This is a genomic window from Undibacterium sp. JH2W (genome assembly GCF_049340425.1).
Classification (GTDB): Bacteria; Pseudomonadota; Gammaproteobacteria; order Burkholderiales; family Burkholderiaceae_D; genus Undibacterium.
The window spans coordinates 1-56,871 of sequence record NZ_JBMPOT010000017.1 but is presented as its reverse complement, the minus strand read 5'-3'; the positions used below and the strand labels follow the sequence as shown (position 1 = coordinate 56,871).

Genomic DNA, 56,871 nt, shown 5'->3' with positions numbered 1-56,871 from the left:
TGGTGACATCAATGGTGTCACCCGTAGTCATGCCAGTACCAGTGACGGTCAATATGCCAGTGCTGGCGTCATAGGTGGCTGAGGTGACAGTAGGAACCGCGTGTATATTGGATAAAGAAAAATCATCAATGGCCAAATAGTGAATTTGGTTGCTATTTGTAGTTGCTGTTACTTTTATATATGCGATATTGACGAAACCGGAAGTGCTGAAATCGACGGTTTGTGGCGATCCGTTAGTGCCAGCATTCGTCGTAAAATTTTTGGTGGTACCAACCTGGCTATTGCTTGCGTCATAGGCTTTGAACACTAAATTTTGAGCGGCATAATTAAGTACATAGTTCTCAACCTTGATGGAGTTCGCGGTAAACAAATTTCCACCAACAAATGAGAAGACGACCGAAGTTTCATTATTTCCTGCAGTACCAGGGTTGGCATCCAACAGTGCATATGTGCCTGGGTTTGAATATGTGTAAACACCTTTGGCTGCGCCATCAATTTTTAACTGGTAATTTGAATTACCATTGACTTTGTAGATGATATCGCCGGATGCATTGGTTCTATTACCAGGAGAAACGAAGTTTGCGCCAGCAGTGAATGTAACCGTTGCACTGGCAATGTCCAGTACATTGCTATAGAGTGCCGCCAACTTCTGATCAACGACAACGGCTGTTTCGATATTGCCGTGTTTGACTTCAAGATTCCAGTTTGCATTGAAGATTTTGCTGCCAGTTAAGTCGTTTGATGAAGCAACATCGGCAGAAGTTAGCGCTGCTATCTGGTCAGTAAAATTTTTGCCTGTGTTGGCACCGATGTTGCAGCCATACAGCAAAATATCTGCGCCTTCATTCAGGCTTTTTCCAATGGCATTTAACTCTGTTGCATGCGACCGCAGATTGGACTCATCCAGAATGAGGGAACCAAGATTAATTGAAGCTTCTTTGCCATATGAAAGCAAATGTAGTGCATCAATACCTGTGCGGCCCGTCAATACGTCCGTAATTTGTTTCAGCCCGTCCTTTGTGGAATCAAGAATATGAATTTCTTTATCATGACTGATTCCTTGCAGTAATGTGTTGAGGTCTTTGACATTATCTTCAATGAAAATAACTTCAGTACGCATTTTCGCGCCAGATGCAGGCGGACTTTGTATTGTCTGACCCAACAGTGGATCACTCTTGATAACTAGTTCAGGATTAAATGAGTTGAAAGAAGTAGCCAATTGGCTATCATCAAGGCGCTCTTGTTGAATGCTCAGATCGGATTTGCCGTTGAGGTCGAAGTGTCTCATGCTTCATTTCCTTTGCTATTTATTTTAGGCGCAATGACATTTGCTGCACTACCGCTAGGATCGGTCCAGAAGCTCATTTTTGAGTATTTGTCGAAAAGGTCTGGTGGCAGGATTGTCCGTCTTTCGGTGAATTCGACTTTGGGTTTGACTCTGTGCATGCCTGGTATACCTAGTTGCAAATCAAAGTCGGGAGCATCGTATTCAACATGATTAAAATCATGCTGAAAATGGGGTTCGCCTATGAAGTCATACACCAGAGGCATGACTTTTTCTGGAACTTGGCTCAGCAATTCATAGTCAATGACGAGTATGGACTTTGCGTTTTCACCATAAAAAGCCTCCCTTAGTGCTGCCCAGGCAAATCCAACCAGTTGTTCGTGTTGCGCCAAACCTTCACAGCGTTGGTACACCGTGCTACGCCCCATATTGTTACCAAACAACTTGGTATTTTCATAGGGATTACTGCGAAATTGACGTTCGATACTATCCATTATCCATGCGACATTGCGTGCACATGCAATGATCTTTGCGCCTGGAAACATATCCAGTATGGTTGACAGTTTTGCGCACCACATGCGGTTAGTGTCGAAAATCACTTCTTTGTCTGTTTCATTTTTATAGTAAGAATCAAACAAGCCACACAGCAGATTTTTTCTTTGAGCATTATCGACTTGTGAAGCAAACTCGCTCCCTGCACTCACGAGCGACAGCAGGGAATTAACAAACGAGCCGACTGGGCTGCTCATACCTGCCTGAAATCTGGGATTTTGGCGCAAAATCGCGGCGAGTAAGGTTGACCCTGATCTGGGAAGTCCTGAAATGAAATGATATTTAGCTTGCGCCATCTGTTGTTTACGCTTTCAGGAAGGAAGAGAGTTGTTGAATTGCGATTGGTAATGCAGTCTGGCTGGTATCAATAACACATTCAGCTGCCGCGGGTGCTTCGTAGGGTGAGGAGACGCCTGTCAACTGCAATGCAGGATTTAATTTTGCCCTGGCATACCAACCCTTGGGGTCACGCTGCTGGCAAACATGCAAAGGAGTTGATACATAGGTCTCGACAAATTTGTCATTGCCGATGATTTCTCGCGCCAGAGCGCGTCCACGCAAGCTTGGAGCAACTAGGGCAACAATGGCAGAGATGCCATTCAAATTCAACAGGCGGGCAACTTCTGCCGTCCTGCGACTTTGTTCTTCGCGGTCAGCCTGGCTAAAACCCAGGTCTTTTGACAAACCTTGCCTGATTTCATCGCCGTCGAGTACGCAGACTGCAATGTATTGCTCACGCAAATGGTTTGCCAGGCTTTGCGCCAGTGTCGTTTTACCAGCGCCAGGCAAGCCACTGAGCCACCAAGTCTTGACGACATTGGTAGCAGGTTCTGAATAACTTTCTGTTTGATCACTTCCAGGCATACAGGCACCACCGATGAGCTAAAAAAAATCGGGAGCTAGCAGTTACCCGATACGAAACAGAGCAGACGACATGTTGTGTACAGCGTGCCAAAAAAGAGCATGCTAAATAATGTTTCTTATTTGAAGAGTAATTTCAATTGTCAAAAGAAGTTAAATTGTCAAGTGTTAAAAAATTAACTGTAATACTAGCATTGAAAAATCTGATTGCGATCAAATGTAACAAAAAAGCTGCTAATTTATTGATCAATTCAGATGAAAAATTTAGATGCGGCAATAGAGGAAAGAAATTTATTTTCTTGAGGAAACTAAATCAGTTAAACAACACTTGATAGTAGAGGCAAGCTCCACCATCCTCGTGGAGGCGCTGATGTTGTCCTTTTGCATGATCGGGCAAAGCCGGGGCGATGGTCCAGATGTTTTTTCCCAGTGCAGGGTGCTCGACGATATAGTTGTCCTGGGCCAGAGCCAGTTTGCTGGAGCTGGCAAAAATCAATAACAGCGGAGTGCGAAAGCTTTCGGGCAAGCCCCGGCGAGGACGTTCTTCTGCTTCCAGCAATTCAAGTTCGATCTCGCCTATCGTGGTTTGAACCTGGAACTTGTTACCAATAAGGGGGTGTACTTGTGTAAATGTAATAGACATAGGAGACGATGATAAAAGTTTCACTTGCAAGAAAACGCAAGCATAGGCAGGATGACAAGCATGTTATTTTAACCAGCTTGGGAGTGCTTGTGTACAAATTACCGGGTACGCTTAAATTGCGCGAAGTCAGTGGTGATGACCAGTCTTTCCTGGATGTGTTGTACGCCAGTCGCCGCGAAGATCTGCGGCAAATGCCTATGGACGCGGCCTTCATTTCCAAAATGATCAAAATGCAACAGCATGTGCAAATGGAAGGCATCAGGATGAATTTTCCTGAGGCAGTGCATTTCATCATCGAGGATGCTGGTCAGCGTGCCGGGCGTATCATTATTGATACAGGTGAGACAGATTTGCGGCTGATTGATATTGCAATCGCCCCTCATGCCCAAAGGCAAGGAATAGCAAGGATAATCCTGAATGCGATGCAACTAGAGGCGCAGGGCAAGGACATAGGCATCAGTCTGGCAGTGGAGCAAACCAATTTTGTCGCACGGGGTTTGTATTTGCAGATGGGATTCGTAGTGCACAGTGCCGATCACTTGTTCGAACAAATGCATTGGCGTGGTAAGGCACGGGCCGCTCAAGACGATTTACATGATGCATTGCCTGCGAGCCACCTTGACAGCATAAACTTTTCATTGGCAGGTCAGTGCAATGGCTGAATTTGGTCGCTCCCCCAGTTCTTATCTGAAGCTGCCATATTCATTTGACTTGCCGCGCTTACGTGCTGAGCTGGTGCAACTTGAAGCCTCTGAATGGATACGCCATTTCAACACTAATGCCTATGTCAAGGACTGGTTATGCCTGCCCTTGCGTGCAGTCGATGGGCGTATTGATCACATCATGCCGGTCAATGAAGGTAATTTCCAGGACACGGTCTTGATGCAAGGCTGTCCATATATGCGCGAAGTCATCGATTTTTTCCAATGTGAAAAAACGTCGGTGCGTCTGATGGCCTTGCAGGCTGGCGGCATGATCAAGGAGCACCGGGACGATGGCACCTCGTTGGAAGATGGTATTACGCGCCTCCACATACCAATTACTACGACACCTGATGTCCTGTTTAAAATTGACGGCGAAGAGGTGCATTTTTCCGCAGGTGATACTTGGTACCTGAATGCAGCCTGTTTGCATGGTGTTGTTAATCCTGGCCCATTTGCCAGGGTACATCTGATGCTTGATTGCGTCAGCAATGCCTGGCTGGAGCAAGTATTTCTTGCAGCAGGGTGGATCGCAAGACCTCAACCTAAATATGATGATCCTGCCATCCATGATGGCAATGTGCATGAGGTGATCGCCATGCTGCGCGCCAGTGGTCAGGCTGCTGGCTTGCAAATCGCCCATCGCCTTGAGTCCATCAGGCTCGGACATCAAGTCACAGATTAACAAGATGGGAATACCATGGCAAGCAAACCCGGCTTTGAAGCTGAAGAGAGAGCATTGTTGCGCGGCCAGCAGATTGACTATCAACAACTGGCTTCCATGCAAGGGTGGTTCCCCGTAGCGATCGATACGTCAACAGGCGATTTGTGCTGGCGTCATGTGGGATTGCACAGGTTTCTCGAATCATTTTTTCTCGACACACTGAACCAGCAAAACCGTGAACAAAGGCAGTTATGCCAGACGCCACTATCGCTGTTGTCTGAGCAAGTCCAGGACTTGACGCAGGTTGGGCCAACGGCGTTTATATTTCATGTGTCACGCTGCGGTTCGACCTTGCTGACACAAATGCTGGCCTCGCTGCCACAGTGCATAGTCATGTCTGAACCGCCAGTGATAGATGCTTTTTTTCGCTACCATCATGCACACCATGACTTGCCAGGTGCGGTCTCTATATTCCGGCATCTGATTGCAGCGTTAGGGCAAAAACGTCATATGGAAGAGAGGCATTTCTTTATCAAATTTGATAGCTGGCATTTGCCCTGGGTCGATTTTGTACGGTCGGCCTATCCAGATATCCCCATCGTATTCTTGTACAGGGAGCCCGCCGCTGTCCTGGCTTCGCATCGACGCCAGCGTGGCCCACAGATGATACCGGGTTTGTTGAACACGTCACGGCTCAAGCCTGACGCGCAACACATGCTTCCTGGCGATTTCGATTTATATGCAGCCAGCGTATTAAGCAGTATGTTTCGTTCTGCTGATGAGCATGCTTTGACTGCAAACCTGATCTTGTTGAACTATCCGCAATTGCCTGGGATTTTGTGGGAAGAATTACTGGCTCTATTTCAAATTGAATGCGAAGACCGTGAAATGCAGAAGCTAAAAGCAAGATCGGGCTTGCATTCAAAAAACAGGCATATCAGTTTTACCGGTGACCCGCAATCGGCACGACTTCAGACCCATGGGATGGAACTTCAGTACATGCAACACTGCACAGAAATTTATTCGAAATTAGAGAGCTTACGTCAGAAAGTTAAAATATGTTAAGTAGTGTTGCGTGAAAACAATTGCAGTGTTATTTGCATATAAGAGTTGTAGAATTGGTTTGCTTTTTTTGAAATTATTTGTTGTTTGGATATGAAAAGGCAAAAGAATAAAGGTCGACATAAAAGCCCTGCTCATTGTGGCTGGATACAGAATAGTTGGCACCGTCCTCGTTTAAACATTAACTTAATTGGAGTATGCAATGGATGCATTTATGGGAACCATATTGGCCGTAGGTTTTAATTATCCTCCACGTGGCTGGCTGTTCTGCAATGGGCAAACAGTACCTATCCAACAAAATTCTGCCATGTTTGCTTTGCTGGGCACCATGTATGGCGGCGATGGGCAAAACACGTTTGGGATACCTGATTTGCGTGGTCGTGTAGTTGTTGGTTCGCAAGCACAAGGTCCGGGCTTGGCCAATGTGGCACAAGGCGAGAAGGCAGGTTCAAATAACGCAACTGTTATTTCTAACGGTACTGCTACGATTACGTTGAACACGTCAAACATGCCTTCACATACCCACACGGCTAGTTTGAGTCTGAGCGGTTTGACGGCGAGTACAACGATCAATGTTGGTACCGGGACGAATGGGGGCCTAGCAGCAGTGGCAAATAATGGTGGTTTGACCAGCACTGCGGGTGGTCAGTCTGGAGCGGCTATTTATTTGCCAGCAAGTACTCCACCTACAACTCCTGTAGCTTTAGGAGGTGTAACAACCACGGTAACGGGCACGGGAACTGTGACTAACTCAAATACCGGTAGCGGCACACCATTGACAGTACCTGTTGTATCGAGTGCAACAATTTCTAATATGCAACCTTACCTGGGTTTGAACTATATTATTGCGATGGAAGGTATTTTCCCCTCAAGGAACTAAACCACGTTTCATTTAGGAAAAATGGTGCAATCTTTTGCACCATTTTTTATCAATAATACAGTGGCAGTTGACTGTAGGACTGTGTCATTCAATCGCAAGCTAACCTGGAGTAAGAAATGAATGTATTTGTTGGTACGATCATGCCTGTTGCATTTAATTTTGCGCCAGTTGGCTGGGCATTTTGTAGTGGGCAATTGTTATCTATTGCTCAGAATCAGGCCTTGTTTTCTTTGCTTGGAACCAACTATGGTGGGGATGGTGTAAACACTTTTGGCTTGCCAGACTTGCGTGGTCGTGTGGCCGTCGGTTCCCAAGGATTTGGGCCTGGACTGGACCCGGTGATACAAGGTCAGTTTTCTGGCAGCAACAATGCAACGGTGAATTCTAGTGGTACGGCAACTGTCGCACTGACAACAGCGAATTTGCCTTCACATACGCATGCAGCAAGTGTAGATATGGCTGGCATGTCAGCTTTGACGACGATAAACGTTGGTACAGGTGTAAATGGTGGTTTGGCAGCAGTGGCAAATAATGGTGGACTGACGAGCACTTCGGGTGGCCAATCTGGTGCTGCTATTTACTTGCCTGCCAGCACTCAGCCTACAACGCCTGTAACTTTGGGTGGAGTAACAACCACAGTAACGGGCACTGGTAGTGTCACTAACTCAAATACTGGTAGCGACACACCTTTGACTGTGCCTGTCGAATCAAGTGCTACAATTTCCAATATGCAACCTTATCTGGGGTTGAACTACATCATCGCGACGCAAGGACTTTTCCCATCTAGGAACTAGATTCGGTTTCATCCAAATGAAAATTGGCGCAGTTCGCGCCAATTTTATTTCTGCAATTGCGCGCCAGAGACCCGCTCTATTCCCGCCAGGTCTCTCCAGCTTTGCGCTTTTACAAGTCCAGCCCTTGTCAGTAAATCACGCACAGCTTCTGCCTGGTCATAGCCATGCTCCATCAAGATCCAGCCCCTGCTTTGCAAATGTAAATGCGCCTGATTGATCAGGCTACGATAAGCACTCAAGCCATCGCCATGATCAGTCAAGGCGCTCAGGGGTTCAAAACGCAGGTCGCCTTCACTGAGGTGATGATCGCCCTTGACGATGTAGGGCGGGTTACTGACGATGGTATTAAATTTTCTTCCTGCAACCGCCTGATACCAGTCGCTTTGTAACAACTCCAGTTGGCCTGGCCGTAAATGCTGCCTGGCATTTTCTTGCGCGACAGCCAATGCTGCCGGACTGATATCCAGGGCGCAGACGGTGAGGTCCGGCCTTTGATGTGCTACTGAGATGGCGATGGCACCTGAGCCTGTGCCGAGATCAAGCAAGCTGGAATCGGGTGGGGCATATTTGAGCGCCAATTCCACCAGTAGTTCAGTATCCGGCCGGGGAATCAAGACATCGGGTGTGACATGGAAATTCAAGCCAAAAAACTCACGTTCTTGGACAATGTAGGCGATTGGTTCGCCATGCAGGCGGCGTTGGAATAGTTCGCGTAGCACTTGGGCCTGACTGGCATCCAGCGCCTGTTCTGAGCAGGTAATCAGTTGTATGCGTGTCAATCCCAGGCCATGCATGAGCAGCAGGCGGGTATCTATGCGTTCCAGCGGGCTGGCGTTTTCACAGCCAGCCAGGGTGATGCCAGGCTGTAGCCAGTCCAGCATTAGCGTGAGGGGCCAAACATGCCGCGCTGGGTTTTTTGATTGCGTATCAAGACAATCAACAGGGTCAGGCTAAATAATATAAAGAATATGCCTGCCCAGGCTGGCAAGGACAAACCCAGGGTAGGTGGGTAAGGGGTTTCACATAGGCCATCTGCCTTGAACATGGCTGGCCACCATTGCGCCAGGAAAATGCTGTTCAAGCCGGTTTCCAGTGGATCTATGCCACAAGACAGGGCAGGGTGTTCGAGTATCCAGACATGTTTGCCAGCGACGCCTGCACCGATCAGGCCAGATAATAAAGCCATGCCGGTAGTGAGACGGTGCAGGATGCCATCCGTTGCTACCGCAATCAGGCAGAAAATCGCGATCAGGGCAAAGGCGTAGCGCTGGAATACACACAAGGGGCAAGGCAGCATTCTTTCGACGATTTGCAAATACATGGCAGCCGCCAGCAAACCTACACAAGTAATAGCAACCGACAGCAGAATTTTTTTCGACAGATTCATGGTGAACGCGATGAAAGTATAGGTATTGGATGCAGGCCCGATGTTTTAGTTCTGCATCACATGATAGTGGCAGCGAGTATCCGACAGTTTACTGCCATTGCGCAATCAAAAAATCATGATATTACGCGAAAGCATGTTTTACCTGATGGATAGGCTGCAACAGTTGTGTCAATCATCACCCAGCTCAGCCAGCAATTCTGCCTGGTGTTCTGCTACCAGTGCGGTCGTCAGCTCATTGAGTTCACCGTCCATGATGAAGTCCAGCTTGTACAGGGTCAGGTTGATACGGTGATCGGTCATGCGGCCTTGCGGGTAATTGTAGGTACGTATGCGCTCACTACGGTCGCCTGAGCCTATCAGGCTTTTACGAGTCGCTGCTTCCTTGGCCTGCTTCTCGCGCAATTGGCCATCCATGATGCGGGTCGCCAGCACGCGCATGGCTTGAGCCTTATTTTGATGCTGGCTGCGGCCATCCTGGCATTCCACCACAATGCCGGTAGGGATATGCGTCAGGCGCACGGCGGAGTCAGTCTTGTTGATATGCTGACCACCGGCACCACTGGCGCGGAAGGTGTCTATGCGCAGGTCAGCATTGTTGATGACCACGTCCGCCAGCTCATCCGCCTCGGGCATGACGGCAACAGTACAGGCCGAGGTGTGGATGCGGCCCTGGGTTTCTGTTGCGGGTACGCGCTGCACGCGGTGGCCGCCGGATTCAAATTTGAGTTTGGAATAGACACCCTGGCCAGCCAGGCGCACGATGACCTCCTTGTAGCCACCCAGTTCCGATGGCGATTCGGACACGATCTCAGTCTGCCAGCGGTTGCGCTCGGCAAAGCGCATATACATGCGCAGCAAGTCACCGGCAAACAGGGCGGCTTCATCACCACCCGTGCCAGCGCGGATTTCCATGAGGATATTGCGCTCGTCATTCGGGTCCTTGGGTAACAACATTTTTTGCAAATCACTTTCCAGTGTTTGCATGGTGTTCTTGGCGGCTTCGATTTCTTCCTGCGCAAAGGCCTTCATGTCCGGGTCGCTGAGCATGAGCTCGGCTTCGGCGATATCGGCCTGGGACTGTTTGTAGTTGTTGTACAGGGCGACCAGCGGATCGAGTTCGGCATGCTCACGATTGAGTTTGCGGTAGGTGTCCATGTCGTTGGTAGCACCTTCCTGCATGAGCAGGTGGCCGACTTCGTCCAGGCGTTCGGCAAGCTGGTCCAGCTTGTGTAGCATTGATGGTTTCATGATGTACTCTTTTGCTGTATAGCGAATAAGGCTAATGATAAGGCGGGTCAGTTTGACCCAGATGAGATGTGCCTATAACCCGCGCTTACGCGGACAGGCCAGCAGCGTAGCGGTCGCTAACGCTTGGTGCGGAATAATTGAGGTAACAAGGTTGCCAGGCGGGCGCGTTCATCGCCGCTGGCCTGGTGCAAAGCCTGTTGTGGGCCATGCAGAAATTTGGCAGTGATGCCCTTGGACAGTGCTTCGAGTACGGCGTCTATATCATCACCGCGTGCCAGCATCTTGCGTGCTCGTTCGAGTTCTGTCAGGCGCAGTTGCTCGCTGCTTTCATGCAAATCCTGTATGACTGGCACGACAGCACGGCCATCGACCCAGTGCATGAAGGATTGCACGCGGGTTTCTATGATGGCTTCTGCCTGGGCAACGGCAGCCTGACGGCTTTCCAGGCCAGTTTGCACAACCGTACCCAGATCATCAACAGTATATAAAAATACGTCATCAAGCTTGGCGACTTCTGGTTCTATATCGCGTGGCACTGCCAGGTCGACCATGAAAATGGGGCGGTGCTTGCGCGCCTTGACCACACGTTCCACCAGACCCAGCCCTATGATGGGCAAGGACGAGGCCGTACAGGAGACGATAATATCGAATTGCGCCAGTTGCTGTGGCAAGTCTGCCAGGCGTATGGCCTTGCCGCTGAAACGATGGGCCAGGGCTTCGCCACGTTCCAGCGTACGGTTGGCGATCGTCAGCGACTTGGGGTTTTGCGCTGCAAAATGGGTGGCGCACAACTCTATCATCTCGCCCGCACCGATAAACAAGACATGCTGGTCAGCAATCTTGTCAAAAATACGTTGTGATAATCTGACCGCAGCGGCAGCCATGGAGACACTGTGCGCGCCTATTTCTGTGGTAGTGCGTACTTCCTTCGCGACAGCAAAGCTGCGCTGGAACATCTGGTGCAAATAAGTACCCAGGCCACCAGCGGCTTCTGCCTGGCGCACCGCATCTTTCATTTGCCCCAGGATTTGCGGCTCGCCTATGACCATGGAATCCAGGCCAGAGGCAACGCGAAAAGCATGTCTGACCGCATTGTCTTGCGGCAGGGTGTATAAATGCGGACGCAAATCTGCGTAGGGCAGCTTGTGGAAATCTGCCAAAAAGTGGGCAGCGGTATCGACAGCATTGTCGCCTTTACAGGCGGCATACAGTTCAGTGCGGTTGCAAGTTGACAGGATCGCTGCTTCATTGGCATGTCTTGCCATATCACCATCACGGCCAAACCAGGCACGCGCAGCCACCACGGCCTGAGCTATTTGCTCAGGCGAGAAGGCGACCTTTTCGCGCAAGGACAGCGGCGCGGTCGTGTGGTTGAGGCCTACGGCAGACAGTTGCATTGAAATACGCTGAAAGTAAGCTTTTGGGGAGGATATAAGCCTCCATTATAGCGCGTTGCATGAGCATTTTCTCGAGCCGCGCTGTTTGATGCATATCAAGAGACTCTACTACTGCTGAATTATGTTATTTTTGCAACATGCAAATGAGTAAGAATGCATTGCTGCAATAATGTTGGCAAGCATGCCTGCTTCTTAATCCAGATCGGCAGGGATGCGCACATTAAAGGTCGTACCCTCGTTAGGCACGCTAGTAAAATCTATGCTGGCCTGATGCCTGTCCAGAACCGCCTTGACGAAGACCATGCCCAGGCCTATGCCATCATTCCTGGGTTGTTCATTGGTCTTGAAGCGCTGGAAGCGCTGGAACAGCTTGGTCTGGTCTGCCCTGGTAATACCGTAACCCTGGTCTGCTATGGAGCAGACGATGACGGAATCGGCCAGGTGTTGCTCACGTATCAGTGAGCAGGTAATCGTGGTATCTCTAGGGCTGTATTTGATGGCATTTGATAGCAGATTGGTCAACACCCTGGTCATCAGGGAGTGATCTACCAGGACCGGGAATTCTTCATCCTGGATTTTTGTTTGTATGCGGATATTCTTGCTGCGCGCCAGCGACCACATTTCTTCTGTCGCTACCAGCAGGATGTCCTGGAAGTCGGCTTCTTCATAGCGATAATTCTGCGACTCTGCCTGCGCCAGTTGCACGAAATTATCTGCCAGGCCCAGGGTGGAGCGTGAAGCTTTTTCTATGCGAGACATGAATTCTTCTGTAGACAAAGCGGTTGCCGCATCTTTTTGTAATTCCAGCAAAGCCAGTATAGAGGCCTGCGGCGCACGCATGTCATGGGAGATAAAATGCAGGGTTTCATCCCGGCTGCGCTCTGCTGCGCGCACGCTGGTGATATCGATGAGGCTGACTATCCAGCCTACCAGTTGCTTTTCACCGTTGTAACTCGGTGCGCTCTTGATCAGCAAATCCTTGCCCTGCGGGTCGCGCACTTCTATCCCTTGTGACATGGCCTTGCTATGTTTGATATCAAGCAAATCCCACCAGCTAAAGCTGGTATCCAGACCGGATTCACCGCTTTGTGGTGGTGACATCTTGGCAAACAGATAGGGGACCAGGGCATCATGCACCTTGGGCATGCCTATACTGGCGAAATAAGCCAGGGCGGGCTGGTTGGCCAGCAAGACATTGCCATCGGTGGTAGTGACCATGGTGGCATCGGGCAGACTGGCCAGACTGTCACTGACAAACTGGCGCAAGTCACGCACCCTGTCGACAGCTTCGCGCATGGCATTGATGCTTTGCTCCAGGGTATCGGTCAGGGCGCGACCGGGTTGTTCTTCATCATCATCGATAAACTCGGGCAAGAGATGCGGCTCCTGGTCAAGTATCCTGAACTCTTCTGCCAGGAAGCGGATTGCCGCTTCCAGCCTGCGCCAGCTCCACAAAGGATAAGCCAGTGCCAGTGCCAGCAAGGCAGTGGTTGGCGCTGCCCAATAGCCGCTATAGCGCAGGCTGGCCCAACTGCCCAGGATGCCTATGACTGCCACCACGGCAGTGGCCAGCAGGGCCTTGCGCGGCGATAACATTTGGTAAGCCATCAAGGCCAGTGCGACTGCCAGCAAATTGAACAGGTAGAGATAGGCAGGTGGCGCTGTCCGTATGCTGTGCTGGTCCAGCAGGGCAGCGAGGATATTGGCATTGATCTCGACACCGGAAATCATGCCTTCATTCCCTGACACTGGGGTGGGAAAGGAGTCGGCCATGGCGCTTGCCGTCGGCCCGACCAGGACATACTTATTCTTGAAAAAGTCGGCTGGCACCTCACCCCGCAAGACGCTGACATAGGGCACGGTACGGAAGTGCCCGCTGCTGCCAGCAAAGGGGATATGCATCAAATAATCGCGCTGCCAGGTGCCAGGCTCGGTCGGTGCATTGCGCACAGCTGCTGTCAGACGCTCACCGGGTAAATCAGTCTCGGTCCCTGGCGTGGTCTTGCTGCCTATGTCAGCCAGGGCCAGGGCAAAATGTGGCCACCACTCGCCATTCATGCCTTCGCGCAAAAACACGCTGCGGGCCACTCCATCCTTGTCCAGCTCCAGATTGATATGGGCCAGCTGGCGTGCCGCACTAGCCAGCAAGGGGGTGGGGCGCACGGTCATCAAGCCCCTGCCAGCATTTTCTGAAATCAGGGGTAAAACCACGTTATTGCTGCGGACGATGGCTTCTGCCAGTTGCTGGTCACCATTTTTGGCTTGTTCATCGCGCTCTTCGGCTTCGGTAAATACAAAGTCCATGCCTATGGCAATCGGCTGGGCGGCGCTGATTTGCTTGATGAGTTCTGCATGACGCAGGCGCGGCCAGGGCCACTTGCCCAGCTCAGAAAGGCTATGGCTATCTATGCCAACGATGATGATGTCATCCCGCGCCGGGCGGGAATTGACTTGCATGAGTCTGTCATACAAGACCAGGTCAGCCCGCTCCAGCGCCTTGTAATACAAAAGGCCGGTGGTGAAGAGGAGGATTATGGTACTGAGAACCAGCCACTCCCGTAGTGCAATTCGTTCTACTTGTAAGTGGCTGTTTTTCATGTAGTGATGCTATTGATCTGACCTTATGTGATTGTATCTCAATAATATCTCAATAATTGGTACCTACCGGCCCGCCACCGCTTTGTATCGCCGTGCCATCACCACTGGTCCAGCGTGGCAGCAGGGTGATTTTTTGGGTGGCGGTGAAAGCACTGACATAGCCATCCGGGTCGGTTGAGCGTACCCGGATGAAATAAGTCCCTGCTTCAGGACGATTGATCTTCAGCTCGGCCTTGTCGAGTTCCTTGTCCAGATACAGCTTCTTGAATCCGGCATCCATGCTGATCTGTATCAGGAATTTTTGACCCGGCTCGGATGCCCAACTGAAGGACAGCTGATTGCCATTGCCCTCGTCTGGTGGTGCCAGGCTGGTGACCGGCAAGACGCTGAATTTCTGTACGTCACTATAGGGGCCATGATCCGCTTTACCATTGTTGCTCGCCACGGTTGCTACGCGCCAGTAATATTCACCATCCTTGGGGCGATCGGCGCTGAACTGCACTTGCTTGAGATCAGCTTTATCGATCAGCAAGTCTTTGAATCCTGCATCCCTGGCCAATTGCAAATGGTAGCTGACGGCATTGCTGGCTTCGGTCCAAGCAAAATCCAGACGCTCAGCCCTGACCTTGTTTTTAGGCTGCACAGTGAAAGGTGGTTCGGGGCGCGCTTTTAAAGTCACAGCTTTGACCAAAGGCAGACCTTCCAGGCCCAGCTTGTCGATGGCAGTGATGCGTACAAAATAATTGCCATCGGCAAAGCCATCAAACTTGAAGCGGTTTTCCTTGTAGCGATTCTCTGCCAGAACATCGATGATGTCCTTGTCTTTGGCAATTTGCACGCGATAGCCCGCCGCTTCTGGCGTGGTTTCCACCTGGAATTGCAGGGTAGGACGTTCTTGCTGCAAATAACTGTCATTCATCTGTGGTGGTGGCAGCAAGTCGACAGCCTTGCCTATGCCTGTCGCAGAAATGATATTCCCCTTGCCTGCGGTCAACACCAGTTCATCCTTCTTCTTGGCGAGTGCGTTATTCACTGCAACGCCGCCCTCCAGCACTTCATTGGCGATCCCGTCATCATTCACGCCTACACGGAAATTGGTGCCTCGTACGCCGGCCACGGCCAGATTGGTGCGTACTTCAAAGCGGCCCTTGTTACTGACCAGCGAAGAGACGCGTGACTCTACCTTGCCCTGCAAGAGCGTGACTTCAGTGCGCGGGCTGGCTGTGTATTTGGTTTTGCGCAGCCTGGAGAGGCTGACATTGCTATTCGATGGGATGGATATACGAGAGTCATCCGGCAAGGACAGGGTCAGGAAACCGTTCTTATCGGTGCTGATTTGCGCACCTTCCTTCAAAACGCTACCCAATGCCAGGTTGCCTGTCGTGCCATCGGCGGCTTTATAGGCAGGGTTGCCAGTCATGGCGATGACCTTGGCTTCACTGGCTTCTTCCGGCAATAACTCCAAAGGTATCAGGATGGCTGTACCTATGGGTATGGTCCTGTCATTGCCTATATTGTTACGTTTGCCCAGGATTTGCCAGTTGCTGGTTTTTTCTGTGTAGCGCTTGGCGATGGCGGACAGGGTATCGCCTTGCAGGGCGAAATAAGTCATGTCTGGCGGGGTATTGATGAAACTGCCCGGGGTAGCCGCAGGCTGGTTGGCAAAGACATAGGCAGGGGTTGCCAGGGCCAGGCTTAATATCAGGCAGTTAGGTATTTGTCGCAAGAGTAGGGGGGGGCTTAGTCTCATGCGGGACTCCTTGTTGGGAAAAGCTTTCCGGGGCAGCCTTGGCTGCCCCGGAGGTGTTTATTCTGGTGTCATTTGTTCCAGGCGGTAACCGTAACTATAGACGGGCGCCAGGCGGTAGCCGTTTTCCGGTCGCAATTCCAGCTTGCTGCGTACTCGGGAGATGTGCGTGTCCATGGTGCGGGAAGGGATATCCACATCACGTGACCATACTGCTTCCAGTATATAGGCGCGGGACAGCGGGCGACCAAGGTTGCGGAACAGCAGCAGGGCCAGGTCGAATTCTTTCTGTGTCATCTCTACCGGTACTTCATTGACACTGACGCGGCCAGCGCGGGTTTCAAATTTGTAGATGCCAAATTGCAGATGCTCGGACGCTGCCTGGGTAGGGTAGGCACGACGTAATAAAGCCTGTACCCGCGCCACCATTTCACTGCGGCGTATGGGCTTGATCATGTAATCATCAGCACCGGCAGCCAGGCCAGCCACGATATCGTCTTCACCAGAACGACTGGTCATGAACAGCACCGGCAGGGTAGGCGAGAGTTTTTCGCGCACCCAGTGCAAGATCTCAGTGCCACTCAGGTCAGGCACTTGCCAGTCGAGTATCAGCATGTCGTAACTCTCCCTGCGCAATTGATGCAGCATCTCTTTCCCGCTCAGGAAAGGGTGAGTCGTATGACCGGCTGCATTCAATATGGTGCAGACCAATTCGAGCAAATTATTGTCGTCGTCAAGTACAGCGATTCTCATGGGATGTTACCGTTGATGTCCGGCAAATAAAGTGGAATAACTTCCATTATATCGAAAGCAAGTGAAAAAATAAGTAAATGTGAAAAAATGTGAAAAAAACACATCTTACTTGTTGTTACAAATTTTCGACAAAGGAATCCGGTAATTACAAATTTTATTGCTTATTTATTACTTTTCTTTGTTTTTGCATTGCTCGTCTCAGCAATGCAATACAATTTGGATCTCAACTACGTAATTCTAGTTCCGGCAGAACCACGTTTACATCCAATACTTCCAGGTTACCTTGTTTATCCAGGGAGACCTTGATGTCTTCCGGATTGACCTTGGTGTATTTGGAAATCACGGCGATCAGTTCTTCGCGCAATGCCGGCAAAAAATCATAACCACCCTCACGGCCCGTGCGCTCGCGTGCAATGATGATTTGCAGGCGCTCCTTCGCCATATTGGCGGTTTTAGGTTTGGTATTAAATAAAAATGAAAGCAGAGCCATATTATTTGCCTCCGAAAATGCGTTGCAGCAGCCCCGGTTTTTCGTAAGTAATGAAACGCAAAGGTACTTCTGTGCCCAAAAAGCGTGAAACCACGTCCTCATAGGCATCTGAAACATCACTACCCTTCATGTGAATGGCAGGATTACCTTGATTAGATGCATGAAGTACTGCTTCGGATTCAGGAATAACACCAATCAGAGGGATGCGCAAGATTTCTTGTACATCGGTATAAGACAACATCTCACCGGCTTCCACCCTTTTTGGTGAATAACGGGTAATCAGCAGATGTTCCTTGACCGGTTCTCCACCTGCCTGGGCACGCTTGGACTTGGCCTGGATGATACCCAGGATACGGTCAGAATCCCTGACCGACGAGACTTCAGGGTTGGTCACGACGATGGCTTCATCAGCAAAGGTCAGCGCCATGACGGCGCCGCGCTCTATGCCGGCAGGCGAATCGCAGACGATGAATTCAAAATCCATCTTGATCAGCTCATTGAGCACGCGTTCCACGCCTTCTTCTGTCAAGGCGTCTTTATCGCGGGTCTGTGATGCTGGCAAAATATACAAATTATCGCAGTGCTTATCTTTGATGAGAGCCTGGTTCAGCGTCGCTTCACCGCTGATGACATTCACCAGGTCATACACGACGCGGCGTTCACAGCCCATGATAAGGTCAAGATTACGCAGGCCCACGTCAAAGTCCAGCACGGCGGTTTTATGTCCGCGCATGGCCAGGCCAGAAGAAAAACTGGCACTGGAAGTGGTCTTGCCTACGCCGCCCTTACCGGATGTCACAACGATGATTCTTGCCACAAATAACTCCTTTTATCTATCCGAAGATACTGAAAATTGAGGCTGCTAATCTCCAGTACAAGCTGCAGATTAACCTGCTGATTTCACTGATGATACTTCAATACTGTCACCAAGCAGTTTAACTTGAACCGGATGATGCGGCAGTAACGGTGGAAAACCGTTTTCAAACGTACGGTAAATCCCGGCGATGGAAACCAGCTCGGCTTCCATGGACAAGGCAAAAATCCTGGCCTCTGTATTTCCCGTCGCCCCAGCCAGGGCGCGACCACGCAAAGGCGCATAAATATGGATACTGCCATCGGCAATCACTTCAGCACCATTATTCACCGACGCTGTGATAATCAGATCAGCCCCGCGCGCATAGATACGCTGGCCAGCACGCACTGGCGTATCGATCACCATGGCAGGCATATTGCGGATGATGACCTGTGGTTCAACTGCAACGGGTGCAGGGACGGGGGCTACTTCAGCGACGACTTCTACCGGGGCCGGCTGCGGTTCAACTTGTGCATCAACTTTAAGTTCAGGCTCTGCCCTGGGTTTGCTGACCACGTCTATGCTCAAACCGTGCCCACGTATGGTGGCATGATCTTCTTCACGCGCATGGCGCACTGCAACCGGGTTCAGGCCATGCGACTTGAACAGTGGGATCAGGGCATTCCAGTCCAGCGCCTGTTCAGTAATTGCTTCCACATCGATGACTGCAAATTCGTCATCAAAAAAATCGGGCGAACCTGCAGTCATTTCCTGCAATGCGGCTTCCAGCACAGGGAAAGCGGAGTCATGCAGCAAAATTGCAACAGCAACAACAGTAGAAATCTTGATTTCGATAGGCTTGCGCGTCAGGCTGTTTTGCATGGCATCCGGTGGAAAATTAGTGTAAATCTGCATACTGCCCAAATTCTTTCACTTGAGAAACATTATCTTGCTCTCGTGTCAGAATTATATCCATGTACCATTAATGGCAAGCATGAAAAGGACTAATCCTACCAATAGGCGGGCAGGATTGCAAAATTATGCACTTTTTCTTTGCAAAGCTACAAAAAATGCTTATTAGCTTGCCATTCAGAAATGCTGGTATAAATGCAATTTTTCGATTATATTTCAGTCAAAATCCGGGGTGCAGGCAAACTTTTAAATAAACCCGCTTTTGTCATGGTCAGTGCAGCGTCAGGCAGCATAGTCCAGCCTGCTGTGGATATGCGTATTCCTGCCTATATGGTTTTCTGGCAGACGTGAGCCGCGTTGGAACAGTTGCTGGCGCAAAGTGCCATCGCTATAACTGGTCTTGTAACGGCTACGTGCCTGCAATTCCGGTACGATGAACTTCACCACATCCCTGATGGTTTCATGCGCCAGCGCGAATGTCAGGTTGAAGCCATCTATGCCGGTTTCATCCAGCCATGCTTCGAGTTGATCAGCCACTTCCCTGGCATCACCAACAAACACCGGCCCGCGGCCACCGATGGCGATAAATTCTGCAGCTTCGCGCACTGTCCATTTCCTGCCAGGGTCAGCAGAACTGAATGAGGCTAGCGCAGAGCGGCCTGCCTCAGATTCTATGTAATCGATAGTCGCATCTAGCGGCAACTTCGAAAAATCCACACCTGTCCAGCCAGACAATAAAACCAGTGACGCTTCGATATCGATGTACTGGCGATATTCCTGATATTTGGCTTTTGCAGCTTCGCTGCTTTCTGCCGTGATGATCAATGCCTGTGCATAGATATATACATCGCCAGCTTCGCGCCCGGCAGTTTTCAATGCAGCACGCGTATCATCGACATAACGTTTTACGACTTGCTTGCTGGGGCCGCTGACGAAAGTGCATTCTGCATGCTGCGCCGCAAAGGCAGTGCCGCGTGCGGAATTACCCGCCTGGAACAACAAAGGCGTTCTTTGCGGTGAAGGCTCGGACAAATGTATGCCCGGCACGCTATAGTATTTGCCATGATGATTAATGGCATGCACATGCGCCGGGTCGGTATAAATCCCACGCTCCTTATCGCGCACGACAGCATGTTCATCCCAGCTTTTTTCCCATAACTTATAAACCACTTCCATGTACTCATCCGCCAGGTCATAGCGCTCATCATGGCTTAGTTGTTTTTGCAGGCCCAGGTTACGGGCTGCACTATCCAGATAACCAGTCACGATATTCCAGCCTATGCGTCCCTGTGTCAAATGATCTAGCGTAGAGATGCGTCGCGCAAAGGTATAAGGGTGTTCATAAGTCAGTGCGCAAGTCACGCCAAAACCCAGATGCGTGGTGACGCTGGCCATCAGTGGAACCAATGCTAGTGGATCATTCAGTGGCACTTGTATCGCATGGCGTAATGCGGCATCGGTGTCACCGGCATAGACGTCATATACACCGAGCACATCTGCCAGAAAGATGGCATCAAACAAGCCTTCTTCCAGCAAACGTGCCAGCTCTGTCCAGTGATCTGCGCTGGTGTAGCGATGACTATTATCCCTGGGGTGACGCCACATGCCGGGTGATTGATGCCCGACGGTGTTCATCTGGAATGCATTGAAGCGGATAAGCTTTTTACTCATGCTAAATATCTATTTGGCTGCGACTTCAAGTGCTTGCTGATAATCAGGCTTGGAGAAACCGGCGAAATGCTTATTCGTCACTTCCAGAAATTCTTTGGAACGATAAGCTGCTTCCAGGTCTTTTACCCAGGGTTTGCTTTTGTCATCAGTGCGTATGGCAACCAGGTTTTGGTAATTGGCAGAGATTTTTTCACGAGCCAGTGCTTCATTGAGTTTGAGACCAGACGCCAGTGCGAAATTGCCGTTCACGAAAGAGAAATCAGTATCTTCGAGAGAGCGTGGCAATTGTGCTGCTTCCAGCGGTATTAGTTTGATTTTCTTGAGGTTGTCTGCGACATCTTTTTCAGATGCACGGATGGGGTCTATATTTGCCTTCAGCTTGATCCAGCCCAGTTGATCCAGCAAGACCAGCGCCCGCGCCTGGTTGGTCGGGTCATTCGGCAAGGCAACGGTAGCTCCTTCTTTGACTTCGTTCAGGGATTTATGCTTTTTGCTGTAGATGGCAATCGGCGCAGTCGGCACCTTGATCAATTCTGACAGTGCCAGTTTATTGTCGGTCGAGAATTTCTTCAGATAGATAATGTGCTGGAAGGCATTTGCATCCAGTGAGCCTTCTGCCAGTGCAAAGTTGGGTTGTATGTAATCATTGAATTCAACCACCTTGACCTTGTAGCCTTGTTTTTCCAGTATAGGTTTGATACCCAGTTTGACCTGATCAGCATAGGGGCCAGCACTGGTGCCTATCACCAGTTCTTTCGGGTCTTTGGCAAATGCTGAAGTGGTCAGAGTAGTAGCAAGTGCAAGAGTCAGTGTGGCTAGCAGGAATGGGCGACGATACATGAGAGTGTCCTTTTGAAAATTAAAGAGTTAGCGTTTATCGATATGGCGGGCAATGCGGTTGCCCGTGAACTGTATGATCTGCACCAGTGCAATCAGCAGGGCAACCGTGATGAACATGACATCGGTCTGGAAGCGGTAATAGCCATAACGTATCGCCAGGTCACCTATGCCACCGCCACCCACCACACCAGCAACAGCAGAGTAAGACAGGAAGCTGATCGCCAATACAGTCAGTGCCAGCACCAGACCGCTGCGCGCTTCCACCAGCAAGACGCGGAGAATGATTTGCAACTCAGACGCACCCATCGCATGCGCAGCTTCAATGACGCCGCGTGGCACTTCACGAAAACTTTGTTCTACCAGTCGCGCGAAATAGGGAATCGCCGCAATCGACAGAGGCACGGCTGCTGCCAGCGGGCCTATTGAGGTGCCGACTATGAAACGTGTGAACGGCACGAGCGCCACCAGCAAAATAATGAAAGGGAAGGAGCGTATGGTATTCACCAGCCAGCCCAGGAAAACTGCCAGCGCACGGTTTTGCAGCGACTGCCCATCTCCTACCAGGAAAAGCAAAACACCCAGCGGGCCACCTATCAACACTGCCGCACTCAGGCCTATGGCCAGCATGGTAAAAGTCTGTAGCGCGGCTGTACCCAGTTCAGGCAATAATGAAATCAAGTTTTCAAACATGGCTTAATTCCTTCCACTGTACATTGCTGCTATTCTCTTGACCATGGAAAGCCAGCTCACGGCCCAGTGCAGTCTTGCGCAGGATGCCTGTATCAGCCAGTGAAAAACTCTCGGCAATTTCACCATCTTCGATAACTGCCACCTTGTTGCAGATAGTGCTGAGTACAGATAGTTCATGACTGACAATGACGATAGTGACACCAAGGCGCTGATTGATATCACGCAGGGTATCGAGCACTTCGCGTGTGGTTTCTGCATCCAGTGCCGAGGTCGGTTCATCGCACAAGACCACATTGGGTTTACTGGCCAGCGCACGGGCAATTGCCACGCGCTGTTTTTGTCCGCCGGATAATTGCGCTGGGTAGCTGTCTGACTTATTGGTGAGGCCAACGATGTCCAGGCATTCAGCAACACGTTCAGCGATTTCATGCCTGTTTTTTTTCGTATGTATCCTCAGCGGGAAGGCGATGTTTTCAAACACGCTGGCGTTTTGCAAAAGATTGAATTGCTGGAATATCATGCCTATGTTTTGTCTGGCGACGCGCAGTTCTTTCTTGCCGAGTCTGGTCAGTTCCTGCCCTGCGACTATGACTGCACCGCTATCTGGACGTTCAAGTAAATTGATCAGTCGCAGCAGCGTTGATTTACCTGCGCCGCTCTTGCCAATCAGGCCAAAGATGTCGCCTTGTGCAATGTCTAGACCGACAGATTTGACTGCATGAAAAGTCTTGCCATCCGGCAGGGCGAAAGCCTTGCTGACAGACTGTATTTGTATAAGTGGTGTGCTCACGTTTATTGCCGATCAAGAATATGCAGTAGGTTCAGGAAGGCTGCCATTCAACACATAGCGGCCCAGGTCACGCAATTTGTAATCGATGGGGTCATGCAGGGTATGTACTCTGACATTGCGCCAGAACCTGTCATAGCCATAGCGTGCCGAGGTGGAACGGGCGCCAGTCAGTTCAAACATTTGCGAGCTGACTTCTATGCCAGCGCGATGCGCCAGGCATTTTGCTTCTGCCACGGCAATCGCCAGTTCACCGCGGGCTTCTGCCGTGACCAGCGGTCCCTGGCGGAAAGCCTTTTCCAGACTCGCTGCAGCCTGGTCTGCCAGGGCAACTGCCGGGCGCAATAGCAGCCATAGTTCGCCATAGCGGTGTTGTATGAAAGGGTCGTCCGTGGCTTTATCCACGCCCGCTGCAAACCATGCCCTGGTTTGTTCTTGTGTGTAATGGCGGGCGGCATCAAAGGCCCCCAGGCCTATGCCCAGATACAGATTCGTCATGATGAGCTGGGCAACTTGCGAGCGCAATGTTGCCTGCACAGTTGGTAGTTGTCCTGGCGCTTGCAGGAGCAGATCGGCAGGCAGGAAGACATTTTCAAAATGCACATTGCCACTGTCCGTCTGCTTTTGACCAAAGGCATCCCAGTCAGCTCGTATCGAAATGCCTTTTTGCGTTGTTGGCACAGCGGCGATCAGTGCGCTTTGAGTCTGCTCATCCCAGGCCGAGATCGTCAGCCATTCCGCCCCCACAGAGCCAGATGAAAAACTTTTGATACCATTCAGGATATAACCACCCTCCGTGCGCGTTGCCGAGGTGCGCTTGTCCAGCGGATTAAGGGCATTACCCCAGAAAAATCTTTGTTCTACCGTCGCTGCCAGCAAGCGGCGCTGTTGCTGTGCATTGCCATACAGCTGTATGCCAGCGAGTTGCAGATGATGAAAAGCAAATACATGGGCCAGCGCGCTGTCGGCCTTGGCCAGCAGGCGTATGACTTGGAACACTAGCGACCAGTCAGCACCTTGCCCACCAAACTCTACCGGAATGGAAAGTGTCAACAAGCCCGAGGCGCGTATCCATTCTCGTTCTTGCTGCGCATGCCCGCCTGCGCGGTCACGTGCTACGGCGGTGCTGGCCAGTTGATCAGCCAAAGCAGTGGCAATAGCCAGGGCATCTTCTTGCTGGTCTGAAGCAGCGACAGGCAGGGCGCGGTTGTGCAGGGCGAAGGGCATGATGGTAAACCTGATATTTCTAAATGATCTGAAAAATCAGTATTACATTGCTCCTTATGCGCGTACACGAACAAATCCAGCTTACCTTATGCCTTATTGACCTATGAAGAAAACCAAGCTTGGATAGTTGAAATAGGCATGATGAGCGTGCTTGTTTTAGCGCTATGATGCCGATGAGTTTTGTGCCTGTAGCAAATAATCGATGAAGACCCTGATCTTCAAGGCCAGATGTTTACCTGGTGTATATACCGCATAAATATTGCCGGTATAAGGCGCGCAAAATTCCCAATCAGGTAAAACAACTTCCACCTGTTTCGCGGCAATGGCAGCACGTGCTGTAAAGTCCGGGACCAGGCCTATGCCACCACCAGCCAGGGTAGCTGCGAGTATGGCTGAACTATTGTTGATGGTCAGCCGCGCCGGGATTTGCACATTGCATTGCTGCTTGCCCTTTTGCAGGGTCCAGTGATCACCAAAGCTGCCATAGCCCAGATAAATACAACGATGCGCCGTCAATTCATCTGGCTCAGCGGGTCGGCCAGACTGTTGCAGATAATCTGGAGTAGCTACCAGTACATAACGCATCTTGCCCAATGGGCGGGCTGCCAGACCTGGTGCCAGTTCGCGCGAAATGCGTATCGCCAGATCCACGCCTTCATCGATGAGGTCCAAAGTGCTGTCTATCAGCGTGAGGCGCACAGACACATCCGGATAGGCATCCAGAAAGCCCGGTAGCAAGGGCGCCAGCCAGACCTCGCCAAATACTACAGGGGCAGTCACACGTATCACGCCGCTGGGATGCTGGCTGTAAGTACCCGCCAGCGCATGGGTCTCACGCGCTGCCTGCAAGATGCGCATGCTGCCAGTCAGCACTTCCTGCCCCAGCTCGGTCAGGGCAAAGGAGCGCGTGGTTCTTTGCATTAATCTGCCACCCATATGCGCTTCCAGCCTTGTGATATGGCGGCTGATGGCTGAGGTATTCACACCCAGTTGCCGGGCCGCCGCCGAAAAACTGCCGCTTTCCACTACCTGGGCAAAGATCGCCATTTCATTGAGCATTTCCATCACGCATATCCTTTCATTTTTGCTTGTAGGGCAATAATTCTTTGTATTTTATGCGTATTGTTGAAGAGTGTCAGTCTGTCGATAATGGCAGCTACTTAAATCATAAGCAGGTGGATACGATGAATAGCAATCTTGGTCAATCTGGTAGTTCAGGAAAATGGCAAATGCTGGTGGCAATGATATTGTCGGGCACCATAGGCCTGTTCGTAATGGCTAGCGGCCAGCCTGCGATGACCGTGGTTTTATTACGCTGCCTGATTGGTGGTCTCAGCCTGCTGGCCTTGCTGTACTGGCAGGGCGGCTGGCAGAACTTGAATGTTGAGCAGGTGACATGGCTCATGCTGGGAGCAGCAGCCCTCATCATCAACTGGCTCTGCCTGTTTTCTGCTTACAGGCTCAGCAGTATTTCCATCGCCACTGTGGTCTATCATGTACAGCCTTTCTTTTTGCTGATTTTGCTGGCCATGACGCAAAGGGATGGGCAAATCTGGCGCAAGCTGCCTTTCCTGCTGCTGGCTTTTGCCGGGGTGCTACTTAGCTCTGGGCTGGATATCCGGCATGATTTCCTGCGCAGTGCTGACGGACATGTCACTCAGGCCCTGGCAGGTGCTGGGCTAGCCTTGCTGGCTGCACTGCTGTATGCCTTCGCCACGCTGGCGACCAGGAAGTTGCAAGGCATAGCTCCGGCGCAGATTGCCAGTGTGCAATTACTGCTTGGCGCCGTGGTGCTGGCACCGATGGCAGATTTATCAGGCTGGAACTGGCATTGGCAAAGCTGGGGCAGTTTATTGCTGCTGGGCCTGGTTCACACGGGCTTGATGTACAAACTCATGTACGATGCTTTTCAGAAATTGCCAGCGGCAAGTATTGCTACTCTGTCCTTTATTTATCCGCTGGTGGCCTTGCTGGTCGATGTGCTGTTTTTTGCAACTGTACTGAGCGGCTGGCAATTGCTGGGCATGGCCATGATTTTATTGGCTGTGCTGGCAAATCAGCGCGACTGGCATCTTGTCAGCACCAGGCCAGCCCTGAATGTGGAAACAGGCGGCGAAACATAAATGCCAGAGTGTCTCGCAGGATGTGTGGTGATAATATCTACGCTTACACTGTGCCCTATGGATGCGGTACATGAGATTTTCATGGGCAAGTGCGGTACTGTGCAGCATAATTGTAGATTGCTCTGCTACCAATAATAAAAAGGGATACACATGACACTCACCTGGATACGGCAACCACCAACCTCTGATCGCTTGCAACGCTTGTCAGGCATGTCCCTGTTCAACACCCTGAGCCCGCGTGAGTTAAAGATCATCGATGGCATGCTGCATAACAGGACTTATCTGGCCAATGAAATCATCTTTGATGAAGGTGAAGAAGGACAGGCACTGTATATCATCCTGTCTGGCATCGTCAGCATTAATCGCAGGCGCGAAGACACCAATGAGTTCATTGCTGAGCTGAGCGCAGGCAATTTTTTCGGTGATGTAGCCTTGCTCGATAATTCTCCTCGCAGTGCCCAGGCCAGGGCCTCAGAAAATTGTGAGGTGGCGGTATTTTTCCGGGCTGATTTCAGTTCTTTGCTGGAAACCAATGCCGTCATAGGCTATAAGATTTCGCTGGAACTGGCGCGCTTGAACAGCCGCCGCCTGCGTGATTCACTGGATGCTAATTCGCGTAGCGAGGCCTTGTGAACCAGCGTCAATCCGGCCCCATCGTCTGGCTGTGCGTATTATTTTCCACTTGCCTGCTGTTATTTTTATTGCCCAAGGTCTTGTGGTTGCTAGTGCCCTTCCTGTTCGCGATGATACTGTATTACATACTTGTGCCTGCCGTGGCTCGTCTGAGCCTGCTGGGCATACCTCGTGAATTGGCAGCCATGCTGGTAGGTGGGATTTTCTTTATTTTTCTGGCGCTGGTGTTGACTTACGCTGTCAATAAAGTTTCCCTGCGTGCCGGTTCATTGCAAGAGATGCTGGCACATTATGTTGATGGCGGTATACGCTTTGTGCGCAATAGTATGCAAGTCATGGAAGAAAATTTCTCCATCTTGCGCAAGGCTCATGCCAGTGAGTCAGTAAACGCCTGGATGGCCAGTAATACCGATAATTTCGCCCAGCAATATGTGGCAAATATCCTGGTCTCCATGGCAGCTATTTTACCTGCGGTATTCCTGACGCCTTTCCTGACTTTCTTCTTCTTGCGCGATGGCCGCAAGTTCAAACAATTCCTGGCGAATGCCGTGCCAAATGCTTTTTTTGAAGAAACCTTGTTCCTCATGCATGAAGTAGACCAGACTGCCCGCCGTTATTTCCAGGGTTTATTGAAGCTGACACTGATAGACACCGTCATTCTGGCGCTGGGCCTGTGGTGTATCGGCATATCTGCGCCCTTCACGCTGGCCTTGATTTCTGCCATCCTGGCCTGGGTTCCTTTTGTCGGCTCTGTGCTCGGTTGCATCATGGTGGTGCTGGTGGCCGCGACGGATGCACCAGACACGCCCTTGCTGGCCTATGGTGCCATCACTGTGTTTGTCACCGTGCGCCTGCTTGATGATTTCATCTTCATGCCACTCACTTTGGGGCGCAGCCTGCGCATGCATCCCTTGATTTCCGTGTTGATGATTTTTATTGGGGGCGAACTGGCAGGTGTACCTGGCTTGATGCTGGCGTTGCCCATACTGGGCATCGCCATGGTGATCGGTGAGACACTAGGCCGTGTCATCACCAATCCGCGCCTGCGCGCCCGCCACCGATATGCCAAAGCTATCAAGACCAAGCAGGTCAGCGCAGATTTGCAGTAAGCGTCCTGCCTCGCTGGTCAAGCCTGGTAAGCCAGATAGTCTATGCCATTTTGGATTGAGCCTATGACTTGCAACTGGTTTTCCTGGCTTTCAGAAAAACTGGCCAGTACACCGGCAGCCGTGATATGGCCACTGTTAAGCTCGGCGCGCCAGTAGTCCATACCAGCCTGATCTGGCGCCCTGTGCAAGACATTCGCATATAGCAAGGTAATCAGCTTGTCATTGCCAGGGTTGACGCCATACAGGTTCTGGAATTCCTTGGATTGGAAAAAACCTGCAGCAACCGTGGTCAGACTACTGCCCTTGTCCATGTCTGCAATCCAGTAACCCAAACCGGCGAGGTCCGGTTTGCGTGCAAACGCCGCCTGGTAAATGCGGTATGCCTGAGCAGCAACACCATTGATGTCCAGAGCCACTGCGGCGTCTGAAAAAACCAGGCGTTCGATATTGCTCAGGCTATCCGTACCATTCACTGTGCTTGAATCCGTGACCGTGAAATTGCTGCCATTTTTGCTGATCACATAATTTGATCTGGCGCTTCCATACAAGGCGGTATCCAGCCCGGCACCACCATCCAGGCTGTCATTGCCCTTGCCACCCACTAGCGTATCATTGCCTGCACCGCCCAGCAAAGTGTCATTGCCACCCATGCCATATAACAAACTGCCTTTGGCATTCGCGATGAGGATGTCGTCGCCATCACCGCCATAAGCATTTTGAATAACAGTATTTTTGGCAATGCTTAATGTGCCACCATTCAACATGGATGCGGTGCTGCCACTCAGGTCGATGCGATTATTCGAACCCAGGGCCCCGGCATTGATGGTGTCAATGCCGCCATTCGGATCACTCAGTATACCGCGGCTGGCATCTGCCTTGACCAGATCGGGGAAGGCACTGGTATAAAAGAAGGTGTGATTATTGCTGCTGGTATGGCCTATCAGGTCTATGCTCCAGCTATCGAAAGTGCCTGTCGAGCCACCGGACAGGTCGCGTACATTCAAAGTCCAGGTACCACTGGCAGCTTCGCCCATATCCAGTACGGTATCGAAAGTGAAATGGATATCGTCCTGGCTGGATCCAAAGGCGCTGAGGCTACCCTTGGATGGCCGGTACAGCAAATAACTGGCCGTGCCGGTTGGCGAAAACAGAGTAAGCTCCAGATCGCCGATGAAGGGATGGGTAACGTTAACGGTAACATCCACCCGTTCAACAACGAGGTTGCTGGAAACCTGTATCGATCCATTGACGCCCGTCCTGTCGTTGTCTGGAATAGCCAGCTTGACGGTCTGGCTGGCGATGTATTCTTTGGTATTGGCGACCGTTTGTGCTGGTGTGTTCCAGGCCTCTGCCAGCCTGACTGCGGCAAGCGCATCGACCTGGCCAAAGCCAGATGCTTGCGTAACCGCTTCAAATTTCAATCCTCCGCCATTCCAGTCCGTCGCGCCATTGCTTGTCCATGTGCTGGCAGTGCCGGTCTGATGTGCTGTGTAGGCCAGGATTTGCTGTACATCGCGGTAGCCAAGTTGGGGATTGGCTTCCAGCATCAAGGCGACGATGCCCGATACAATAGGGGCGGAAAATGAAGTGCCATCTGAAAAGGCATAATCAAATATGTTTTCTCCGGCATTGCCAGTGCGGTCAGTTGTAATGATGCTGTTGTAATCCCTGTAACCAGCGCCACCCGGAGCAGACACCAGGATGGATGCCCCGGTCGTACTGAAACCCGAATTATTGCCAAAATAATCGGTAGAGCCGACCGTGATGATATAGCGGCTATTCTGGAAGTTATGCAAATTCGTGTCGTCGCCAACACTATAGGAATTGCCTGCAGATTGCACGACGATAGTGCCAAGACCGTTGCGGCCAGTTGTCGCCAGGTCTTGCAGGGCCTTGAAGGCCGGCGCAAAATCAGGGTCATTGGCATTGTCGAGGAAAGCCCAGTTAGTGCTCTGGGCAAGCAGGTTACCGTAACCCCAGGAATTATTCAGGATGTCAAATGACTTTGCGTAGGTGAAGGCATTCTTGATTTCTGTCAGATACTTTGCGCCGTAGGCAGAAGAAGTATAGATGGGTATCAATTGTGCATCATAGGCAGCACCGACGATACCCTTGCCATCACGCGCCGCACCAATAACTCCTGCCACCAGCGTGCCATGACTGTCACTGGCGAGTACCGGTGAGCCACCTGAGGTCAAACTATAGGCATTGACACCAGGCTTGGTATTGCTGCTCAAATCAGAATTGCTGGCATCTATACCCTGGTCGAAAATGGCAACCTTGACACCCTTGCCCGTAGCATGACTCCAGGCCACTTCTGTCCTCGTGGTGAATAAATACCATTGATATGGGAAATAGCCATCGCTAGGCAAAGCTCCATAGTCCGAGCCAAAAATCACGCCCCATGCATCTGCCTGGCGCGAGGTTTGCAATGTACCTGAGGCGTCATAGTAATTGGGTTTGATCGTGGCACCAACAGCATTGCTGAGATTGAGCTCAAATGCCAGTGCAGGCAGCAAGCCGGCGTCACCATAAATCGGTACTTTGACTGTTGCTGTCGTGCTGTTTGCCGCAAAGGTGACAGTCTGGTTGATCAATTGGTAATCTATTCCTGGTTGGGCAGTTTCACCCAGGGTCTTCACGAGAACGCTGACAGGCGAGGCTGATGCCGCCGACAACTTCAGGGTGAACACCATTTCACTGTTGCCGCTGCTTGTGCGATTAATATTCTGGTTGCTGACCTGTATTGTCGGTAGCTGGACGGCCTGGGCATCCGTGACCTTCAATTGATAGCTGCCCGTACCTCTCAGGGAATTGGAACTGATGTCGACGTAATAATTGCCGCTGACGGTGGGAGTAAACGTCAGGGAGCCAGAAGCAGAGAAGGTGATAGGACTTCCATCTTCTCTAGAGTAGATGCTCAGAAATGGATTGGTCAATGTACCACCCACATCACTGATAGTGTAGGTATGACCAGCTTGCAGGTTGACCATATGCCAATCTGCATCCGACCAGACTTCTATTGCGCCAGATTTTATTTGTCCCAGTGTCAATACACTGCTGGTCTTTGCACTTTGAGTATAATCATCCACACCTGAGCTGATAGCACTCATGGAATAATTGCCTATTGTTCCTGTTCCTTCTACCGACCAGTAATAAGTGCCACCAACACTGGGCGTATAGTAAACCATGAAGCCGCCACTATCATTGGCCGGGGTGGGGCTGGAGTACATCACTTTACCAGTGTTGTCGCGCAAAACCAGATTCATGCTCGCGCCAGCGGTCAATGAATTCAGTGTTACCGTATATTTGATACCTGCCTGCATATCCATGCGATACCAGTCCGTATCCTGTTTGCTGCTGATGCTGCCATACATGATGCCGCTGGAATTTAAAAAAGCGAAGGTGTCGGTATTTCCTGGTACGTCTATATACTGTTCAAAGGACGGCATGCAAATCTCTAATTGTAAGTAAATGTTAAGTGGATTTTAACTGATAGTTTTCCGCTATGGGTACGCTGTTTACAAGTATTTGTCGTTCGCCAGGCAAATTTAAAAAAAATTTCTATAAGCATCAAAAAAAACAGGCCAGTCACAATTTTGTGATTGACCTGTTTTTTTTGAGTATGACTAAATTATGGTTTCAGTATCACCGTATTTTTAGCATGCGCCTCCACTTGCGCCGGTGCAAACCACCAGGGTCTGCGTTCGTCTTTCGCCCATAGTTTGGCCATATCATTTTGATGTTCCTGGAAATGCCTTTCACTGACACCACCAGCCAAAGCCGCTTCGATTTTTTCATTGTCGCCAAAGTCCATGATGACTTGCATGGAGGCGAAAAAATTCGTTTCATAAGGTTTTTGGAAATCATAGACACCACGGCTGATCGTCTCACCACTGCCCGAGCGCTCTACCGTAAAGCCACCCAGTAATTCCTGACCTGCACCATTACGACGCAAAGGGCTGACAAAGCGCACAGTATGTGCCTTGCCCCAGCGCCATTGACTCGTGTCCTTGCCTTGCAGGGCCTCGATTTCTGCGCGGGCGCGTGGTGCGGCAGCGCGTATCACATCAACCAGGGTTTCACGTTTGTCCCTGGTGCGCACATCGTCAAACCAGATGGAGTCCGGTTTGGCCAGCAGGGTATCAAAACGCTGCTGCCAGAAGTACCAGGTTGACAGCATGTCCTTGGTGACATCCTCACCCAGCTCATCACTGAAAGTGCCTATTACGGTTTCACGATACAGTGCCTGATACACCAAGGGTGCAGCCAGAGCCGCATCGTCCCTGCCATCCCAGTTTTTGAGTATGGCCGCCAGGTCTTTTTGGGCAGGATCATTTTCCAGTGCAGCGATGAGAGCAGGGCGCAAGGCATCTGATTGCAGGTTGCGGCTGTCATGCATGAGCTTCCAGTGATCTTCCACCGTCATCTTTTGTGCCGCACCCAGGACTTGCCCTATGCGGGTGTAGCGATAGTTTGGCGAGACATAATTGGTGTAATACCAGGGGAAGTCTTCAGGCCGGGTATCATGATTGGCGGTTCCCACCCAGGCGCGAGCTGGGTTAAGCATGCCGGGCATTTTGTCCTTGGGGATAAAGGCCGTCCAGTCATCGCTGCCATCTGCCGGCGGCAGGCGCGGGAAGCCGCCATCAGCACCCGCCCGTATCGGTACTGCGCCCGTGGCGCGGTGGGCGATAGTTCCCTGGTCATCTCCAAAGACAAAATTGAACATCATCAAATCTATCTTTTGCACTTCCTTGTCAAAATCTGCGGCATTGGCTGCAGTCAGCAAACCTTCTATACCAATTTGTGATGTCAGCACTTCAGCATCGGTAGACCGCAAGACCAGCACTTTGTCGCCCTTGGGGCCAAGGCCAGGGTGATCGGTAATCACTGGTCCGCGCTTGGTGAAACGTATGCTCAGTGGTTGATCCCGGTAACCGCCCGTTGCGCTCTTGTCCTTGATGCGTATGTTTTCATTGATGACCGTAAACGGTACGCTGTGGCCTGCATCCATGTAATGATCTTTATTGGCCGGGTCCAGGCTTTCCACATACAAATCCTGCACATCGCCATAGGCATTCGTGACACCAAAAGCCACGTGCTTGGTACGCCCCACCATAATGCCGGGCATACCGGGGATGGCCGCGCCCACGGCTTGTATCTCGGGCGTGAACAAACCTACCGGATGCCAGGTACCTGGCAAGATGCGATTATCCAGGTGCGGGTCATTCGCCACCATGGCCTTGCCGGATTGCGAGCGCGATGGGCCAATGGCCCAGTTGTTGGAACCCAGGCCCTGATGATTCAAAGTCTCGGGTGCGATATTCAGGTCACTCCAGGCCAGGTTTAATTGCGCAGCTTGTGCTGGTGCATTGGCAGCTTGCGCAGCTTGTGAGGCCGGTGCGGTTTTCCAGTCAGGATTGACAGTCAGCGGGAAAATTTCGCGTGCTTTTTCCATGCCCAGATGATCTATCAGTTTTTGCGCGATGACTTCTGCCTTGAAGTTGGTAGAGTGGGTATAGTGTATGTAATGCACCAGCGCCACCAGGTCAGCCACTGTCCATTTTTGCGGCACCAGGCCTACTGCCTTGAGTTCTATGGGGTGCTCATCAGGATAAGCCTGGATATAGGCATTGATGCCATCGACATAATATTGAAAGAATGTCCGTGATTCAGGGCTGAGTTTTTTTGCATGGCGTTCACCGTTGCGACGTATGCCGAGCACGCGCATGCGTATATCACTGGGTACAGTCTCGGCCCCCAGGCTGGCAGATAATTCGCCGCGCCAGGTGGCGCGGAATAATTCCATTTGCATGAGTCGGTTTTGTGCAGTGACGAAGCCTTGTGCACGTAAAAGATCAGGCGTATTGCCGGCGAAAATATAGGGTATGCCCAGCTCATCGCGCAAAACTTTAACCGGAGCAGTCAAGCCTGCAAGGCGCATTTCACCATCGATTTGCGGATGGCCGGAACTGTGCAGTTTCAGATACCCGGCCGTGCCACCCAACGCCAGCAGGACCAACAGGCTTATGGCTGTACGTTTAACAAATTTATTCATATAGTCTCCTCCGATTGATCAATGCCTGATCATCGATTATTTTTTATTCAGCTTCCGTATCATTTCGCATGCGTGTTTCACAGTCAAGCACTAATAGTACTTGTAGCCAGTCTGAAGCCTGGACTACACTCCAGAGTCAAGAAAGATTTCATTCTGGAGCAGTCAATGAACATCAGCCAGTTTGCCGGGGTCTGTGAAGTATCGACTGATACCGTGCGCTATTATGAAAAGCAGGGTCTCATCAAGCCTGCCACCCGGCAGACTAACGGTTATCGCAAGTATGGCGATGCCGATGTACAGACCTTGCGTTTTGTCCGCGGTGCCCAGGCATTGGGGTTTTCTTTGGCAGAAATTCTGGCCATCATGCCGCGTTTGGCAGAAGGCAAGTTTGCCCGTGCCGATATAGAGCAACAATTATTAAACAAGATTGCACAGATAGACGCGCACATGCGTCAGTTAAAAGTTCTCAAGAAAGAATTACAAACCACTTTTGCATCCCTGACTTGCCAGCCTGAGTTGCCAGTGACAACGACACAAAGCACCGCTACCGATAGCGGCAGCGGTGCTGGTGCGGCGATAAAAAAGCAGGCTTTCAAGAAGCCTGCTGCAAAGAAGTTTTAAGAAGCTTTAAAAAGTCTTAAGTTTTTTGTTCCTTGAAATCCATGCCTGCAAACACGCGTTTGGCATTTCCCCTTTCTGTATCGTGATGTTGCATGCGCCTTTCAGCCTTGTTGTCGCGTTCTTTGGCAGCATGCAATTCTGCCAGCTTGCTACTCAATAATTGCGCAGCCAGGCGTTTGTTGGCATGCTGGCTGCGCTCAGTCTGTACCTTGACTGAAATACCAGTCGCTATATGCGTAGCACGAATGGCGCTGTCAGTCTTGTTGACATGCTGGCCACCGGGGCCAGATGCGCGTGTAGCTTCATAGCGTATTTCACTTTCCGGCATGCTGCTGCCAGCCTGGAATACCTTGCAACCCAAAAACCAGTTCTTGCGCTTGTGACCCAGGCGATAAGGACTATTGCATATCCACAGCAGGCTACCTTCCCATGTCTGCGCCAGACTTTGCACAGCTTCTTCATTTTTATCGCTAGTCAATTCCAGCAAGGCAGACCGCAGGCTGCCAGCATACGGACCATCGACTTGTTCTATGATGCGCGCAGTAACGCCTGCTTTGGCTGCTTCCTTGTTGAACACATGTAATGCCTTGGCAACAGCCAGGCAACATTCCGCCGGGCCGGTATTCGCGGTGATTTGTAGATACAGCATCAGCAGCACTCCCCACGTGTTTTGTAGGTCAGCAAGGGTTTGCTGCGGGCGATGACTGTGACCAGGTCTGCACCCAGCAAGCAGTCGAGTACGCTATCAAGATTTTTGTAGGCTTGCGGTGCCTCTTCATAAATCAGGGCACGGTCTGCGCAGATGACGCGGCTGCCAAATTCTGTGCGACTGAGTTGATCTGGTGTCGCCAGTTTGAACAGCCTGTCCTTGCAATCCGTACGTTGCCATTTGCGGCCAGCACCATGCGCCAGTGAATGCAAACTGGCAGCGGCGTTCTCTGTTTTTGGTTGCAACAGATAGCTATAGTCACCACGTGAACCTGGCAGCATCACCAGACCCTGGTCACTCGGTGTGGCACCTTTGCGATGCAACCACAAGCTTTTGCCATCGGCTTGTACTGGCGTGACGAGATTGTGATGCACATCGAGTACCAGCACACCATGACAACGCAGGCGGCGCAAAATACGTGCAGCGATCATGGCACGGTTGAGTGCTGCATAAGCCAGCGCTGCATCATGCTTGCGCAGGTAATCTGTCGCCGCTGGACTATCGCTGGCCAGGCCTGCGTGACTATGTGCATCGACATGCTGGCGCAAGATAAATTGCCCCAGGCCGCGCGAGCCGCTATGCACCAGTAATTGCACACGCTTGTTTTGCAAGCCTGCTGTTGCATATTGGGTGGCATCATCGACCCTGTCAGTGATTTGCAGCTCGGCAAAATGATTGCCACCACCTATCGTGCCCAGCGAACGCATTTGCAATAAATCCAGACCTGCTGCCAGCAAGCCATCGGCAACAAGCTGTTTCTTTGCCATCAGGTCATGATCAAGACTGAGCAATTGCTGCCACTCATCTTCATCAACAGGCTCATCAAGATTGCCGATTTGCTTGTCCAGTTTGTCCAGCTTGACCTTGTTGATGGCCAGGTCAGTCTGGTACAGGCTCATGCCGCAGCCTATGTCATTGCCGACCAGGGCAGGGTAAAAATGGTTTTGCGATAAAAATGCCGCACCCACAGGGTAGCCACGGCCTGGGTGTAAATCTGGCAGACCAACCACGCTGACCATCTGTGTTAATTGTGCTGTGGTCTTGAGTTGCTGTATCGCGCTATCTTCTAGCCACAAGCGGTCTGAGGCGATCAGTGATACGCGCTCAGATAATTGCTGAATAAAATTGCCCATGAAGGAATTCCAAATAATATTTTTTAAGGAATTGGGCGCTGGTATGCTGATATAGGCGCATCACTTTATCGACTAGTGTGAATAAGTGTCGACAAAATGAAGAGCAGGATGAAATGCTTGCAGACGTGTACGCTGTGTGTTGTATCAGCAGCGCAAAAGACGAATTAATGCAGGCAGCAAAAAACCAGACCCAATGAAGGAGAGAGGTTTTGTAATAGTCGCATTGTGATCTCCTTTCAAAATAAGTTGGTTGAGGTGAGGGCTTGATATTAGCCGACATTTTTTGGTTTTGGCAAGGAATTTTAAAAAAAAGAAAAAGCATGCCCAATGTCATGCTCAATACAATGGCCTATACAAGTGTTTGCAACACTATGTAAGTCTCCTGCGGTTTTTATGGCAAATGACTACAATGAATCTAGATTTACCATTTTTACAGCAAGATGATTTGAGGAGAAAGATGAATCAGTCTGATACAAAAAATGAATTCAGTGACAGTATCATGTGTGAGCTGGAACTCGATAAGAAATTCGCTGAGCATATTAAAAAAATCAGTGAAACCGAGACCGTCAGCTATATCGATGAAGAAGGCTATTTGGTCAGGCGCACCCCCGACGGTGTCATCACCCGTGTGTACGATAAACCCAACTGCAGTCTTGAATGATGGACCAGCCTATCGCCTTGTTTTATGGCGGCACTAATGGTTCTGGCAAATCCACTTTGCGTGAACTGGATGCTGATACCACAATAAAAAAACATATAGACCCGGATGCCATTGCCCGCATCATTAACCCCCAGGACCCGCGTGCTGCCGATGTGGCTGCAGGTCGCGAAGCCATACACCAGTTCCAGACAGTGATTGCCAGCAAGACCTCATTTACGATGGAAACAACGCTGACCGGAAGCGGAATACTGCGACGCATAGCAGAAGCCAGAGCAGCCGGATTTTTGGTGCAGCTACGCTATGTGGGTCTGGCACGTGCCGATTTGAATATAGAGCGTGTTGCCAACCGCGTGGCCAGGGGCGGCCATCATATCGATGAACATGTAATACGCAGACGTTATCAGGAAAGCCTGGAAAACCTGTTGAAAGCGATTACCCTCTGCGACATGACGTTCATCCGTGATAATTCTGGCAAGCAGGCGATTTGCCATCTGGCGCTGGAAGGCAGGCAAATCTGTTATTCTGGCAAATCACCATTGCCTGATTGGATAGTTGAAATTCAACGGCAGATCTCATAGAACAGCGTAGCAGGCTGGTATGCCTGAGTTATTTTGTAGGCTGAGCCGTGCGCACCGCCCGCATGATCAAAATAGCTCAGGCAGGCGCCAACATGCACTGAAAGATGGTGCGCATGGCGCACCCTGCAAGGTATAGCAAATCATGCATTGTCTTTGCAATAGACCTCCCCATGATGGAACTAAGACGCCTTTTTGTCATCCTATTGTACTCTGCAGCGTTATAGTAGGATGCGGCAGGCTTTGCCCTGTCTGTATCGGTGATTTTCCTGCAACTTAGCTGGAAAATGAAGCAAGTTCTTTGAAGTGAGGCTAAAACATTTTAAATAGGACTTACGCAAAATTGTCTAAGTCGCGCTTGTTCCTGGCAATCATGGAAATGCATATGAAACTTGAATTATTAAACCTGAGCAACTTGAATAAAGTTGCCAGCCTGGCTATCTGCCTGGGCTTGGGTCTTGGCCTCAGTGCCTGCGGCGGCGGAGGGTCGACTACCGGTACTACGCCAGTGGTCGTAACGCCTGAAGTCCCCAATCCTTCAGGTCCCGGGCATTTTGAAGTTGCCACCTTCATCAAAACTATCAATGTCACCGACATCACAGCAGCCCTGCCTAAAGAAGTGACAGCGGTAGTCAAGCCTCTGTACTCAGTCGATACATATAAAATTACCTATACCACGACCGATACCAGTGGCCGCAACGTGATTGCTTCCGGCCTGGCGGTCATTCCGCGCAAGACTGGCAGCCAGGCAAGTCCGGTACTGGCTTATCAGCATGCCACCATCAAGACCGATGCCGAGGCACCCAGCAATCATGCGACCGCTGATGAGCCTGCTGTCTTGTTTGCCTCCATGGGCTACCTGGTCAGTGCCACTGACTATGTCGGTTATGGTACGACCAAAGGCCTGCCTCACCCTTATTTGCTGGCTGCGCCTACGGCGCTTTCCGTGGCAGATTTTATGACAGCAACTTCACGCTGGCGGCAAATGAAAACCATTGCAGACAATGGGCAGGTATTTTTGACGGGTTATTCTGAGGGGGCCTACGCAACCATGGCAACTTTGCGCTATCTGACGCAAAACAAAACGGGCGCTTTGCCCGTCAGTACTTTCGTTGGCGCGGGGCCTTATGATGTCGTGCTCACCCTGAATGCCATGCTGGATGCAGTGCGCAAGCAAAACCCTCTCGTTGGCGCACTTATCAGTCCTGGCTTCCTGAAAAAACTCGGGGCAAATGACAGAGCCAATGTGCGCAATCTTTTATTGTCCTCTGCGCTGGGCAGTAGTAGTGATATTAACTTCGATCCTACTTTCCTCGACAATTTCCTCAACGATGATGATGCTGCCATCGTTGTACAAAGCAATGTCAACGACTGGACACCGCAATCGCCCATCTCATTTTTCCATGGTCGCGATGATACGACCGTGCCTTATGGAAATACTGATTCAGCCTTCCAGGCCATGACTAAACGAGGAGCTGCAAACCTGATAGATCGCATGGATTGCCCGGCGAAACCAGCCGAGCATATCCCTTGCGTACCAGCCTTCCTGATCAATGACATTACACGATTGGGTGTGCTCGCCAAAGGCTTGTGATGCCGAACAGAACGAACAGTAGCTTTGCATCAGTGAAAAATACGCGCTTCACTGATGCACATCTTTTGCCAGGCTTGCCAGATCAGCGACCTGTTTCTTTCAAATAATCTGCACGTGCTGCCAGGGCGGTATCAGCAAAGTCCGAGAACATGCCATCTATGCCCAGGCGGAAGAATTGCAGGTATTCTGCCTTCGGGTCACCATTGTAATTTGCTGCCAGCCTGCGCTTTTCATTACGGAAAGTATAGGGGTGAACCAGCAAGCCAGCCTTGTGGGCATCACTGATCAGGCTGGTCGGTGCCAGGGTAGTCGCATCAGTGTCATTGATCTTGCCATCACCATTCGCATCCACGATCTTGCCGTCTGCGCCTACCGTACCCTTGATACTGACGATGTAACGCTTCCATGGGCCTATGCCGTCTGCATAAGTCTTGATTTCAGCCAGGCCAGCAGGGGTCACCATGTCGCTGAACATGCGCTTGTCACCCGACAGTGCCCAGTCATACGGTCTGTCATACGGTGCTGCATAGGTCAAGGCACCAGTTTTCAAGTCTACGTCGTCAGCATCAATCAATTGCACCATCTTGACGTTCAAACCTTTTCTGCGCATTTCTTTCAGGCTGCCTGGTTCAAATGACTGTACAAAGATGGGCGCATCTTTACTATTCCAGCCTGCCTTGTTGATAAGATCAATGAGCTTGTCTTCCAGCGGCAAGCCCAGTGCGCGATGGTAGCTGGGGTTCTTGGTTTCAGGGTAGACGGCTATCGTGCGGCCAGTATCCTTGGTCTTGGCTTTGACCAGATCAATGATTTCCTGGAAGCTGACGATTTTATACACGCCATTGTATTGCTGCGGGCGTTCTGCATCTGTGGAAATGCCACCCAGGGTCTTGATTTCTGCAAAAGTGAAATCGCTGGCAAACCAGCCTGTCTGGGTTTCACCATCAACGCTGATGGTCTTTTTTCTGGAAGCAAATTCGGGATGCTTGTCCACGTCTGTGCTGTAGAGCAAATTGGGATCATGGCGCGCGATCAGTACACCATCCTTGGTGGAAATCAAATCAGGTTCTATTGCATCGGCACCGAGATCGATGGCTTTCACATAGGCTTCATAAGTCTCTTCCGGCAAATAACCGGATGCACCGCGATGGGCAACCACCAGGGGTTTGTCACCATTCAAGGTGGGCAGAGGCTGCAGGCCATTGCCGCCACAGGCGCTCAATAAGACCAGTAAAGAGGAAGCCAATACATATTCTGGCGTGCGGGTAGGTAACATGTTCGTCTCTTGATGAAAAAAGAGCGACGATATAAGTTACTTATGACGAGGTGATGACAATCCGGCGCGCATTTCTTCACGCACGAAGGTAAGCAGGTTTGATGCCCAGCACGCGCGTCCTCTCTGTATGAGTATTCTCATCTGACTAGCCTGAGCATTCGCGGCTGAAGCCGCTCCTACAGCGGATCGCGCTTATTCTTAAATGCCGCATTGTAGTTAAAATTGATCCCAAACTCCCCACCAGTTTTGTTGCGCGTCTGGGCGAGGGTGTTTTTCCGCAGACAGATAAGTTGTCTCTTCCAGATTGATATTGACTTCAGCAGGTATTCTGTCATGCAATAACTGATAAGCAGGCCCTTTCTCTACACTCTGCAGCACCCGGGCCATGTCCTGTACGGACCAGCAATCATAAGACCAGGTATCTTCTGCCATCAGCTCAGTGACGATGCCCATGTCGAGCTTGTAGCACAGACGCAAACGCAAACGCAAGGCGGGCTGCGGCCCCGTAGCAGCTTCGTTATGCGGGAGGCAAAACAGCCGCACTATGCCTATCTCAAAACGCGTCCCACGCCCGCGATTGGTGATGTCGTCATACACGACCAGACCATCACCTTCCGCCTGGACGACATCATAGTCACGGGCATCCTGATAAAACGCCGCCATCAGACGCAAGGCCTGTGGCAAGGTCATGGTCTTGAGGGTTTGCTTATTCGCCCTGAGTAAGGTGCGCAACTCTTTTTCAGACTGTGCCGGATTTTTTTTCATGCTTGCATTTCTTTTGGAAGAGATGCCAGCATTGTGCCACGCCTGCCTGAACTCTTGAAGCATTGACTGGAAATGCACAAATGCATGCCCTTGCTGTTTTAGCTATGCGCCTTCCAGGGCAGCAGTTTGTGTTCCAGCCTGCGCATGAGCAAATCGAACAGGTAGGCGACGATACCGATGAGGATGATGCCCATGATCACAATATCGGTACGCAAGAAGCTGGAGGCATTCAACACCAACTGCCCTACGCCAGCCGTGGCTGCCACCATTTCCGCTGCGACCAGAGTAGTCCAGCCGAAGCCGATGGCTATCCTCAAGCCGGTCAAAATATCAGGTAGCGCTGCTGGCAAGATCACATGCCGCAATAACTGCCACTGGCTTGCGCCCATGGACAGTGCCGCATGCAATTGTTCTGACGCCACCTTGATGACACCGGCGCGAGTAGCTACGGCGATGGGGGCAAAGCATGCCAGGTAAATCAGCAAGATCTTGGCCGTTTCATCTATACCAAACCAGATCACGATCAAGGGCAGATAGGCCAGTGGTGGCAGTGGTCTATAAAACTCCAGGATGGGGTCAAAGATACCGCGTACGATACGATTAGAGCCCATTAATAGCCCCAGTGGCACCGCGCTGATAGCGGCGAGTAGGAATGCACCAAACACGCGTATCAGGCTCCAGGCCAGATGTTGAAGTAAGGGCAGCCCGCCTTGTATATTGCCATTCCACGCCTGTTGAGCGGCTAGCCATACCGCCGCAGGCGAAGGCAGGAACAAGGGCGCTACCCAGGCCCTTGCGGTGATGAACCACCAGCCAGACAACAGTATGGCGATGGTGATGATAGTCACACCCAGGGTTTTGCCACTCCCTGGTCGCGGGTATACCTTCGCTACTGGCAATAGTGGTTCTGCCTCGCGTTTTACAGGTTCTATTTTTGCAGGTTCTGTATAAACGCTAGCAGGGCTTACAAGGGATGTGGATGATGGGGGCATGTAGGAGGCTTTAGGCAGGGTGATGCACAAGCTGCAGCAGACGTTCACGCCAGGCAATGAAGTCAGGTGAGGACTTGACCGCACGCGCATCGCCTGAGGATAGATACTCGCCAGAAAACGGCAACTCGAATTGTTGGGCAATGCGGCCCGGGCGCGGCGACATGACGATTACCCGTGTGCCCAGGAAGAGTGCTTCTTCCACACTATGGGTAATGAAGAAAATAGTTTTGCCGCTGCCTTGCCAGACCTTGACCAGCAGCTCCTGTATAGCTTCACGCGTCAGGGCGTCTAGTGCGCCCATGGGTTCATCCATCAGCAGCACGCGGGGATTATTGGCTAGCGCGCGGGCTATGCCTACCCGTTGCTGCATGCCGCCAGACAATTGATAAACGGGGGACGCAGCAAATTGCTCCAGACCTACCAGACGCAATTGATCCAGCGCAAGCGCATTGCGCTGGTCTAGCGCAATGCCGCGAAAGCGCAATCCCAGCGCGACATTGTCGAGCACATTCAACCACGGCATCAGCGCATGTTTTTGAAACACTACGCCTACTTCAGGGCTGGGGCCAGTGATTGCCACATCGTCGAGCGTGAGCTCGCCTTCAGAAGCCTGTATGAAACCAGCCAGGCAATTCAGCAAAGTGGTCTTGCCGCAACCTGAAGGCCCAAGAGCGACAACAAACTCACCTGGTGCGATAGACAGATTGACGTCGGACAAGGCCAGCGTTTCGTCAGGCCCGGTGCCAGCAAAGCGCACTGAGAGCCTTCGTATATCAAGCTGGCCGCCGCTGTGTGCAGCCGCCGTGCTTACTGTGCAGCTTTGCGTACCCATGTGGCATTGACTCCTACGCTGTAGTCTGGCAAAACAGTCTGGATAGTGCCCTGGCTCTTCAGGAAGGCCGCTGTGGCTGCCAGCGATTTTGCCGCGCCGCCACCCAGCCATTGCGCTGAAGCCTGTTGCTGCAAAGTCGGAAATTCATACAGCGCCAGGCTGGCAGGCACTTCAGCCGCATCGGCACCAGCCCATTTGGCTACTGCCTTGATTTGTGCCGAGTCTGCTTTCCAGTTCACCTTGTTGTTGCGGTAATCGGCATCCGTGTCCGCCAGCAGCTTCACCAGCTCCGTCAGGAAGGCATCGTTCTGTCTGGCGAAATCCTTGTTGACCACGATGCCATCAAAGGTTGCAGTGCCAGTCTGTTTGGCGATCTCACCAGAAGAGATCAGGGTCTTGCCTGTCTTCTTCACTTTGGCGAGCACCGGGTCCCAGATGAAAGTCGCATCAATATCACCACGTTCCCACGCTGCAGCTATTTCTGGTGGGCGCAAATTGATGATCTTGACGCTACGTGCATCCACCCTGGCATGCTCCAGTGCCAGCAGGGTATGGAAATGTGAAGTCGACACAAACGGCACTGCAATGCGCTTGCCGTTCAGCTCAGCCAGCGTTTTGACATTGCTGCCATTACGCACTACCAGCGCTTCGGCATCATTGATGTTATCGAGTATCCAGAACAACTGTATATTCAAACCCTGCGACAAGCCCGAGGCTATCGGGGCCGAGCCTGCTTCGCCGATGTGAACAGAACCAGACGCCAGCGCCCGTATGACATCTGCACCGCTGGCCAGCTTGCGGAAAGTGACTTTGTAACCGGTCTTTTGTTCCAGGTTGTGCGTTTCTTGCGCATAGCGCCAGGGCACGACCATGTCCTGGTAGGCGATCACTACTTCTTTGGTTTCGGCTACAGCAGTTCCCATGAGGAAAACGCCAACGGCGAGGGCAAGCAGATTCTTTTTCATATATTTGATGAGCATTGATAGACGGCCCAGTATATGAGTGCACTTTGTGCGGTAAAACGAATCTTTCCGACTAAGAATATGCGGGTGTTGAGTGTTTGGCAATTCGAGTTGTCATGCACTGCGGCTGAGTAATATTTGCCATAACATTACCAGAGCACAGCCAGGCGTCGCGCCGGCAGTACAGTTGATTTTGAAATTTCAGGATTTGTTTGAGCTACAACAGGGATTACAGATCCGTAAAGACTTGCGCTGTAATTCTCTCCTTGTTGCGTATACAAATTTTAGACATTTACCAGAACTTCACCGTGCCGATAACAGTAAAGAAAAAACACGGTTAGATAAATGCGAAAAGCCACTTAACAAAGAAATTTGTTAGGCGGCCTTTCATTTTTGGGTGACTCAAGCAGTAGAGCTTATGCGTGCGACTTGGTCTGCAACTTGATCGTATAAGGCAATGCAAACATGTACAGACCAGAAAATAGCATCAGAAACAGCGGCGGCAGTGGCGCATATGTAATCCACGGCGACGGCTCACCCGGGCTGATGGCTCTTGCCACGAAGTTGGCGATGACAGTCAGCGTGAAAACCATGGACAGCCAGCGGTGACTTTGTCGTATCCATTCATTCCAGTTCATGATGATTTCCCCGATTGTGGTTTAGACGCAGCTTCTATCATTTTCCAACCATTGCCAGAAGGGTCGCGAAAGCCAGCATCCACGGTGCCGTAACGATTCACGGGCTCTTGCGTGAATTCAACCCCACTCTTGCTCAAACGCTCGTAGGTAGCACGACAATCATCCACCAGGAGTACATTTGCTGGCATGGCACCTTTGGCTACCATCTCATGCAGGGTCTGCGCGGTTGCTGCATCATGCAGCGGCGCGCCTGGCACGAACAAGCCTAGCTGGAAAGAGGGCTGGTCCGGATGCTGGACCGTCAGCCAGCGATAATTGCCGTTGCGAACATCGGTGTGCACGATGAATCCCAGCTTGCCGACATAGAATGCCAGCGCTTCATCCTGATCATGCACATACAGGCCTGCCACATTAACGCCTTGAGTCATATATCCTCCTGATTTGATTGAGGCTCCAGTTTGCCAGCTGCTTCCGTACGCCGCTTCTCCAAAACTGCTGTATTGAGGTTGGGACGTTCTACGCTACGCAGTACGCATTCGGGAATATGTGCCCCCGCATGCGGAAGCGAGCGTTCACGAGCACGTAGCTCTCCCGGGCTCTCACCAGTAATGTCGCGGAAGATACGGCCAAAAGTGCCCAGACTGGCCCAGCCAGTCAGGAGGGCGATATCCGTCACTGGCATATCACTGTCGCGCAGCAGGGTTTTAGCCCGCTCGATGCGTCGTGTGAGCAGGTAGCGATGGGGAGGCAGGCCGAAAGCCTTCTTGAATTCACGCGCGAAGTGCGCCGCCGATACTGCGCTCACTTCAGCCAACTTATGGATAGGCCAGTCCTCATGGGCAGCCCCATCCATCCGGTCTTTCGCTCGCAGCAAGCGCCGTAATAACTGGGGACTCTGAGGCATCTTATTCTCGCGGGAAAAAATGCCAACCTCAAGGGCTGGCGCTGATGATGATACAGATTCTTGGTGGCCCGGTGGCGGAATCGAAGCACCCGCACAGGGATTTTTAGCCCCATACCTTACCCGTGCATTATTCAAATTTATCGGGAAAATCAAGGCCTTACAGTTTTTTTATGCAGCTTTAGGGCTGCATTATATCGCTATGGCGTTGACAGTTGCTTGACGCAATCCCAGATAAGTCCCTTCACTTGCGTAAAGCAAAGTAGGTCACGTTTCAGTGCACCTCAACAAGGGAAACCTCAATGATCTCATTGCCACGGCCATTTAAGAGGGCATGCACGCCACAGTTTAAAATTTGTTTTTAAATTATCAATTGATTAAATATAAATAATGGTATATTTTACATCATAGTTTGTAGGCCCCTGAGCTTTGTTCTGGCGTCCAGCCAAATATCACATTGGTGGCATTTGCATCTCAGTATTCAGTATTAGTGGAAACTTCTTATCCACCTGGTTCCAGCAATTGCTTCAAGAAAATTAAACGTAGCCGTTCCCTGTTTGACGCACGATTGAACTTGAGTAGCCATGCCCAATACTAGCTTATTCCCCTTTGTTCAAAACACGCCCGGCACTTCCCCTAATGCTGATACGAATTTCACTGTCAGCGACAGCACCACTGTTTTCCTCTATAGCGCGAAAGGACGATCTGCCATTCTGGCATTACTGGCCGTTGGCAGGATAGGTATGCAAAGGGTCGCCTTCTGTCAGAAGTGACTATCAGCTTCTTTATCACAAAGAAAGGAATGTTTATGAAAACACTCGTCCAGCAGCGCCCGTACTTAATAAGCTTAACAAACTTAATAAGCTCAATCAGCCCGGCTGCTGTCATTGCAATTGCGGCCTTGGGCGCCATCACTGCATTTCCCTCTATGACTATGGCACAACAGAACCCGGCTACGGGTGCTGTAAGCTGCAACGCAAGTTCTACATGGGTTAGCAACCCGTCCTTGCCAGGCGACGTGCAGAACATCAATGATAATTGCAGTTTTCAGCAGTATATGTGGCAGACCATGCTGTATCTGGTGCAACCAGTAACAACCGGCAGCAAGGTGTTGCAATTTGAAACCTTCATGCCTAGTTATGGCATTTTTGTTGATCCGGGCAAGACACCGACCGCCTGGGGAAAAGTACCCAAACCGACATATTGCAAAGGGCCATCCACCTTAAAGCAGAGCTTAAAACAGAACTATGTTTTTTCCAATATGACCTTGCAGGCAGGAGTTGGGCAACCATTGATCGATAAATCGCTGAACCGGGTATTTTACGGTGTGTCCGTCAATAAACCGGCCTATGATTTCATTACCGGTTGCGGCTTGTACCAGGCGCAGTGTAGTTTAAGCCTCGCGCCTGATCTGGTTGATCCGGCTGGTTATAAGGTGGTGGACATTCCAGGCTTGTACCCGACTTTGGCGTTTCCCACCAACTCGATGGAATTGAAAACTGCCTGGAAAATTTTGACGCCCGACGAACTGGCAGGCAAGACTTTTTATAGCACGAAAGGCTCGGTTCAGGCACCTGGCAAAACCTGTATGGAGAATGTGGATCTGGGGCTGGTAGGCATGCACATCGTGAGCAAGACGCCGTCGCAACCCGAGTTTATCTGGGGCACCTTTGAACATCGCAATAACGCTCCGTATTGCTCCGCGACCGAAGCCAAACCCCCTTTGGGCGGAAGCTGGACTTTTTATAATTCCAGCTGTACTGGCAGCAGCTGTACTACCAATCATTATGCCGAAGGCAAAGCCACTCAGGTTTGTACCATGCATCCCTGGGGCGACCCCACCCTTGGTATCATGCCCAACAATTTGAATTGTGGCTCCACCCCGCCACCTGGTTATATTTGCGACCCGGATACCCAAAAGTTCGTTATACAGCCCAGCACCGCCAATTTGCAGGCATTGGATTTATCCATGCAAAAAATGCTGGCCGCATTACCTGTGGGCGACGCCAATAAATTGTGGGCCAATTATTCACTGGTCGGCAATGTATGGACTGCCAAGGGGACTTTGCCGCCACTGGTGCAGGCGCAGGTTGGGTCCTTATCGGGCGCAAACAATAGCATGGAAACCTATGTGCAAAATGGCGTCTCCAATATTCAAAATCCCTACAATTGTTTCAGTTGCCATAATCTGGATGGTAAGAGTCGAGGCCAATCACTGAATGAGGCAGTAAAAGTGCAGTTGCCGCCAGCCGGACTTTCCCACATTTTCAATTTGCTGAATCTGCAAACCAAAGGTTGCAGCACAGGCGTGCTACCTAGTAACCCCATGTGTGCCGCCAACGGTGGTCCTAAAAAGTAAAACCGTGTTCAAAAATAATGAGAGGAATTGGCATGAGTTATTTGACATATCCAAGATTGCACTTTAGCGGCGGCTTTCTGGCTGATCCAAGCACGGTGAACAATACACCGGATAATTACACCGATGCGAATGATGAGGTCGCAAAGTTGCAGCTTTACTGGAATCCAAACGGCACTGGTATTTTTGATTTTCAAGGCTGCCTGGTCACCAAGGTAGTCTATGGTCCCGGTGATGAAACCACCGACCCCACTGTAGATCCGGTGATTGGGCAACCAGTTCTTGCCGCGTATACGATGGCAGCGCCGAAACTGGTTGACCTCGATCCCGATCAGCAAAATACCAGCGAAATATGGGGGCTGAGTTTGCAGGTGGCGGGCCCCACTGCCAACCCGGCATCGATCAGCGATTTTGTCCGAGGTGATTATGTCGCCGGCTCGTACAACGCGGTGTGGGCACAGGCAATTAACGGCCCACGAAGTTCAGGCAGTGGTTGCGGGGTATATCAATCAAGCCTGACCAACTTGAGTTGGGCGACTGCGGCAAAACCGCAGTCCAGATATCTGAGTCTGCTCCAGCAACAATCGCCGAAACAGTTGAGCGTCAATTTTGTGGTGAATGCGCATAATAATGCGCCAGTGATTTATCTGTTCAATACTGCGACCTTGCAGGCATTGGAGAAAAAAGGCGTGCCGGCCAGTATCACTGCCAAATTACTGCCCATGACCCGATATTACATGAACCTCGGTAGTAATGGCTTGCCTGCCAAGCTGGGCGAGGTTCCGACGGAATCGTATGTGAATAACCGGCTCACTATTTTGTTAGGTCAGGCCAACGCCGATACCTATCGCGCCACTATCCTGGCAACGACGCTGGCACCACCACCGTCATCAGTGCCACCGCCGAACATCAATACCAAGTTTCCAACTGGCTTGCTAACTGGCACCATAGGGCCACAGGCTACGGCGGTCCCCGTGTTTTACACGCCATCACGCATGATGGCACCGATTGCGCTGCCCAATAGCAATACCCGATGTAATTTTGCCCCGTTCTGCACGCAGGTGCTTAGCGACAGCAATGATAGCAAGGAAGTATTGATCACCGTTAATCTGGGCAACTCGCTCGCCACCAATAAGCCCGGTTATAACGACCCAGTGCAGGGTTTCGGGGTTGCCATGTATGCGTTGGGCGATCTGTTTTTGGTCTATTTTGATCAAAGCCAGGAGACGGGCATTAGTTTGAACAATGCGGTTACTATCACCGCTTTGCCAAACGACCCGGCCCAGATGGCAGAATTGATGACAGTGAGCGGTGGCATACTCACGGTGAAAGTCAATCCTGCCTTACTGCCACCTGACTTGACTTTGCAGCAGGCAGAACAAGGGGTGCTGACGATGCCCTTGGGCCTAGTGGGCAAAAATGCATTTTTTCAAATTATCTGGCTGGCAGAAAATATCAATGGCTATAATTTGCGGGCTGATCAGTTTGTCTTCAGGATGAACCCTGGTGTTACATCGGGACCTAACAGTGCAACGGCACTGGTTCGCTTATATGCCACTAAGTTTGGTCAACCTGCGGCCAATATCGGCCTCCAGGCAGCGCTGATGTCGCCAGAAGACTCGGTAAAGTACACCAGCAATACCATGGGTACTGGCGGCACGTCGGGATTGAAAAACATCGCGATACCGCAAAATGCCCTGTCTTTCAACACTGCGCCTTTGATGACCAATGAGCAAGGCATGGTCGAATTGAAAATCCTTGGCACTGACCCCGGTTTTCCGCGCGCCAGTCAAAACGTCGATGGGCAAATTTATTTTGTACGCTACAATTTCGCCGATCAAACTGTCGCGCAAAGCTACACCCAGCATTCGGACGATTTGATTAGCATACTGCTGTTTAGCCAACAGACTTTCCCCAAAAATCCAACCTGGGATAATTGCATTCAATACATTTTGCCGCAATATGCCAAGCTGTATCCCATCATGGGCCGTTTCAAGCTCAACGACTATGCCAGCGTGGTTGAATATGCCGAGCCTATCCGCACGGTGCTTGCAAAACCAATGGATGATGCCTTGCATATGCCAGTCATTCGGGATTTGTCGATTCAGCGCACGCAAATTATCCTGGATTGGTTTACCAACCATACGCCGAAATAAAGCATGTTCCATTGCTTCCATGCGCTTAACTTAAAATGCAACAGTGTAGTTTTCTGCCAGTGTGGTGGCCATCTCGGTGGCCACTGCGCGTGAATTGACTATACATTCCCGTTCAGTGCGCTGCAATCATGCTGGTATTGCTTGGCGTCCGCAAAGGGATGCAATAGCCAGGGTAGAGGCATTTCAATAGCGCCTTCAATTGCTGTCACAGAGTAAAGTTAGAAACGAGATAGTAAAGCAGCATTTCCCGGGCCGAGCTGGGAACAAGGATTGAGATGTTTTGAAAACAAAAATGCCCACTTCAAGAAGCGGGCATTTTTGTAAGATTATTTCTTGGTGGCCCGGGGCGGAATCGAACCACCGACACAAGGATTTTCAATCCTAGAAAAACTATATTTATTGCTGTTGATTAACATTCTTAAATTGAGGAAAGCCATTTAAAATCAATTGGTTATGTGTTTTCGTGTTGTTTGGAGTGTTGATTAACTCTGATTGATATGCTCTAATTCTGGTTACATGGCGGTTACATGGATCTGATTTAAGGACTTTCAATTAATGGCAAAAATAAAATTTACTTCTGGTCGCGTTGATGCATTTACTTGTGAACCTGGCAAAAAGCAGTCCTTTTTGTGGGACAGTACTGCACCAGGCCTTGGGCTTCGGGTAACGGCCAGCGGTGCAAAAGCATATATTTTTCAAGCTAAATTGGACGGTGAAGCGATGCGCATCACCATTGGTGATCCAAAAATATGGGAAATATCTGCGGCACAAAGTGAGGCTAGAAGGCTGAAAGTGATTGTCGATAATGGCCAAGATCCGCGCCACCTGAAGGAAGCTGCCAAAGCTGCAGAACAAGCACAACGAGCAGCCAAAGAGGCAGAAGAAGAAAACAAGAAAGCTCGTGAAATTCGTGAGTCAATCACGTTGGGAGAAGTTTGGCCAAAATATGTTCAGGACCGAAAGCAGCAATGGTCAGAGTTACATCTTCGTGATCATTTGCGCGTAATGCACGCTGGTGGGGAAGTTCGCAAACGAAGTAAAGAATTGACGAGACCAGGGCCTTTGGCTTCACTCGGACAGTTTCGCCTCGTGGATTTGACTGTGGAACGCATTGATACTTGGGCCAAGCAAGAAGCCAATGTAAGGGCAACAAGTGCTAGGTTGGCGCTACGTCTTCTGAAGGCATGTCTTTTTTGGTGTGCCGCACATCCGCAGTACGGTCCTGTCATAATTTCAAATTCAGCTCAAAGTCGAAAGGCTAGAGAAAGCCTGGGAAAACCGAAAGTTAAGCATGACGTATTGCAACGCGAGCAATTAAAGTCTTGGTTTTCTGAAGTCCAAAAGATAGAAAATAGGGTTATCAGTGTGTATTTACAGGCGCTTTTGTTAACCGGTGCACGGCGTGAAGAACTCGCAGTGTTGAAATGGACAGATGTCGACTTTCAGTGGAAGAGCATAAAGCTGAGCGACAAGGTTGAGGATTTCAGAATGGTGCCGCTTACTCCATATGTATCGAATCTCCTTAAGGGGCTACCTCGTAGAAGTGAATGGGTATTTAGTAGCCCAACGGCAGAATCAGGCCATATTACCGATCCAAGTATTGCACATAGAAAAGCGTGCAAATCGGCGGGATTGTTTGTCACCCTCCACGGATTGCGCCGCAGTTTCGCGACTTTAAGTGAGTGGACAGAGACGCCTGCAGGGATTGCCGCACAAGTCCAAGGTCATGCTCCTCAGGGAGTGCGTGAGCAGAACTACATACGTCGACCACTGGATCTGCTTCGGATGTGGCACGTCAAAATTGAAGAATGGATGCTTGCACAAGCGCAAATTGACTTTGCCTTAGAGGATTGCTAATTAGTTAAGTCCTAGAAAACAGATAACTCCCATTTATCCACAAATGTGGGAGGGGCATTTATTCAATATGGCTGCAATGACAAAAATAGAAATTTCTACTATAGTTTCGACTTTTTTACCGAGTGATTATCTTGCCGGAGCGTTCATAACGTGATCAGGATAATCATGTCAAAAATGATTCTTCCAAGAATAAAGACCTACACAAAAGTTCCTGAAGCACTAGAATTGCTTAGCACCTATACGGGGAAAGCGTGGAAAACTCCAGATGACTTATTGGACGCTGCCATGAGTTTAGCTTTACCATTGGAAGCGAGTTCACCTCAAACTTCAAGAGTAGTTACTCGTAGTTATGGCGGTCATTCTGAATTTGCGGTTACTCGCGGATGGCGGCCCGCACTGTTATGCCCTTTTCAAATAAAACAATTGATGCTGACAGGTGAAACGACGACTAGATTTCCGGCATTTTCAGCCGGTGATAGCGAATATGTATCATGGGATTTCGTAAAAACTAAGCGTGTCGAAATTGCGAAATCGAAAAGTGTGATCACCAATCAATCCGGTATTTGGATGCGACCAGGATCTTTTGAGAGCTCTATTGATAATGACGATCCTTGGATGGGCGAATCTGAAATTGAATATTTTGAGTTTCCTATAAAGGTAACCATAGATATGGTTTCGGTGCCCAAACACACGTTTATTGACCTGTTGATCAGCGAGGGCGTGGTTTGGCAAGATGAAGAGGTAGTCAATATCCTCGAGCGGGAGAAAAGTTCTGCCAGCCTGAAAAATACGACTCATCGTACGAAGACTCGAATGTCTCCATTAAATACAGAAATTGCTCAAGCGAGATTAACTGCAATCGATCCCGAAAATCCGGATAGTGTTTTTGCTGAATTGGTAAAACTTGCGGACCGCGGGCACGGGTGTTTGGTTGAAACGGTCGACAATGCTATTAAGTACCGGGCGGGGGACGAAGTAAAGTTCTTTACCAATAGGAACCTAAGAGACCGGATGTTTCGAAGTGCTAAGCAGCGACAAGGTAAATGACTAGCTAGCGCGCACGCGCTAGGAACGCGCTAACCTGTGCCAGGCAGCGCTACGATGCGCTAAGCAGCGCTACTATCGGAGAAAAAAAGATTCTGTTAAAGAATACGTATCATCACTAACCAACAGAGATGATACGTAATGATTAAGACAGTAATGTTTGCACCGCTGGAATCTGAAACACGTTCTACAGTCAATACCGCTGCCGCGGCATTTTACTTAAGCCGAAAACCACAAACTTTAAGAGCATGGGCATGCTTGGAGAATGGACCTATTCGTCCTCGTCGCGTGCATGGTCGCCTGGCTTGGGATGTGCGCGATATCAAAGCGCTGCTCAATGGAGAGGGGGAGTAATGGTCACTTCACCTTCATGTCTTGGTGGTGGGCAAGCAGACGCGATTCGTGCTGCCGCTCTTCAGTGCGCCAGCCTTGGATTGCCTGTGATTGCGATACATGGAGTTAAAGGTGATGGCTCCTGCACTTGTGGCGATCAACATAAAGGCCAAGAGAATTTGATCGGAAAACATCCGTGGGGGAAAGGCTCACCTGAGGCTACGCTCGACCCTAAGCTCATCAACATGTGGTTTGATTACAAGAAGGGATGCAATTACGGTATTGTGACCGGTAGGGAGTTCAATCATGCAGGAAAAGCTCTGGTCGTTATCGATATTGATAGTTATAAAGAGGGTGGCTTAGACGCGCTTGATGCTCTTGAGGCGCTTCATGGCAAACTACCCGATACGGCTACTGTGCTTAGCGGGGGTAATGGTGTTCATCGATATTATTTGACCAAAATAGGTCAAAAATTTAGAGCTAAACTGGGTGCAGATTCAAATATCGACATTAAGGGACCAGGTGGGTATGTAATTGGCCCTAAGTCTGTGCATAGAAGTGGTCGTTGCTATGAGACTGAAGCATCTAGCGATCTTTTTGATTATGCTCCCATAGCGGATTTACCAAGCTGGGTTACTGAGAAATTTGGCAAATGTGAAGTTTCTACAGATAGCTCACACCAAGTAGTAGCTAAAAATTTAACCCCAGAAGAAATTAATATTTACCAGAATGATTTATCGCAAATACCCGCGATAGATCGTTCTGTGTGGCGTTCAGTATTAATGGCATTGAAAGACCGTAGCGATTCTGAAGAGATGTTTCAATTGGCGGATAAATGGAGTCAATCTTGTCCAGAAAAGTATTTCCCGGATGACGTGCGCTACACTTGGAACACAATTAAACAGGACGGTGGTATAACAATCAAGACTCTGCATTACCTGGCTAATGAGGAGCGTGCGAAGAAGGTTGATCTTAGTTCCATTTTGCTTCAACCTACAACCTCAGTGCAGAAAAATGCAGGGTGGCTGCCACCGATATCGCTACAGTCGAGTGAACTTGGTGATCCTTATCCATTTGATGCACTACCCGCCCTAATTCAGGATGCCGCGCAGGAAGTTCAGCAGTTCACGAAAACACCGATGCCTATGGTTGTTTGCTCGGCCTTGGCAGCGTTGTCGTTATCGGCACAATCTCTGTATGACGTTCAACGAGCAGAATTGCTTACTGGTCCCATTGGCTTATTCATTATGGTTATTGCAGATTCTGGCGAGCGGAAAACAACGTTGGATAACTTCTTTTCAGAATCTGTCCGTAATTTTGAGGCTCGTGCGCTGGCAGAATCAAAGCCAAAAGTAGTGGAATTTAAAGCATCACATGCTGCCTGGGAGGCAAAGAAGAAAGGACTCTTGGATCGCATCTCTCTAGGCGTAAAAAGTTCTAAGGACACAAATAAATCCGAGAGTGACCTTCAACTTCTAGAGGCCGAGCGCCCTGTTCCACCTCAAATTGTCAGGTTAGTCTATAGCGATGTGACCATTGAAAAATTGACGCACGCACTTGCCAATGATTGGCCCTCAGCAGGAGTATTGTCGTCAGAAGGGGGCACTATTTTTGGTGGCCACGCGATGGGTAAGGATAGCCAGATGCGTACCATGGCAAACTATAATGAGCTTTGGGATGGCAAGGGTATCAGGGTTGATAGGCGCACTAGTGAATCTTACAGCGCAAGAGGTGTACGACTTACAGCTGCAATACAGGTACAAGAGCCGACACTGTCCACATTCCTAGAGTCATCAGGCTCCTTGGCGCGTGGTACTGGATTTTTAGCGCGGTTTTTGATTGCATGGCCAACCTCCACACAAGGCAGCCGATTTTTTACCGAGGCACCTAAGTACTGGCCTAGCTTGACTCTATTTCACAAGCGAATTGCCGACATTTTAGAGATGCCTCAACCAATGGTTGATGGTGAACTTCAACCAACCCTTCTTACATTGTCACCTTTTGCAAAAGAATCATGGGTTAACTTTCACGACGAGATTGAAGAAAAGCTTGCACCTGACGGAGATTTCTCATCAGTCCGGGATGTGGCTAGCAAGACTGCAGATAACGCAGTTCGCTTGGCGGCACTTTTTCACGTTTTGGAAGGCGCAACAGGTCCGATTTCACAAGAGCATATGCTTGGCGCTGCGCGCATAGCGAAGTGGCATTTAAGCGAGTCCTCTCGTTTTCTTGACGGCGTTACCTTAACCTCGGAGCAAAAAAATGCTGCGAAGTTGGATAGTTGGATATTAAACAAGTGCACTCAAGAAATTAAGACAGATATTTCTACCCAAAAAATCGCCCAATTTGGACCAAGTTCATTGCGCCAAAAGGCCACTATGGATGCAGCTTTAGCTATTTTGGAGGCGGCACATAGGATCAGGTCAGTCGATGGCAAAAAAAAGGTGTATCAAATCAATCCATTGTTACTTTCAAAGACCTGAAACAACCTATTTTGAATTGACTCCCACTCTTCAAGTCGCGCCTGGATCAGCGTAAAAATGCATTTTCGCGCTTCTTTACAGCACTGCTATTTTTGCTAATTCTGCGATTCTGTTAGCTTGATGTCCGCTCAATTTTAGGAATAGCGGGAATAGCAGAAATAGCAGTAGCAACAAGAGTTAAAAAGAAATCGATTTTTGACTGGTTGGTTCAGGTTTAATTAAATTTCCACAGGTCTGCTGCAGATATCATCGATTGAGAATTTTTTACTTCAAAATTCCGACTGAATTCAGCTCAACACTTTTCAATATCAACTTTTAGGGAGAATGGGGTAGGGAACAAGGTGACAAGGTAAAGAGTAATATATATATATATATATAGTGTATTAATATATGATTGAAGTTAAAAAGCATATTTATATGTTGATTTCCCTCCTTGTCACAAGGTAGGAACAGGATGCAACTATGCAAGGATTGACGTTGTTCCCGTTGGCATTGAATTTATCTTGCTGGATGGTCGGTTCGACCGTCAATTGCTTTACGTACGCGCGCGGTAAGGTTCTAAAATTTAGTAAGTTTGAAATTGTCAGATCGTTGAATCGATCGACGGTTGTGTATATTTTTTGCATCATAGGAGAGTTGCGTGAAAGTGTTGATTAATATCTCTGATGAAGTAAACGCTGAACTTGCGAAAATTAGCGAGGCTCGCAATGGTGTGCCTCGCGAAAAATTAGTGCTTGAGGCAATTAGTAAATTCATTGAGGAAAGCAAGGCTCACGATGTTTTCGGTATGTTGGCGGGACAGAATGGCGATGGCCTTGAATACCAAGTTCGGATGAGAGCGGAATGGAATAACCGTTAAAGAGCTGTGCAGATAGTCTTGTCTTTGACTTCTTATCAAATGAACCGACTTAGATCGGTTTTTTTTACATCTGATACTGAACTAGAGATCTGAGGTGTACTGTCAATAGCGGACACTCATGTTCTAAGCTGCCTGTGAGTGCCGATTAAAATTTTCAGCAAATAAGGCTGGCGATATATTGCCAAGACGCGAGTGACGTCGCTGGCGGTTATAAAA

50 protein-coding genes are annotated in these 56,871 nt (G+C 50.2%); 18 read left to right on the top strand and 32 right to left on the bottom strand.

The genetic code is table 11. The annotated features are described in order from the left end of the window. From ACO0LC_RS22870 to ACO0LC_RS22855, 4 genes are all read right to left on the bottom strand, one after another. The coding region (locus tag ACO0LC_RS22870; RefSeq protein WP_423007446.1) for a DUF4347 domain-containing protein at positions 1-1,288 on the bottom strand (1,288 nt) is incomplete at its 3' end. Then, the gene (locus ACO0LC_RS22865; RefSeq protein WP_423007444.1) at positions 1,285-2,133 is read right to left on the bottom strand and encodes a sulfotransferase family protein; all 849 of its coding nucleotides are present in this window, start codon (positions 2,131-2,133) and stop codon (positions 1,285-1,287) included. The genes ACO0LC_RS22865 and ACO0LC_RS22870, both read right to left, overlap by 4 nt. A 7-nt stretch (positions 2,134-2,140) precedes the next feature. Next, the gene (cysC, locus tag ACO0LC_RS22860) at positions 2,141-2,701 is read right to left on the bottom strand and encodes an adenylyl-sulfate kinase (protein ID WP_423007442.1); all 561 of its coding nucleotides are present in this window, start codon (positions 2,699-2,701) and stop codon (positions 2,141-2,143) included. A gap of 310 nt (positions 2,702-3,011) precedes the next feature. Further along, complete coding sequence (locus tag ACO0LC_RS22855) at positions 3,012-3,341, bottom strand: DUF6916 family protein (protein ID WP_423007440.1); 330 nt, start codon at positions 3,339-3,341, stop codon at positions 3,012-3,014. An 89-nt stretch (positions 3,342-3,430) separates the two neighbouring features. Between ACO0LC_RS22855 and ACO0LC_RS22850 the strand changes: the two genes are divergently transcribed. The 5 genes from ACO0LC_RS22850 to ACO0LC_RS22830 all read left to right on the top strand — a co-directional run bounded on the left by ACO0LC_RS22850 (position 3,431) and on the right by ACO0LC_RS22830 (position 7,442). Further along, entirely contained in the window at positions 3,431-4,003 is a 573-nt protein-coding gene (locus ACO0LC_RS22850) for a GNAT family N-acetyltransferase (RefSeq protein ID WP_423007438.1), read from the top strand. Continuing rightward, positions 3,996-4,727, top strand: coding sequence for an aspartyl/asparaginyl beta-hydroxylase domain-containing protein (locus tag ACO0LC_RS22845; RefSeq protein ID WP_423007436.1), 732 nt, complete (start codon positions 3,996-3,998; stop codon positions 4,725-4,727). Before ACO0LC_RS22850 ends, ACO0LC_RS22845 begins: the two co-directional genes overlap by 8 nt. A gap of 15 nt (positions 4,728-4,742) precedes the next feature. Continuing rightward, positions 4,743-5,771: a sulfotransferase gene (locus ACO0LC_RS22840; RefSeq protein WP_423007434.1), complete on the top strand. Its 1,029-nt coding sequence runs from the start codon at positions 4,743-4,745 to the stop codon at positions 5,769-5,771. Between the two features lie 211 nt (positions 5,772-5,982). After that, positions 5,983-6,648, top strand: a complete 666-nt coding sequence (locus ACO0LC_RS22835; RefSeq protein WP_423007432.1) for a phage tail protein — start codon at positions 5,983-5,985, stop codon at positions 6,646-6,648. Positions 6,649-6,764: 116 nt separating this feature from the next. Continuing rightward, positions 6,765-7,442, top strand: a complete 678-nt coding sequence (locus tag ACO0LC_RS22830) for a phage tail protein (protein WP_423007430.1) — start codon at positions 6,765-6,767, stop codon at positions 7,440-7,442. A gap of 44 nt (positions 7,443-7,486) precedes the next feature. Here ACO0LC_RS22830 and prmC read toward each other — a convergent pair whose 3' ends face one another. From prmC to ACO0LC_RS22750, 16 genes are all read right to left on the bottom strand, one after another. Beyond that, on the bottom strand, positions 7,487-8,323 hold the full coding sequence (prmC, locus tag ACO0LC_RS22825) for a peptide chain release factor N(5)-glutamine methyltransferase (RefSeq protein WP_423007428.1): 837 nt from the start codon (positions 8,321-8,323) through the stop codon (positions 7,487-7,489). After that, positions 8,323-8,829 (bottom strand): disulfide bond formation protein B, encoded by a 507-nt coding sequence (locus ACO0LC_RS22820; RefSeq protein WP_423007426.1) that lies wholly within the window; start codon positions 8,827-8,829, stop codon positions 8,323-8,325. Before ACO0LC_RS22820 ends, prmC begins: the two co-directional genes overlap by 1 nt. Before the next feature lie 168 nt (positions 8,830-8,997). Then, positions 8,998-10,077 (bottom strand): peptide chain release factor 1, encoded by a 1,080-nt coding sequence (gene prfA, locus ACO0LC_RS22815; protein WP_423007424.1) that lies wholly within the window; start codon positions 10,075-10,077, stop codon positions 8,998-9,000. 116 nt (positions 10,078-10,193) lie between these two features. Further along, on the bottom strand, positions 10,194-11,474 hold the full coding sequence (gene hemA, locus ACO0LC_RS22810) for a glutamyl-tRNA reductase (protein ID WP_423007422.1): 1,281 nt from the start codon (positions 11,472-11,474) through the stop codon (positions 10,194-10,196). Positions 11,475-11,666: 192 nt separating this feature from the next. After that, a complete protein-coding gene (locus ACO0LC_RS22805) occupies positions 11,667-14,072 on the bottom strand; it encodes a CHASE2 domain-containing protein (RefSeq protein WP_423007420.1) in 2,406 nt (801 codons plus the stop codon). Between the two features lie 49 nt (positions 14,073-14,121). Next, complete coding sequence (locus tag ACO0LC_RS22800) at positions 14,122-15,822, bottom strand: FecR domain-containing protein (RefSeq protein WP_423007418.1); 1,701 nt, start codon at positions 15,820-15,822, stop codon at positions 14,122-14,124. A 57-nt stretch (positions 15,823-15,879) separates the two neighbouring features. After that, positions 15,880-16,572, bottom strand: a complete 693-nt coding sequence (locus ACO0LC_RS22795) for a response regulator transcription factor (RefSeq protein WP_110258153.1) — start codon at positions 16,570-16,572, stop codon at positions 15,880-15,882. A gap of 223 nt (positions 16,573-16,795) precedes the next feature. Further along, complete coding sequence (gene minE / locus ACO0LC_RS22790; RefSeq protein ID WP_110258154.1) at positions 16,796-17,062, bottom strand: cell division topological specificity factor MinE; 267 nt, start codon at positions 17,060-17,062, stop codon at positions 16,796-16,798. Position 17,063: 1 nt separating this feature from the next. Then, positions 17,064-17,879, bottom strand: a complete 816-nt coding sequence (minD, locus tag ACO0LC_RS22785) for a septum site-determining protein MinD (protein WP_423007416.1) — start codon at positions 17,877-17,879, stop codon at positions 17,064-17,066. 69 nt (positions 17,880-17,948) lie between these two features. Then, on the bottom strand, positions 17,949-18,770 hold the full coding sequence (minC, locus tag ACO0LC_RS22780; protein ID WP_423007414.1) for a septum site-determining protein MinC: 822 nt from the start codon (positions 18,768-18,770) through the stop codon (positions 17,949-17,951). Between the two features lie 279 nt (positions 18,771-19,049). After that, positions 19,050-20,438: an LLM class flavin-dependent oxidoreductase gene (locus tag ACO0LC_RS22775; protein WP_423007412.1), complete on the bottom strand. Its 1,389-nt coding sequence runs from the start codon at positions 20,436-20,438 to the stop codon at positions 19,050-19,052. 9 nt (positions 20,439-20,447) lie between these two features. Beyond that, on the bottom strand, positions 20,448-21,278 hold the full coding sequence (locus ACO0LC_RS22770; RefSeq protein ID WP_423007410.1) for a MetQ/NlpA family ABC transporter substrate-binding protein: 831 nt from the start codon (positions 21,276-21,278) through the stop codon (positions 20,448-20,450). A gap of 27 nt (positions 21,279-21,305) precedes the next feature. After that, positions 21,306-21,968, bottom strand: a complete 663-nt coding sequence (locus ACO0LC_RS22765; protein WP_423007408.1) for a methionine ABC transporter permease — start codon at positions 21,966-21,968, stop codon at positions 21,306-21,308. Continuing rightward, positions 21,961-22,758: a methionine ABC transporter ATP-binding protein gene (locus ACO0LC_RS22760; RefSeq protein WP_423007406.1), complete on the bottom strand. Its 798-nt coding sequence runs from the start codon at positions 22,756-22,758 to the stop codon at positions 21,961-21,963. The genes ACO0LC_RS22765 and ACO0LC_RS22760 overlap by 8 nt, the downstream gene beginning before the upstream one ends. Positions 22,759-22,770: 12 nt before the next feature. Further along, the gene (locus ACO0LC_RS22755; protein WP_423007404.1) at positions 22,771-23,982 is read right to left on the bottom strand and encodes an acyl-CoA dehydrogenase family protein; all 1,212 of its coding nucleotides are present in this window, start codon (positions 23,980-23,982) and stop codon (positions 22,771-22,773) included. Between the two features lie 162 nt (positions 23,983-24,144). Then, positions 24,145-25,047 carry a LysR family transcriptional regulator gene (locus ACO0LC_RS22750; RefSeq protein WP_423007402.1) on the bottom strand — a complete coding sequence of 301 codons (903 nt, stop codon included), beginning with the start codon at positions 25,045-25,047 and terminating at the stop codon, positions 24,145-24,147. Between the two features lie 119 nt (positions 25,048-25,166). Between ACO0LC_RS22750 and ACO0LC_RS22745 the strand changes: the two genes are divergently transcribed. The 3 genes from ACO0LC_RS22745 (at position 25,167) to ACO0LC_RS22735 (ending at position 27,847) form a co-directional block, all read left to right on the top strand. Beyond that, a complete protein-coding gene (locus tag ACO0LC_RS22745) occupies positions 25,167-26,105 on the top strand; it encodes a DMT family transporter (protein ID WP_423007400.1) in 939 nt (312 codons plus the stop codon). A 150-nt stretch (positions 26,106-26,255) separates the two neighbouring features. Next, positions 26,256-26,738: a cyclic nucleotide-binding domain-containing protein gene (locus tag ACO0LC_RS22740; RefSeq protein ID WP_423007398.1), complete on the top strand. Its 483-nt coding sequence runs from the start codon at positions 26,256-26,258 to the stop codon at positions 26,736-26,738. Beyond that, positions 26,735-27,847, top strand: a complete 1,113-nt coding sequence (locus ACO0LC_RS22735) for an AI-2E family transporter (protein WP_423007396.1) — start codon at positions 26,735-26,737, stop codon at positions 27,845-27,847. The genes ACO0LC_RS22740 and ACO0LC_RS22735 overlap by 4 nt, the downstream gene beginning before the upstream one ends. Positions 27,848-27,864: 17 nt before the next feature. On the opposite strand, the gene ACO0LC_RS22730 is transcribed toward ACO0LC_RS22735, so the two are convergent. Further along, complete coding sequence (locus ACO0LC_RS22730) at positions 27,865-31,299, bottom strand: S8 family serine peptidase (RefSeq protein WP_423007394.1); 3,435 nt, start codon at positions 31,297-31,299, stop codon at positions 27,865-27,867. 182 nt (positions 31,300-31,481) lie between these two features. Next, positions 31,482-33,908, bottom strand: a complete 2,427-nt coding sequence (locus ACO0LC_RS22725; RefSeq protein ID WP_423007392.1) for a penicillin acylase family protein — start codon at positions 33,906-33,908, stop codon at positions 31,482-31,484. Between the two features lie 165 nt (positions 33,909-34,073). Here ACO0LC_RS22725 and ACO0LC_RS22720 point away from each other — a divergent pair, with 165 nt between their 5' ends. Beyond that, complete coding sequence (locus tag ACO0LC_RS22720; RefSeq protein ID WP_423007390.1) at positions 34,074-34,529, top strand: MerR family transcriptional regulator; 456 nt, start codon at positions 34,074-34,076, stop codon at positions 34,527-34,529. 16 nt (positions 34,530-34,545) lie between these two features. Here ACO0LC_RS22720 and prfH read toward each other — a convergent pair whose 3' ends face one another. Continuing rightward, a complete protein-coding gene (prfH, locus tag ACO0LC_RS22715; protein ID WP_423007388.1) occupies positions 34,546-35,178 on the bottom strand; it encodes a peptide chain release factor H in 633 nt (210 codons plus the stop codon). Then, positions 35,178-36,371 carry an RNA ligase RtcB family protein gene (locus ACO0LC_RS22710; protein ID WP_423007386.1) on the bottom strand — a complete coding sequence of 398 codons (1,194 nt, stop codon included), beginning with the start codon at positions 36,369-36,371 and terminating at the stop codon, positions 35,178-35,180. The genes prfH and ACO0LC_RS22710 overlap by 1 nt, the downstream gene beginning before the upstream one ends. 457 nt (positions 36,372-36,828) lie before the next feature. On the opposite strand from ACO0LC_RS22710, the gene ACO0LC_RS22705 reads away from it, so the two are divergent. The 3 genes from ACO0LC_RS22705 (at position 36,829) to ACO0LC_RS22695 (ending at position 39,201) form a co-directional block, all read left to right on the top strand. After that, the gene (locus ACO0LC_RS22705; RefSeq protein ID WP_423007384.1) at positions 36,829-37,032 is read left to right on the top strand and encodes a hypothetical protein; all 204 of its coding nucleotides are present in this window, start codon (positions 36,829-36,831) and stop codon (positions 37,030-37,032) included. Continuing rightward, on the top strand, positions 37,029-37,610 hold the full coding sequence (locus ACO0LC_RS22700) for a zeta toxin family protein (protein WP_423007382.1): 582 nt from the start codon (positions 37,029-37,031) through the stop codon (positions 37,608-37,610). Before ACO0LC_RS22705 ends, ACO0LC_RS22700 begins: the two co-directional genes overlap by 4 nt. Before the next feature lie 382 nt (positions 37,611-37,992). Beyond that, the gene (locus ACO0LC_RS22695; RefSeq protein ID WP_423007380.1) at positions 37,993-39,201 is read left to right on the top strand and encodes an alpha/beta hydrolase family protein; all 1,209 of its coding nucleotides are present in this window, start codon (positions 37,993-37,995) and stop codon (positions 39,199-39,201) included. A gap of 82 nt (positions 39,202-39,283) precedes the next feature. Here the strand turns inward: ACO0LC_RS22695 and ACO0LC_RS22690 are convergent, their stop codons facing one another. From ACO0LC_RS22690 to ACO0LC_RS22655, 8 genes are all read right to left on the bottom strand, one after another. Next, positions 39,284-40,477, bottom strand: a complete 1,194-nt coding sequence (locus ACO0LC_RS22690; RefSeq protein ID WP_423007378.1) for a glycerophosphodiester phosphodiesterase — start codon at positions 40,475-40,477, stop codon at positions 39,284-39,286. A gap of 216 nt (positions 40,478-40,693) precedes the next feature. Then, the gene (locus ACO0LC_RS22685) at positions 40,694-41,242 is read right to left on the bottom strand and encodes a hypothetical protein (RefSeq protein ID WP_423007376.1); all 549 of its coding nucleotides are present in this window, start codon (positions 41,240-41,242) and stop codon (positions 40,694-40,696) included. Between the two features lie 98 nt (positions 41,243-41,340). Further along, positions 41,341-42,234, bottom strand: a complete 894-nt coding sequence (locus ACO0LC_RS22680) for an ABC transporter permease subunit (RefSeq protein WP_423007374.1) — start codon at positions 42,232-42,234, stop codon at positions 41,341-41,343. Between the two features lie 10 nt (positions 42,235-42,244). Next, a complete protein-coding gene (locus ACO0LC_RS22675; protein ID WP_423007372.1) occupies positions 42,245-43,066 on the bottom strand; it encodes a taurine ABC transporter ATP-binding protein in 822 nt (273 codons plus the stop codon). Continuing rightward, positions 43,042-44,031 (bottom strand): taurine ABC transporter substrate-binding protein, encoded by a 990-nt coding sequence (gene tauA / locus ACO0LC_RS22670; RefSeq protein WP_423007370.1) that lies wholly within the window; start codon positions 44,029-44,031, stop codon positions 43,042-43,044. The genes ACO0LC_RS22675 and tauA overlap by 25 nt, the downstream gene beginning before the upstream one ends. 413 nt (positions 44,032-44,444) lie before the next feature. Then, entirely contained in the window at positions 44,445-44,666 is a 222-nt protein-coding gene (locus ACO0LC_RS22665; protein WP_423007368.1) for a hypothetical protein, read from the bottom strand. After that, the gene (locus ACO0LC_RS22660; RefSeq protein ID WP_423007367.1) at positions 44,663-45,094 is read right to left on the bottom strand and encodes a VOC family protein; all 432 of its coding nucleotides are present in this window, start codon (positions 45,092-45,094) and stop codon (positions 44,663-44,665) included. Before ACO0LC_RS22660 ends, ACO0LC_RS22665 begins: the two co-directional genes overlap by 4 nt. Next, positions 45,091-45,570, bottom strand: a complete 480-nt coding sequence (locus tag ACO0LC_RS22655; RefSeq protein ID WP_423007365.1) for a helix-turn-helix transcriptional regulator — start codon at positions 45,568-45,570, stop codon at positions 45,091-45,093. Before ACO0LC_RS22655 ends, ACO0LC_RS22660 begins: the two co-directional genes overlap by 4 nt. Positions 45,571-46,624: 1,054 nt before the next feature. Here ACO0LC_RS22655 and ACO0LC_RS22650 point away from each other — a divergent pair. The 6 genes from ACO0LC_RS22650 to ACO0LC_RS22625 all read left to right on the top strand — a co-directional run bounded on the left by ACO0LC_RS22650 (position 46,625) and on the right by ACO0LC_RS22625 (position 56,655). Further along, the gene (locus ACO0LC_RS22650) at positions 46,625-47,926 is read left to right on the top strand and encodes a hypothetical protein (protein WP_423007363.1); all 1,302 of its coding nucleotides are present in this window, start codon (positions 46,625-46,627) and stop codon (positions 47,924-47,926) included. Positions 47,927-47,958: 32 nt separating this feature from the next. Then, complete coding sequence (locus tag ACO0LC_RS22645; RefSeq protein WP_423007361.1) at positions 47,959-50,079, top strand: hypothetical protein; 2,121 nt, start codon at positions 47,959-47,961, stop codon at positions 50,077-50,079. Between the two features lie 555 nt (positions 50,080-50,634). Next, positions 50,635-51,936, top strand: a complete 1,302-nt coding sequence (locus ACO0LC_RS22640; RefSeq protein WP_423007359.1) for a tyrosine-type recombinase/integrase — start codon at positions 50,635-50,637, stop codon at positions 51,934-51,936. 165 nt (positions 51,937-52,101) lie between these two features. Next, on the top strand, positions 52,102-52,983 hold the full coding sequence (locus ACO0LC_RS22635) for a hypothetical protein (protein WP_423007357.1): 882 nt from the start codon (positions 52,102-52,104) through the stop codon (positions 52,981-52,983). A gap of 350 nt (positions 52,984-53,333) precedes the next feature. Further along, positions 53,334-55,796, top strand: coding sequence for a DUF3987 domain-containing protein (locus ACO0LC_RS22630; RefSeq protein WP_423007355.1), 2,463 nt, complete (start codon positions 53,334-53,336; stop codon positions 55,794-55,796). Positions 55,797-56,436: 640 nt separating this feature from the next. Continuing rightward, on the top strand, positions 56,437-56,655 hold the full coding sequence (locus ACO0LC_RS22625) for a hypothetical protein (protein WP_423007353.1): 219 nt from the start codon (positions 56,437-56,439) through the stop codon (positions 56,653-56,655). Positions 56,656-56,871: the final 216 nt, after the last annotated feature.

Coding starts and splice junctions, on each gene's coding strand:
- ACO0LC_RS22655 (WP_423007365.1), bottom strand. CDS start 45,570: ATGCCTCAGAGTCCCCAGTTATTACGGCGCTTGCTGCGAGCGAAAGAC.
- hemA (WP_423007422.1), bottom strand. CDS start 11,474: ATGCAACTGTCTGCCGTAGGCCTCAACCACACGACCGCGCCGCTGTCC.
- ACO0LC_RS22635 (WP_423007357.1), top strand. CDS start 52,102: ATGTCAAAAATGATTCTTCCAAGAATAAAGACCTACACAAAAGTTCCT.
- ACO0LC_RS22820 (WP_423007426.1), bottom strand. CDS start 8,829: ATGAATCTGTCGAAAAAAATTCTGCTGTCGGTTGCTATTACTTGTGTA.
- ACO0LC_RS22840 (WP_423007434.1), top strand. CDS start 4,743: ATGGCAAGCAAACCCGGCTTTGAAGCTGAAGAGAGAGCATTGTTGCGC.
- ACO0LC_RS22765 (WP_423007408.1), bottom strand. CDS start 21,968: ATGTTTGAAAACTTGATTTCATTATTGCCTGAACTGGGTACAGCCGCG.
- ACO0LC_RS22795 (WP_110258153.1), bottom strand. CDS start 16,572: ATGAGAATCGCTGTACTTGACGACGACAATAATTTGCTCGAATTGGTC.
- tauA (WP_423007370.1), bottom strand. CDS start 44,031: ATGAAAAAGAATCTGCTTGCCCTCGCCGTTGGCGTTTTCCTCATGGGA.
- ACO0LC_RS22650 (WP_423007363.1), top strand. CDS start 46,625: ATGTGGCAGACCATGCTGTATCTGGTGCAACCAGTAACAACCGGCAGC.
- cysC (WP_423007442.1), bottom strand. CDS start 2,701: ATGCCTGGAAGTGATCAAACAGAAAGTTATTCAGAACCTGCTACCAAT.
- ACO0LC_RS22675 (WP_423007372.1), bottom strand. CDS start 43,066: ATGGGTACGCAAAGCTGCACAGTAAGCACGGCGGCTGCACACAGCGGC.
- minE (WP_110258154.1), bottom strand. CDS start 17,062: ATGGCTCTGCTTTCATTTTTATTTAATACCAAACCTAAAACCGCCAAT.
- ACO0LC_RS22725 (WP_423007392.1), bottom strand. CDS start 33,908: ATGAATAAATTTGTTAAACGTACAGCCATAAGCCTGTTGGTCCTGCTG.
- ACO0LC_RS22695 (WP_423007380.1), top strand. CDS start 37,993: ATGAAACTTGAATTATTAAACCTGAGCAACTTGAATAAAGTTGCCAGC.
- ACO0LC_RS22680 (WP_423007374.1), bottom strand. CDS start 42,234: ATGCCCCCATCATCCACATCCCTTGTAAGCCCTGCTAGCGTTTATACA.
- ACO0LC_RS22800 (WP_423007418.1), bottom strand. CDS start 15,822: ATGAGACTAAGCCCCCCCCTACTCTTGCGACAAATACCTAACTGCCTG.
- ACO0LC_RS22645 (WP_423007361.1), top strand. CDS start 47,959: ATGAGTTATTTGACATATCCAAGATTGCACTTTAGCGGCGGCTTTCTG.
- ACO0LC_RS22805 (WP_423007420.1), bottom strand. CDS start 14,072: ATGAAAAACAGCCACTTACAAGTAGAACGAATTGCACTACGGGAGTGG.
- ACO0LC_RS22770 (WP_423007410.1), bottom strand. CDS start 21,278: ATGTATCGTCGCCCATTCCTGCTAGCCACACTGACTCTTGCACTTGCT.
- ACO0LC_RS22750 (WP_423007402.1), bottom strand. CDS start 25,047: ATGGAAATGCTCAATGAAATGGCGATCTTTGCCCAGGTAGTGGAAAGC.
- ACO0LC_RS22845 (WP_423007436.1), top strand. CDS start 3,996: ATGGCTGAATTTGGTCGCTCCCCCAGTTCTTATCTGAAGCTGCCATAT.
- ACO0LC_RS22730 (WP_423007394.1), bottom strand. CDS start 31,299: ATGCCGTCCTTTGAACAGTATATAGACGTACCAGGAAATACCGACACC.
- prfA (WP_423007424.1), bottom strand. CDS start 10,077: ATGAAACCATCAATGCTACACAAGCTGGACCAGCTTGCCGAACGCCTG.
- ACO0LC_RS22660 (WP_423007367.1), bottom strand. CDS start 45,094: ATGACTCAAGGCGTTAATGTGGCAGGCCTGTATGTGCATGATCAGGAT.
- ACO0LC_RS22835 (WP_423007432.1), top strand. CDS start 5,983: ATGGGAACCATATTGGCCGTAGGTTTTAATTATCCTCCACGTGGCTGG.
- ACO0LC_RS22720 (WP_423007390.1), top strand. CDS start 34,074: ATGAACATCAGCCAGTTTGCCGGGGTCTGTGAAGTATCGACTGATACC.
- ACO0LC_RS22685 (WP_423007376.1), bottom strand. CDS start 41,242: ATGAAAAAAAATCCGGCACAGTCTGAAAAAGAGTTGCGCACCTTACTC.
- ACO0LC_RS22690 (WP_423007378.1), bottom strand. CDS start 40,477: ATGTTACCTACCCGCACGCCAGAATATGTATTGGCTTCCTCTTTACTG.
- ACO0LC_RS22630 (WP_423007355.1), top strand. CDS start 53,334: ATGGTCACTTCACCTTCATGTCTTGGTGGTGGGCAAGCAGACGCGATT.
- ACO0LC_RS22755 (WP_423007404.1), bottom strand. CDS start 23,982: ATGCCCTTCGCCCTGCACAACCGCGCCCTGCCTGTCGCTGCTTCAGAC.
- ACO0LC_RS22865 (WP_423007444.1), bottom strand. CDS start 2,133: ATGGCGCAAGCTAAATATCATTTCATTTCAGGACTTCCCAGATCAGGG.
- ACO0LC_RS22640 (WP_423007359.1), top strand. CDS start 50,635: ATGGCAAAAATAAAATTTACTTCTGGTCGCGTTGATGCATTTACTTGT.
- ACO0LC_RS22665 (WP_423007368.1), bottom strand. CDS start 44,666: ATGAACTGGAATGAATGGATACGACAAAGTCACCGCTGGCTGTCCATG.
- prfH (WP_423007388.1), bottom strand. CDS start 35,178: ATGCTGTATCTACAAATCACCGCGAATACCGGCCCGGCGGAATGTTGC.
- ACO0LC_RS22745 (WP_423007400.1), top strand. CDS start 25,167: ATGAATAGCAATCTTGGTCAATCTGGTAGTTCAGGAAAATGGCAAATG.
- ACO0LC_RS22710 (WP_423007386.1), bottom strand. CDS start 36,371: ATGGGCAATTTTATTCAGCAATTATCTGAGCGCGTATCACTGATCGCC.
- prmC (WP_423007428.1), bottom strand. CDS start 8,323: ATGCTGGACTGGCTACAGCCTGGCATCACCCTGGCTGGCTGTGAAAAC.
- ACO0LC_RS22700 (WP_423007382.1), top strand. CDS start 37,029: ATGATGGACCAGCCTATCGCCTTGTTTTATGGCGGCACTAATGGTTCT.
- ACO0LC_RS22740 (WP_423007398.1), top strand. CDS start 26,256: ATGACACTCACCTGGATACGGCAACCACCAACCTCTGATCGCTTGCAA.
- ACO0LC_RS22775 (WP_423007412.1), bottom strand. CDS start 20,438: ATGAGTAAAAAGCTTATCCGCTTCAATGCATTCCAGATGAACACCGTC.
- ACO0LC_RS22855 (WP_423007440.1), bottom strand. CDS start 3,341: ATGTCTATTACATTTACACAAGTACACCCCCTTATTGGTAACAAGTTC.
- ACO0LC_RS22830 (WP_423007430.1), top strand. CDS start 6,765: ATGAATGTATTTGTTGGTACGATCATGCCTGTTGCATTTAATTTTGCG.
- ACO0LC_RS22705 (WP_423007384.1), top strand. CDS start 36,829: ATGAATCAGTCTGATACAAAAAATGAATTCAGTGACAGTATCATGTGT.
- minC (WP_423007414.1), bottom strand. CDS start 18,770: ATGCAGATTTACACTAATTTTCCACCGGATGCCATGCAAAACAGCCTG.